The sequence below is a fragment of the Agrobacterium sp. FDAARGOS_525 genome (assembly GCF_003938925.1).
Taxonomy (GTDB): Bacteria; Pseudomonadota; Alphaproteobacteria; order Rhizobiales; family Rhizobiaceae; genus Agrobacterium; species Agrobacterium pusense.
Genome location: NZ_RKIU01000003.1, coordinates 1487596 through 1541251, shown reverse-complemented (window position 1 = coordinate 1541251; position 53656 = coordinate 1487596). Strand labels below are relative to the sequence as shown.

Annotated in this window: 68 protein-coding genes, 1 tRNA gene and 1 riboswitch (2 of these 70 running past the window's edge); of the genes, 24 read left to right on the top strand and 45 right to left on the bottom strand. The window is 58.9% G+C overall.

The annotated features are described in order from the left end of the window. From EGT36_RS08805 to EGT36_RS08660, 32 genes are all read right to left on the bottom strand, one after another. Window positions 1-348, bottom strand: partial view of a phage major tail tube protein gene (locus EGT36_RS08805; protein WP_125270287.1) — the 5' portion only. 165 nt of this gene lie to the left of the window's left edge; the window shows 348 of its 513 coding nt (coding positions 1-348); its start codon is at window positions 346-348; its stop codon lies off the left edge, out of view. Between the two features lie 12 nt (window positions 349-360). Next, complete coding sequence (locus tag EGT36_RS08800) at window positions 361-1824, bottom strand: phage tail sheath subtilisin-like domain-containing protein (RefSeq protein WP_125270285.1); 1464 nt, start codon at window positions 1822-1824, stop codon at window positions 361-363. Between the two features lie 101 nt (window positions 1825-1925). Next, complete coding sequence (locus EGT36_RS08795; protein ID WP_125270283.1) at window positions 1926-2726, bottom strand: hypothetical protein; 801 nt, start codon at window positions 2724-2726, stop codon at window positions 1926-1928. 2 nt (window positions 2727-2728) lie between these two features. Beyond that, on the bottom strand, window positions 2729-4537 hold the full coding sequence (locus EGT36_RS08790; RefSeq protein WP_125270281.1) for an SGNH/GDSL hydrolase family protein: 1809 nt from the start codon (window positions 4535-4537) through the stop codon (window positions 2729-2731). A 61-nt stretch (window positions 4538-4598) separates the two neighbouring features. Continuing rightward, window positions 4599-4772: a hypothetical protein gene (locus EGT36_RS30455; RefSeq protein ID WP_172965634.1), complete on the bottom strand. Its 174-nt coding sequence runs from the start codon at window positions 4770-4772 to the stop codon at window positions 4599-4601. 8 nt (window positions 4773-4780) lie between these two features. Next, window positions 4781-7045, bottom strand: a complete 2265-nt coding sequence (locus EGT36_RS08785; RefSeq protein WP_125270279.1) for a hypothetical protein — start codon at window positions 7043-7045, stop codon at window positions 4781-4783. A gap of 6 nt (window positions 7046-7051) precedes the next feature. Continuing rightward, entirely contained in the window at window positions 7052-7723 is a 672-nt protein-coding gene (locus EGT36_RS08780; protein WP_125270277.1) for a phage tail protein I, read from the bottom strand. Next, on the bottom strand, window positions 7720-8667 hold the full coding sequence (locus EGT36_RS08775) for a baseplate J/gp47 family protein (protein WP_286083790.1): 948 nt from the start codon (window positions 8665-8667) through the stop codon (window positions 7720-7722). The genes EGT36_RS08780 and EGT36_RS08775 overlap by 4 nt, the downstream gene beginning before the upstream one ends. 2 nt (window positions 8668-8669) lie before the next feature. Continuing rightward, entirely contained in the window at window positions 8670-9047 is a 378-nt protein-coding gene (locus tag EGT36_RS08770) for a GPW/gp25 family protein (RefSeq protein WP_112161072.1), read from the bottom strand. After that, window positions 8998-9195, bottom strand: a complete 198-nt coding sequence (locus EGT36_RS08765; RefSeq protein ID WP_112967441.1) for a hypothetical protein — start codon at window positions 9193-9195, stop codon at window positions 8998-9000. The genes EGT36_RS08770 and EGT36_RS08765 overlap by 50 nt, the downstream gene beginning before the upstream one ends. A gap of 9 nt (window positions 9196-9204) precedes the next feature. After that, window positions 9205-9756: a phage baseplate assembly protein V gene (locus EGT36_RS08760; RefSeq protein WP_112495636.1), complete on the bottom strand. Its 552-nt coding sequence runs from the start codon at window positions 9754-9756 to the stop codon at window positions 9205-9207. Beyond that, window positions 9756-10502: a hypothetical protein gene (locus EGT36_RS08755; protein WP_125270275.1), complete on the bottom strand. Its 747-nt coding sequence runs from the start codon at window positions 10500-10502 to the stop codon at window positions 9756-9758. The genes EGT36_RS08760 and EGT36_RS08755 overlap by 1 nt, the downstream gene beginning before the upstream one ends. 8 nt (window positions 10503-10510) lie before the next feature. After that, complete coding sequence (locus tag EGT36_RS08750) at window positions 10511-10888, bottom strand: hypothetical protein (RefSeq protein ID WP_125270273.1); 378 nt, start codon at window positions 10886-10888, stop codon at window positions 10511-10513. 1 nt (window position 10889) lies between these two features. Next, a complete protein-coding gene (locus EGT36_RS08745) occupies window positions 10890-11213 on the bottom strand; it encodes a DUF2190 family protein (protein WP_080841902.1) in 324 nt (107 codons plus the stop codon). 76 nt (window positions 11214-11289) lie between these two features. Continuing rightward, on the bottom strand, window positions 11290-12945 hold the full coding sequence (locus EGT36_RS08740) for a phage major capsid protein (RefSeq protein WP_125270272.1): 1656 nt from the start codon (window positions 12943-12945) through the stop codon (window positions 11290-11292). Between the two features lie 98 nt (window positions 12946-13043). After that, a complete protein-coding gene (locus tag EGT36_RS08735) occupies window positions 13044-13694 on the bottom strand; it encodes a hypothetical protein (RefSeq protein WP_112154917.1) in 651 nt (216 codons plus the stop codon). After that, on the bottom strand, window positions 13681-15222 hold the full coding sequence (locus EGT36_RS08730) for a phage portal protein (protein WP_125270271.1): 1542 nt from the start codon (window positions 15220-15222) through the stop codon (window positions 13681-13683). The genes EGT36_RS08735 and EGT36_RS08730 overlap by 14 nt, the downstream gene beginning before the upstream one ends. After that, complete coding sequence (locus EGT36_RS08725) at window positions 15222-15416, bottom strand: phage head-tail joining protein (protein ID WP_112200667.1); 195 nt, start codon at window positions 15414-15416, stop codon at window positions 15222-15224. Before EGT36_RS08725 ends, EGT36_RS08730 begins: the two co-directional genes overlap by 1 nt. Beyond that, window positions 15416-17197 carry a phage terminase large subunit family protein gene (locus EGT36_RS08720; RefSeq protein WP_125270270.1) on the bottom strand — a complete coding sequence of 594 codons (1782 nt, stop codon included), beginning with the start codon at window positions 17195-17197 and terminating at the stop codon, window positions 15416-15418. The genes EGT36_RS08725 and EGT36_RS08720 overlap by 1 nt, the downstream gene beginning before the upstream one ends. Beyond that, window positions 17112-17846 carry a MerR family transcriptional regulator gene (locus EGT36_RS08715; protein WP_172965633.1) on the bottom strand — a complete coding sequence of 245 codons (735 nt, stop codon included), beginning with the start codon at window positions 17844-17846 and terminating at the stop codon, window positions 17112-17114. Before EGT36_RS08715 ends, EGT36_RS08720 begins: the two co-directional genes overlap by 86 nt. A gap of 161 nt (window positions 17847-18007) precedes the next feature. Further along, window positions 18008-18577 (bottom strand): hypothetical protein, encoded by a 570-nt coding sequence (locus EGT36_RS08710; protein WP_125270268.1) that lies wholly within the window; start codon window positions 18575-18577, stop codon window positions 18008-18010. A 245-nt stretch (window positions 18578-18822) separates the two neighbouring features. Further along, a complete protein-coding gene (nusG, locus tag EGT36_RS08705) occupies window positions 18823-19557 on the bottom strand; it encodes a transcription termination/antitermination protein NusG (RefSeq protein ID WP_286084057.1) in 735 nt (244 codons plus the stop codon). Beyond that, window positions 19499-20767, bottom strand: coding sequence for a helix-turn-helix domain-containing protein (locus EGT36_RS08700; RefSeq protein ID WP_125270267.1), 1269 nt, complete (start codon window positions 20765-20767; stop codon window positions 19499-19501). The genes nusG and EGT36_RS08700 overlap by 59 nt, the downstream gene beginning before the upstream one ends. Beyond that, the gene (locus tag EGT36_RS08695) at window positions 20767-21060 is read right to left on the bottom strand and encodes a hypothetical protein (protein ID WP_125270266.1); all 294 of its coding nucleotides are present in this window, start codon (window positions 21058-21060) and stop codon (window positions 20767-20769) included. The genes EGT36_RS08700 and EGT36_RS08695 overlap by 1 nt, the downstream gene beginning before the upstream one ends. Next, entirely contained in the window at window positions 21057-21698 is a 642-nt protein-coding gene (locus tag EGT36_RS08690; RefSeq protein WP_286083786.1) for a hypothetical protein, read from the bottom strand. Before EGT36_RS08690 ends, EGT36_RS08695 begins: the two co-directional genes overlap by 4 nt. Then, window positions 21695-22063: a hypothetical protein gene (locus EGT36_RS08685; RefSeq protein ID WP_172965632.1), complete on the bottom strand. Its 369-nt coding sequence runs from the start codon at window positions 22061-22063 to the stop codon at window positions 21695-21697. Before EGT36_RS08685 ends, EGT36_RS08690 begins: the two co-directional genes overlap by 4 nt. 186 nt (window positions 22064-22249) lie before the next feature. Then, the gene (locus tag EGT36_RS30450; RefSeq protein WP_172965631.1) at window positions 22250-22408 is read right to left on the bottom strand and encodes a hypothetical protein; all 159 of its coding nucleotides are present in this window, start codon (window positions 22406-22408) and stop codon (window positions 22250-22252) included. Continuing rightward, the gene (locus tag EGT36_RS08680) at window positions 22405-23790 is read right to left on the bottom strand and encodes an SAM-dependent methyltransferase (protein ID WP_172965630.1); all 1386 of its coding nucleotides are present in this window, start codon (window positions 23788-23790) and stop codon (window positions 22405-22407) included. Before EGT36_RS08680 ends, EGT36_RS30450 begins: the two co-directional genes overlap by 4 nt. Next, window positions 23790-24551: a hypothetical protein gene (locus EGT36_RS08675; protein WP_125270264.1), complete on the bottom strand. Its 762-nt coding sequence runs from the start codon at window positions 24549-24551 to the stop codon at window positions 23790-23792. The genes EGT36_RS08680 and EGT36_RS08675 overlap by 1 nt, the downstream gene beginning before the upstream one ends. After that, entirely contained in the window at window positions 24551-24802 is a 252-nt protein-coding gene (locus tag EGT36_RS08670; protein WP_125270263.1) for a hypothetical protein, read from the bottom strand. The genes EGT36_RS08675 and EGT36_RS08670 overlap by 1 nt, the downstream gene beginning before the upstream one ends. Beyond that, window positions 24799-25296 carry a hypothetical protein gene (locus tag EGT36_RS08665; protein ID WP_078053412.1) on the bottom strand — a complete coding sequence of 166 codons (498 nt, stop codon included), beginning with the start codon at window positions 25294-25296 and terminating at the stop codon, window positions 24799-24801. Before EGT36_RS08665 ends, EGT36_RS08670 begins: the two co-directional genes overlap by 4 nt. Window positions 25297-25505: 209 nt before the next feature. After that, window positions 25506-25745, bottom strand: a complete 240-nt coding sequence (locus tag EGT36_RS08660) for a hypothetical protein (protein WP_125270262.1) — start codon at window positions 25743-25745, stop codon at window positions 25506-25508. A 47-nt stretch (window positions 25746-25792) separates the two neighbouring features. Here EGT36_RS08660 and EGT36_RS08655 point away from each other — a divergent pair, with 47 nt between their 5' ends. From EGT36_RS08655 to EGT36_RS08565, 20 genes are all read left to right on the top strand, one after another. Beyond that, window positions 25793-26509, top strand: a complete 717-nt coding sequence (locus tag EGT36_RS08655) for a LexA family protein (protein WP_125270261.1) — start codon at window positions 25793-25795, stop codon at window positions 26507-26509. Window positions 26510-26547: 38 nt separating this feature from the next. Continuing rightward, on the top strand, window positions 26548-27366 hold the full coding sequence (locus EGT36_RS08650) for a hypothetical protein (RefSeq protein WP_125270260.1): 819 nt from the start codon (window positions 26548-26550) through the stop codon (window positions 27364-27366). 244 nt (window positions 27367-27610) lie between these two features. Further along, complete coding sequence (locus EGT36_RS08645) at window positions 27611-28033, top strand: tellurite resistance TerB family protein (RefSeq protein ID WP_125270259.1); 423 nt, start codon at window positions 27611-27613, stop codon at window positions 28031-28033. Window positions 28034-28035: 2 nt separating this feature from the next. Beyond that, entirely contained in the window at window positions 28036-28182 is a 147-nt protein-coding gene (locus EGT36_RS30445) for a hypothetical protein (protein WP_155276033.1), read from the top strand. A gap of 59 nt (window positions 28183-28241) precedes the next feature. Next, window positions 28242-28433, top strand: coding sequence for a hypothetical protein (locus EGT36_RS08640; protein ID WP_125270258.1), 192 nt, complete (start codon window positions 28242-28244; stop codon window positions 28431-28433). A 55-nt stretch (window positions 28434-28488) separates the two neighbouring features. After that, a complete protein-coding gene (locus EGT36_RS08635) occupies window positions 28489-28800 on the top strand; it encodes a hypothetical protein (RefSeq protein WP_125270257.1) in 312 nt (103 codons plus the stop codon). Window positions 28801-28859: 59 nt separating this feature from the next. After that, window positions 28860-29060 (top strand): hypothetical protein, encoded by a 201-nt coding sequence (locus tag EGT36_RS08630; RefSeq protein ID WP_125270256.1) that lies wholly within the window; start codon window positions 28860-28862, stop codon window positions 29058-29060. A gap of 30 nt (window positions 29061-29090) precedes the next feature. Then, complete coding sequence (locus EGT36_RS08625) at window positions 29091-29423, top strand: YfdP family phage-associated protein (protein ID WP_037089328.1); 333 nt, start codon at window positions 29091-29093, stop codon at window positions 29421-29423. 59 nt (window positions 29424-29482) lie between these two features. Then, window positions 29483-30388 carry a YfdQ family protein gene (locus EGT36_RS08620; RefSeq protein WP_125270255.1) on the top strand — a complete coding sequence of 302 codons (906 nt, stop codon included), beginning with the start codon at window positions 29483-29485 and terminating at the stop codon, window positions 30386-30388. Between the two features lie 59 nt (window positions 30389-30447). Beyond that, window positions 30448-31440, top strand: coding sequence for a phage Gp37/Gp68 family protein (locus tag EGT36_RS08615; RefSeq protein WP_125270254.1), 993 nt, complete (start codon window positions 30448-30450; stop codon window positions 31438-31440). Further along, window positions 31437-31883, top strand: a complete 447-nt coding sequence (locus tag EGT36_RS08610) for an ASCH domain-containing protein (RefSeq protein WP_125270253.1) — start codon at window positions 31437-31439, stop codon at window positions 31881-31883. The genes EGT36_RS08615 and EGT36_RS08610 overlap by 4 nt, the downstream gene beginning before the upstream one ends. Continuing rightward, on the top strand, window positions 31880-32356 hold the full coding sequence (locus tag EGT36_RS08605; RefSeq protein ID WP_125270252.1) for a hypothetical protein: 477 nt from the start codon (window positions 31880-31882) through the stop codon (window positions 32354-32356). Before EGT36_RS08610 ends, EGT36_RS08605 begins: the two co-directional genes overlap by 4 nt. Next, window positions 32349-32564 (top strand): hypothetical protein, encoded by a 216-nt coding sequence (locus EGT36_RS08600; protein ID WP_125270251.1) that lies wholly within the window; start codon window positions 32349-32351, stop codon window positions 32562-32564. Before EGT36_RS08605 ends, EGT36_RS08600 begins: the two co-directional genes overlap by 8 nt. Continuing rightward, on the top strand, window positions 32561-32926 hold the full coding sequence (locus EGT36_RS08595; RefSeq protein ID WP_125270250.1) for a hypothetical protein: 366 nt from the start codon (window positions 32561-32563) through the stop codon (window positions 32924-32926). Before EGT36_RS08600 ends, EGT36_RS08595 begins: the two co-directional genes overlap by 4 nt. 23 nt (window positions 32927-32949) lie before the next feature. Then, the gene (locus EGT36_RS08590) at window positions 32950-33264 is read left to right on the top strand and encodes a hypothetical protein (RefSeq protein WP_125270249.1); all 315 of its coding nucleotides are present in this window, start codon (window positions 32950-32952) and stop codon (window positions 33262-33264) included. Then, window positions 33252-33530, top strand: coding sequence for a hypothetical protein (locus EGT36_RS08585; RefSeq protein WP_125270248.1), 279 nt, complete (start codon window positions 33252-33254; stop codon window positions 33528-33530). Before EGT36_RS08590 ends, EGT36_RS08585 begins: the two co-directional genes overlap by 13 nt. After that, on the top strand, window positions 33530-34066 hold the full coding sequence (locus EGT36_RS08580; protein WP_125270247.1) for a hypothetical protein: 537 nt from the start codon (window positions 33530-33532) through the stop codon (window positions 34064-34066). The genes EGT36_RS08585 and EGT36_RS08580 overlap by 1 nt, the downstream gene beginning before the upstream one ends. After that, window positions 34063-34320 (top strand): hypothetical protein, encoded by a 258-nt coding sequence (locus tag EGT36_RS08575; RefSeq protein ID WP_125270246.1) that lies wholly within the window; start codon window positions 34063-34065, stop codon window positions 34318-34320. Before EGT36_RS08580 ends, EGT36_RS08575 begins: the two co-directional genes overlap by 4 nt. Further along, entirely contained in the window at window positions 34313-34543 is a 231-nt protein-coding gene (locus tag EGT36_RS08570; RefSeq protein ID WP_125270245.1) for a hypothetical protein, read from the top strand. The genes EGT36_RS08575 and EGT36_RS08570 overlap by 8 nt, the downstream gene beginning before the upstream one ends. After that, window positions 34530-35552, top strand: a complete 1023-nt coding sequence (locus EGT36_RS08565; protein WP_125270244.1) for a tyrosine-type recombinase/integrase — start codon at window positions 34530-34532, stop codon at window positions 35550-35552. The genes EGT36_RS08570 and EGT36_RS08565 overlap by 14 nt, the downstream gene beginning before the upstream one ends. A 72-nt stretch (window positions 35553-35624) precedes the next feature. Here the strand turns inward: EGT36_RS08565 and EGT36_RS08560 are convergent. Beyond that, window positions 35625-35698: transfer RNA gene (locus EGT36_RS08560), tRNA-Gly, on the bottom strand. A gap of 58 nt (window positions 35699-35756) precedes the next feature. Further along, window positions 35757-36854 carry a 2'-deoxycytidine 5'-triphosphate deaminase gene (locus tag EGT36_RS08555; RefSeq protein ID WP_022555567.1) on the bottom strand — a complete coding sequence of 366 codons (1098 nt, stop codon included), beginning with the start codon at window positions 36852-36854 and terminating at the stop codon, window positions 35757-35759. A 73-nt stretch (window positions 36855-36927) separates the two neighbouring features. Further along, a riboswitch (SAM riboswitch) is annotated at window positions 36928-37006 on the top strand. A gap of 43 nt (window positions 37007-37049) precedes the next feature. Here EGT36_RS08555 and EGT36_RS08550 point away from each other — a divergent pair. Together EGT36_RS08550 and apaG are read left to right on the top strand one after the other, a co-directional pair. Further along, the gene (locus tag EGT36_RS08550) at window positions 37050-38234 is read left to right on the top strand and encodes an O-succinylhomoserine sulfhydrylase (RefSeq protein WP_037089338.1); all 1185 of its coding nucleotides are present in this window, start codon (window positions 37050-37052) and stop codon (window positions 38232-38234) included. Window positions 38235-38465: 231 nt separating this feature from the next. After that, window positions 38466-38858 (top strand): Co2+/Mg2+ efflux facilitator ApaG/CorD, encoded by a 393-nt coding sequence (gene apaG, locus EGT36_RS08545; protein WP_006698948.1) that lies wholly within the window; start codon window positions 38466-38468, stop codon window positions 38856-38858. Between the two features lie 45 nt (window positions 38859-38903). On the opposite strand, the gene EGT36_RS08540 is transcribed toward apaG, so the two are convergent. From EGT36_RS08540 to EGT36_RS08530, 3 genes are all read right to left on the bottom strand, one after another. Next, window positions 38904-39893 (bottom strand): Hsp33 family molecular chaperone, encoded by a 990-nt coding sequence (locus tag EGT36_RS08540; protein ID WP_037089341.1) that lies wholly within the window; start codon window positions 39891-39893, stop codon window positions 38904-38906. A gap of 237 nt (window positions 39894-40130) precedes the next feature. Then, complete coding sequence (argF, locus tag EGT36_RS08535) at window positions 40131-41048, bottom strand: ornithine carbamoyltransferase (protein WP_004439776.1); 918 nt, start codon at window positions 41046-41048, stop codon at window positions 40131-40133. Window positions 41049-41105: 57 nt separating this feature from the next. Then, a complete protein-coding gene (locus tag EGT36_RS08530; protein ID WP_004439775.1) occupies window positions 41106-42305 on the bottom strand; it encodes an aspartate aminotransferase family protein in 1200 nt (399 codons plus the stop codon). A 430-nt stretch (window positions 42306-42735) separates the two neighbouring features. On the opposite strand from EGT36_RS08530, the gene EGT36_RS08520 reads away from it, so the two are divergent. Beyond that, window positions 42736-43269 (top strand): GcrA family cell cycle regulator, encoded by a 534-nt coding sequence (locus EGT36_RS08520; protein WP_004439774.1) that lies wholly within the window; start codon window positions 42736-42738, stop codon window positions 43267-43269. A gap of 289 nt (window positions 43270-43558) precedes the next feature. Here the strand turns inward: EGT36_RS08520 and phoB are convergent, their stop codons facing one another. From phoB to phoR, 7 genes are all read right to left on the bottom strand, one after another. Continuing rightward, window positions 43559-44242 (bottom strand): phosphate regulon transcriptional regulator PhoB, encoded by a 684-nt coding sequence (phoB, locus tag EGT36_RS08515; RefSeq protein WP_003493692.1) that lies wholly within the window; start codon window positions 44240-44242, stop codon window positions 43559-43561. Between the two features lie 30 nt (window positions 44243-44272). Next, window positions 44273-44998, bottom strand: coding sequence for a phosphate signaling complex protein PhoU (phoU, locus tag EGT36_RS08510; RefSeq protein ID WP_004439770.1), 726 nt, complete (start codon window positions 44996-44998; stop codon window positions 44273-44275). Window positions 44999-45093: 95 nt separating this feature from the next. Further along, window positions 45094-45909: a phosphate ABC transporter ATP-binding protein PstB gene (gene pstB / locus EGT36_RS08505; RefSeq protein ID WP_003519986.1), complete on the bottom strand. Its 816-nt coding sequence runs from the start codon at window positions 45907-45909 to the stop codon at window positions 45094-45096. A 14-nt stretch (window positions 45910-45923) separates the two neighbouring features. Next, window positions 45924-47243, bottom strand: a complete 1320-nt coding sequence (gene pstA, locus EGT36_RS08500) for a phosphate ABC transporter permease PstA (RefSeq protein WP_006698947.1) — start codon at window positions 47241-47243, stop codon at window positions 45924-45926. Further along, entirely contained in the window at window positions 47240-48724 is a 1485-nt protein-coding gene (gene pstC, locus EGT36_RS08495; protein WP_004439765.1) for a phosphate ABC transporter permease subunit PstC, read from the bottom strand. The genes pstA and pstC overlap by 4 nt, the downstream gene beginning before the upstream one ends. A 272-nt stretch (window positions 48725-48996) precedes the next feature. Then, the gene (locus EGT36_RS08490) at window positions 48997-50031 is read right to left on the bottom strand and encodes a substrate-binding domain-containing protein (RefSeq protein WP_004439763.1); all 1035 of its coding nucleotides are present in this window, start codon (window positions 50029-50031) and stop codon (window positions 48997-48999) included. A 194-nt stretch (window positions 50032-50225) separates the two neighbouring features. Next, window positions 50226-51494 (bottom strand): phosphate regulon sensor histidine kinase PhoR, encoded by a 1269-nt coding sequence (gene phoR / locus EGT36_RS08485; protein WP_037089348.1) that lies wholly within the window; start codon window positions 51492-51494, stop codon window positions 50226-50228. Window positions 51495-51724: 230 nt separating this feature from the next. Here phoR and ppk2 point away from each other — a divergent pair, with 230 nt between their 5' ends. Further along, window positions 51725-52621 (top strand): polyphosphate kinase 2, encoded by an 897-nt coding sequence (ppk2, locus tag EGT36_RS08480; RefSeq protein ID WP_035206749.1) that lies wholly within the window; start codon window positions 51725-51727, stop codon window positions 52619-52621. Between the two features lie 33 nt (window positions 52622-52654). Here ppk2 and EGT36_RS08475 read toward each other — a convergent pair whose 3' ends face one another. Further along, window positions 52655-53656: the 3' portion of a hypothetical protein gene (locus EGT36_RS08475; RefSeq protein ID WP_037089354.1), read on the bottom strand. The gene runs 144 nt beyond the window's last position; 1002 of the gene's 1146 nt are visible here — the last part of the coding sequence; its start codon lies beyond the right edge, outside the window; its stop codon occupies window positions 52655-52657.

Genomic DNA, 53656 nt, shown 5'->3' with positions numbered 1-53656 from the left:
GGCATCCGGCTTGAAGACCCTGCCGCGAATGGTCATCACCGCGCTATGCGTGGTGCCATCCTCGTCCACCAGCGCGCCGGTAATCATGAACGGCGTTTCTTCGCCGATCTTGATGCCGTGCAGCTTCAAAACCTGCGGGTCCATGCCCGGCATCTTGAAGCTGAATTCCAGCGCGTTGTAACCGAGATGCACCTTGCGGGCCTTGATCATCCCGGCGTTGCGGACATCCTCGCGGACGGCTTCGGGAACCGGCGGCGTGATATCGCCGATCTGTCCGAGCTTGCTTTGACGGTCCGCCCACAACATGCAGTTCCGCAGGATGTAGGCGGGAAGCGTTTTTTGCGACATGTGGAAAGCTCCTTACGCGGCGACCGAGAGCGCGCCGATTTCGATTGCCCCGTTCACCTCGTCAATCAGCAACTGATAGCGGACGATGTTGCGGTGGGTGGTGATGTGGATTTGCTCCATGAGGCCAACCGGCTCGAATTCGACCCCAAGCAGGGTCTTGCCGTTGACCATCAAGGTCGGGTCGTTCTGGTCGGACAGCCAGACGCTACCGCCGAGAATGTCTTCGTTCTTCGCGAAGACACGCATGGCGGCGTTGCCGTCCTCGATAAGCATCTTGAAATTGCCCTTCGTGGTCTTGCGATCTACGTAGAGGAAATAGAGGTCTTCAAGAGACTCATTGATCATGTCGGCGGTCGCGCGCACGCTATCGAACTGCCACAGCGGATCATCAATCGCGAGACGGCTACCCCACGTCCTGAAACCGCCGCGCTCATTGATGATCGTGGCGACCTGATTTTCGTTCAGGTAATTGCTGTCATCGGGATAGGAGATCGTCCGCGCCACGCCGTCGATGGTGCTGATGATCTTGTTCGACACCGAACCGGAGAATCCTTCCGCAGATGCCACGACACGGGCGCGGACGCCAGCGAAGACAGCCGCAACAGGCTTCGTCACTGGCACGCCGTTGACGTTCTTGATCACCTTCGGATCGATGATGAGGATGCGCCCGCCATTGACCGTCTGGCGGAAGCGCACGGCTTCGGCGTCGGTCGTGTTCGGCCCTGAGATATAGGCGCGGGCGCGGATTTTCGGGGTGATGGCATTCAGCGCCGAAACGAAGGGGTTCGCCACGTCGCCGACATTGGCGGTGGCGGTCGGCAGCACCTTGCCAGCGTCCGCCCCGCCGCCCGTGAAGGTCAGGACAGGCGGTTCCGACATTTTCTTGCCGGGCGTGACGACCTTGACCGAAACAACCTTGTCGGCGTCGGCCCCGGTCCCCATCACGGCTTCCAGCGTCGGCAACGTCTTGCCGGGATCATTGCCGCCGCCCGTCGCGGTCACGACCGGCGCTTCGGTCAGGTTATCGCCCTGCGAAGTAAGCGCCACGGAAACAACACCGTCTTCGATCCACGCGCCAGTATCTCCGGCGGTGATAATCACACGCGGCTGATAGCCGGTCAGGGCCTTTGCGCGCAGCGCGGAATAGATGCCGGTCCGCGCCACCGGGTCGCCGATCAGGTTGTTTTGCAGCGTCGCCGGGTCAGCACTGTCGGGGACACGGTTGACGATGCACCAAGAGCCGCCTTCATCGAAAATGGTGGTAAGGTCTTGCAGCAGCGTTCCCGCCGCGCCGAGCGCAGTTGCCGCCGTCAACGAACGAACGATGGTCGGATAATCGAGAGGAAAGGCGGCAGGGTCCGCGTCAGGCGCGATGCCGTTGACGAAGGTAATGCCGCTGCGGGTCACGCGTGCGATTGCCGGGGTGTCGGTGCTTTCGACAAGCTTGACGCCATGATGATAGGACAGGTCAACCATTCGGCTGGTCTCCGTTGAAGTGTTCGCGTTTTTGAAAATTTGGTCCGGCTAAGCCGGAAGTAGGCCCCCGGGCCACAGAAACGGGTCAGGAGGTGGAGTAATTACCAGAGGCCATATCGGGCTTGAAGCATAGCTTCGATCTTGTCCCGCAGAACGATATTTGTATGGAGGGCGGCGTCTAACACGATGATTTCCGCGACCTCTCCACCATCTAGTTGACCAACGGCCGCGCCAGAGCCAACCGTAATGCCCCCAGCGTACAAAGTGGTCGCGATATTGGAGGGCGCGCTTACGACAGGAGTTCCAGCAACATCAACCACGCCTCGGTTGATCCGCAAGCCCACCTTGTTTACCGCCTCGCTATCGTAGCTACCAATCACAATGTTCGGGCCACCCTCGTAGAAGCGCCCGGAGTTCGCACTAAGATATCCGCCCGCATTGGTCGCTGGCGCGCTTGCGTTAACCGCAAATCCATGGACGCCATTGCCGGTAGACTGATGTACAAGAAATGTGCAGTGGCCGTCTGCGCTCGCCCCCCCTACCGGAAATGCGTTATCGCTTGGGCCGGAACGGCCAACCATCACAAGCGACAGCTTCGACGTGGCGGGAAGCAAGTTCGCGCCGCCGTCATAAAGCTGATCGTTCCCGTCGGCGAAGAAATATGCGGGCCGATTGTTGTAAGCGGGAAGTTCCACGAGATCAGGCATCCCCGATCTGCGCCGGATAAGTTCCGCTCCGGTTTTACAGCACAACCATCGGTCAACTTTCGCGCCGATATCGGCGCGCCACCAATGACGAACATTTGGATCAGCGAAGATTTCCCGCTCTCCCGGCGTTGGTAATCCAAACAACGGCAAGCCGTAGCTATCCGGATTAATGTAGGGTAATTGTCTTACAAGCATGATCACTCCAAATTAAAACGAAGACGCAAATGGCGTTCGAGGCAAATTGCCTGAAGCCGGTGACCGCGTGCGTTGAGATGGACCCCACCGAACCGGAAGGATGGGGGCGTACAGCCGACCGCTATGGCCGCAATGTCCCCAGGTGTCGGGACGAACGCAGGCTCAAGCCGTACCGCGTCATCAAGGGCGCGTTGACTTGCCAGATACGGACGGACAGGGCAGTAATCGACGCCGTATTCAACACGGAACCACGCCTCCATCGCGCGGATGTAGTCGCCAATGACTGAACCGGCGGCTTCGCTTTCACCCCTGTCAAGCAAGCCCCATACAGTAAAGCCGCCACGACATGCCGTGGTCGCCGCGCGGTAAATTGCCTGCACATCGGCAATGGATTTGGTGCCATCAACTATCTGCTGTTCGTCGTTGACGCCCATACCGATAAGTGTATGCGCCGCAAGGTCCCGCCAACCAACGTGATTGAATACATCCACATTAGCAGCCGTGACGGCTGCACCTTTTTCGTGCCTTAGGAAATTATACGCAGACGCGCCGGTACGTGTGATGCGGCCCCGAACGCGAATACCTGCATCGGTGACCAGCGTTACAGCGCGGGGGAAATAGGTCATGCCAGCAACGATGAACATGTCATCGGTCAATCCTGCCAGTGCAGTTACACCAGAGGCGGCGATTGCGCCACCGACCACCGTTGCACGAGGATAACGCGCTCCCATCCTTGCCGCTATCTCATTGGCGCGCTGGCCGTTCCCGCCCCTGTTGATGACATCGATACCGAACGCACTGGCCAAGCACCCAGTCCAACGGCGCGCGAGGAAACCGGCACCCTCCGCATCATCCAGATCGTCGCCCCACGTGGTGCTGTCGCCATACGCGACGATAACTCCGAGTTCCCCCGTGTTGCCAACCGGCAAAAGCTTGCCAGATCGAGCCTTGTGAACAAGACCATTACTGTCAATCGCGCGAACAATCCTGCCGGAACGGTCAACATCGACCTCCTCCCATGGAAGCAGGCCATCGGTAAAATCAATCGTCGGCCTCTGCTCATATACCAACGTGCCAGAAGCAGAACGGACGCTGTACCCATCGGCTCCGATGGCGCGAGAAACCCTGCCGGTCGCGTCAAGATCAACTTCCATGAAACTATTCGAAGGTGCCGCCAATGGATTTCCCGCTGCATAGAGAAGCTTATCGAGGGTTTTTAACTTGGCACCAACTTCAACGGGGTCGAGAGCATCCCCCGTTCTCCGCCAGCCGCCTTCCGCTGCATCCCAAGTATACTCGCCCCCGTTGCGGACAACGGCGCCTATTACCGGGTCGATATGGGTGCCGGTATCTTCCACCGAAACTCGGGCGGGCTGCATATTTCTCGTGCCAACTTCCTCCACGAGTTCCGCCCAAGTTGATGCAAGCTTGGTGCCGTCCGCCGCGGCCTGATACAGATTTTCAACATCCTCACGCGTTACGGCACCAATAACTTCACGAAACTCCGCCCCGTCTTCTGAGACGGACACGCCCTGAACAAAGTCTGATACTAGATATGTCTTGGCCGTGCCTTGGGCATCTATGTAAATAGGAACACGGTTCGCGCCGGATGGAGCGGAATTTATGCCTGCCAAGATTGGCGGCAACTGCGCGTTCGGAATGATACCGATTGCGGCATATGCCGCAGACCCGTTAAGTGCGGTGATCAGGGATTTACCGATATCCGTACTGCGAACGAGATACGCGGACCGCTCATCGACCTCATCCAGCTTCGCAACAAAGGCTAGAATACGCTCGTGGATGTCCCCCATAGTGCCATTCCACAAATCCCGGCTCATAAGGGTTTTGGGCCACGAGGGAATTTGGTAACCGTCAGACCTGTCTGGCATAGTCAAACACCTCGTCACCTTCTTGCTGGAGGATGGATTCCGCCACCGTCCCGCGCATTGTGATTTTGTTGAGCGGCTTGAAGGTGAAAGCCCCCAGCTTGACGCAGCGGGAGAGCTTCACCTCGTAGGATTTTTCCGGGTCAAATGAGAAGGCCATATCAATCCTTAAAGGGCAGCAATGAACGCGTCCTGCACGAATGGCACGGTCGCAACATTGTCGGTGGTGGAAGAGAGGTGCATTCGCGCGGCAGCAGCCGCAGCACCAAGCGAATATGTTGACAGGTAGGTTCTGCGGGTCGGTGTCACATCATCAATGGTGACCTCCGTTGTGTCAGGAGTAACGACAATGTCGCCAATCATGATTGCAGGGACGAAGGTGTGACGATCGGGGTCGAAGGAATCGAGAGTGTATTGCGTCTGCACACTTTCCGTCGAAAATCCGAACGGAAAACTCTTCGTGACAGCCCGCATAGTGCTGCGGTTGCGCGCAACCCGTGAAACCGCTTTCTGATCAAGCTGAATCATCGGCTGCAAGTCAGCCGTCCCCATCATGACCATGCGCAGTTCCACCGACGCCGGAAGCCCGACCAGCGGGTTCGTCGCCGGGTCCCCGTCATCCAGTTCGGTCCAGACGGTCGAACCGGAAGGCCGGATTTCCCAACCGAGCGTGCAGCCGCCCGGCACCCAACCGGCAAACAGCATGTCGATCTGCGTCATACCGTCTACAAGGTTCAAGGCCTGCATTGGAATGACAGTGCGCGGACTGCGATAGCGGGCGGCGTTCAGCCGGAAGCAGATATCCGTTTCCGTCGAACCCTGAGCAAATGCGCCGTCGGTTGTCAGGAACTGCGTGCCGCCCGTATACTTGTTCGACCCGGAGATATGCAGCGCATGCGCGCCGGTCGTCACGGTGACGAAGGCATAACGCTTCCCGCTTTCCAGCAACGTGATCGGTAATTCAACCTTGTTCCAGCCGACCACAAGATTGGCATGGTCAAGTTTGCCCTGCGCAAGCACGGCGTCGAAACGTGGCATGCCGCCGGTAGTGGTTTCCACGATAAATACATGGACATCACCATCAGCGCCGACACGGGCAAATGACAGGTCTAGACTCGTGACCTGCATGGGTTGCGCGACAAGGAAGGATTGGCCGTAGGTTGAGCCGTTAATACCCACTTCTTCGGTCACATACTGCCAATAGGGTTCGCTGTAGATTTCATAACGAACCTGCCGGACGCCGTATGTCTGGTGGCCGGGACCATAGTTTGCTCCGACATAGACCACTTCAAAAGTCTCGCCCCCGACATTGAGCATCTGCCCCACCCTGGAATCCCCGCCAAGGCCGGACCATCCTGCCGCGTTCTCGCAGGCGTGCATCGTCGGCCCGTAGGTCAGTCGGATACGGGACGCCTCCTTGCGGACAAGCGTGGTTTCCGTATGAACCAGCTGCGAGATGTTCAGGGTGCTGTCCAGCGAGGTGTTGGCTATACGCGTCACTTCGTCAAAAGCTGGCACCATTCGGCGACCGCGAAATGCAATCTTCGGATCGTCTTCCGCCTGTACTTCAAGCCGGGCCTGCGCTTCAGCTGCGAAACCAAAGCGGACGCCCTCTTCTATCCGCGCCAACCAGTCAACGTGCGTCGTATCCCAACGATCGGGGATAAGGCCGTCATCGAACACGTAGGCGCGCGCCTCGTCCGGCAAATCGACTTTTAGCCGGGCCGCGCCGATATCGCGTTGCATCTGGCGAATAATGACCGGACGAGGGATTTCGGTGAGCTTGCCTTGAATATTGACGATCTGCGTTTCAATCGTCTCGGTCCTCATGAACAAGCCGTCCAGATCGACTTCCAGCGCCGTAACGCGGCCCTCCACTTCGTAGAGGGTTTTAACGCGGTCGCCGTTGCCCGGCTCAATGGCATCGATGCCCGACGAGGTTAGCAGCACAAAGGCGATGCATGCATCAGTCGAGGCCACCACCGGCTTGACCGGAACCGGATTCGCATCGCCCGGCTGCACGATCAGTTCGACAACGCGGCGGATCGTTTTGGGCGTGGTGCGGTTGACGATGACGCTGGTTTCAGGATCGTCGGAGGTTTCGAACGGGCGTGTTGCTGTGTCCGTCACTTCCTTGCCACGCAGCAGGACGGCAATCCAACGCTGGTCGGAAGCTGCCGCAGGGATATGAAGCTGGAGGTTCACATCTGTCGGCGCTTCCTGCGCATAGACGATTTCCCCGGCGACATAGCGGCCAGCGGAAACAGTTATCTCCTGCACCGACTTTCGAGCGACGGTGAATGCTGCCCAATGCGCTGGATAACCGATGGCGTTCCACCAAATGTCATCCGTTGCGGCTTGCGCCTGCAAACCAATAGCTTCGAAATCAGAATGGTCGGCGATTTCAGCTTCTGCAAAGGAAGTGCGCTGCATGTTTCGTTACCCTTCGTCTAGCCGTTTGCGGTCGACGTAATTGCCGAAGGCGTGGCTACCGTCGATAAAAATGTTGTCATTAAAGGTGATGCCGCGCCGCCATGCGAAGGACACCGAACATAGCGTTTCCGGTGTCTTGGCGGTCGTCATGGCGCGCTTGGTGCGGCGGATGGGTTCAAGGTTGATTGCCGTCATTGCCGCTCGCCCGAAGGCGCTGCGGCCAATCTGAAAACGGTTCTTCGGCGCTGTCAGCGTGACGCGGATTAGGTAATGCGCAACAAACGGCTGGTGAGCTATCGGCGTTCGGCCAATCACCGCCCGCCCGAAGGTGAAGCGGTTCGGATGGGCGATGCGATCCACGATTTCCGCATCAACAAAAGCAAGGTAGCGTTTCAGCCCGGTAAGCGTGCCTTTCAGCGCGCCCAATGGAGACGCGGGATAGAGCGTTGAAACCCCGGCACATTGCGCAATCATTTCCCGCTTGCGCTCTTCTGTCCAATCGTCAAACCAGAGATCGACCGAATGATGCACGGCCAGCCACGGCAAAAACCGTGCGGGCGTCTGGTAGGGGTCCATCAGAACCGCGTAAGGTATCGGCAGATCATCCGACATACCGGCGGCAAGCGCCTTTTCGAATGGTTCCGCCGATGACGGCAGCAACACACCTACGTCGCTCATGACCGCACCTCGACAGCGATGTTAAGGCTGGTCATCACTGGCACCTTGTAGGCGTCGGGCTGGATAACAACCGGCGCGAGGTCGCGCACCCTGATGACGCCGTCACCGAAGGCCGCACCCAAAAACAGGGCTTCGGGGATTTCGCCGCCGATCAGGATGCGAGCGGTCGCCGCTGCGGTGACACGCTTTTCCGTTTCCTGCCGGACGATATCGGCGGACGGTCCGACCGCCGGAATTTCGAGGACAAGCGAGACGTTATATTCCGTCCGCCCGGCAGCCATGACCGAGATAGCCACAGCTTCCGGCGCACGGTTCGGGTTTGTAACCGAAGCGCGGACTGTATCCAGCTCCAAGGCAGTCGGAAGCCTGCCCATCGGGCCGACGACAACAACATCCGTGTCACCGCGACGGCCATGCACAGCCCGGCCATTCACCCGCGCATCCCAAAGCCCAAGGGCCTTGTCAGCAGACTGCGGCCACGCCGTCCACGCATCATAGAGGTAACGACCGGCAGAACCGGCGGACGGCAGATCGTAAGACAGGAGATAACGGCGCAACAGCGCGTCATCGCCTTCCATGATCGCCGCCGCGTTCGCGGTTGCAGGAACCACGGTCAGGCGGACTATGTTACGGTTTGCGGCAACGGCATCCAGATTGGACCCCTTCGCATATGCCGCCAGAAGAGACCGGAAAGTATCATTGACATTCTGGCGGTCCAGAAGACGCAAGTAAGACCAAGCTTCACCGACGACGCCCGCCGGGTCCGTTTCGAGATCCTGCACGTCATATTCCGGTAGCGACGGATTGACCGCCCGCAGCCTGTTCCAGAACGCGAGAAAGCGGACCTTGAATTCGCTGTAAAGCGTCTCGAAATCCAGCGGGCTAATCGCATCAGGCAACGGCAGGAGCGAAAGATCAATCGTCGTCGGTGCGTAAATCGCCATGGTCACTTGCCCGGATAAATGACGCGGACGCTGGCGCTCTCCGCAATGGAGTAATCGCCGCGATGGCCGCGAGGATAATAGGTGCCGAAGATATCGAGCGCGATGACACCACCGGCATCCGCTTGGGTCACGCGCCCGGCAGTCATTCGGAAGCGCGGTTCCCATTCGAGGATTGCCGTTGCTGCGGCGGAATAAAGCGCGAGCACGTTCCGCCGCGTCATCTTGCCGTCGATAAAATCGGGGACATTGCTGCCGAAGGTCCGGCGCATGACGCGCGAACCTTTCGGCGTTCTCAGAATTTTGCGGATTGATTGCTCCGTATGCGGCCAATCATTCAGCGGTGCGCCGGTCTGGCCGTTTACGCCGGTTGAGCTTGCCATGGGCGCTATCCTCTTTTTCAGGGAAAACGACATTGCCGAAGGGCGGCGCAAGCTCGCGGGCTTCGTCGTCGGTCAGGGGGATGATTTCGCCAGCCGACCGCCAGCGCCCGGCGATTTCGCAGCCGGTTCGAACCTTGTAGTTTTTCATGGGATTTCCTCAGTCCACCGCGAAGACGTGTTCCGACCCTTCGACAATCGGCCACTTGCCCGACGAAGAGCCGGACATGACATGTACAAGGTCGCCGATCCGGGCAACACGCTTGCCGCCGTCACCGCCAAGCTGCACGTTCGGCGATTCAACGATCACCTTCGGCGACGTGACTTTTGCCTGTCCCGCCGACGCTTCGATGACGGTATCGCCGATCTTGATATGAAACGGCGTGTCGCTGTTCTCGCGGGCGTTGTCGTCGCTATAGGTGGAAAAATCTATCTGCGCGTCGGTCATGTCGCCGTTTTCGGAAACAACATCCACCTGTTCGCCGACGCTGTAGAGGACATCGACCTTGACGCCACCGGCAGCGAGGGTCCGCGCCTTGATCCATGGCGTCAGGTAGGGCTTTCCCGCCTGTTCCGACAGCTTGACGCGGTACTTGGATTTGTCATCACTGACTTCGGCAATCGTACCCTTGCGCCGCCGGTTGCGGTTGCGGCGCTCAAGTTCGGCCATCCGCACATAAAGGTCTGTGATCTGGTCCACCAAACTGGCCATCAGGGCGATACCTCGTAGGGCGTGATCAACATGGCGTCGGCCTCGTCATGGATAAGACCGTATCGCCGCATTGCCGTCTGCAATTCGCTGGCGTTGCCGGAAAGCTGCGCACGAATAAGAGCGATCTTTTCCGCCATGGACGGGTCATTCGGAGCAAGATCACTTTCGCACTTGTCGAGGAATTTGGCGAAGGGAGAGCCGGGATTGAGCGGTTGCCCGCATAATGGTTCGGCCACCATATTGGCAGTGATTTTCAGTTGGTGCGCGGCAAGCCGCACGCCGTTCGTATCGCCGCTGATGCGCGAGCGCGATGCGGATTGAAACGATGAACAGAGAGAGCGGAAGATTTCCGCCCATTCATTCTCCGAGTCATTGAGAGCGTCGCCGGTCTGACGAAGTGCCATATCAAGGTGAAACTCAAACGTCGCGTCGGTCGCGGGCATCCCGAGAATAACACTTTCGTCCGTCTCGGCATCGGTGACGGCGTGCGCCGTGGTCACGCCAGCCTCAAAAACGATATCGAGTTGCCCCGGCGATGCCAGCGAGCGGAGCTCCAGACCTTCCATCAATTTTGAACCGTCCGTGTAGACGGAGATGAAAGGCTTATCCTTATCCGTACGCAAGGAGCCATCGGCAGCGATATCGAGCACGCCGATTTCGCTGTCCAGCACGTTGGAACCGACAACCGTGTTTCCCTTGATCGCCTCCACGGCGCAGATGCGGGCAGCAAAACGGATGAAGGACATGGAGGCTCCTAAAGTTCTTTCAGGGCAACAGCGATAAGGTTGCTGTGACGGTCACTGACAAAATCGACCAACCAAACCGGTTCGCCTGCCCGATCCATGGCCCGCACCTTGTCTCCGGCTCTCAGCGCCGGGCCTTCGTAGGTCGAACGGTCAATGAACAGGACGGCATCCGCCGCAGCGAAGCGGACACGATGGGGACCGCTAGCGGCATTGCCTGCCGGTCGCGTTGTGTCGTCTTCCGTGTGCAATGCCTCGCAGCGGATGACGATCTGCGGGCGGGCCGGGTCCGTCTTGCCGTTCACCAAGAACGACAGGCGGACCGTCTCGCCAAAAGCGCCGCCAACCTTCCGGTCAACGGCAGCTTCCAGTTTTCGCCAGTCCACCATCTTACTGATGCAAGATGAGGTCGCCGGTCGCTGACGGATTGGCAGCGACGGCGGCGGCGTAACCGACCTTGGTATTCGCGCCAGCATTATCGGCGGTGGTCAGCTTGGCACCATCCCAATAAAGAAGTGCGCCTTCGGTCCATGCCTGCGCATTCGTTTTCGGCAGGGTGAAGACGCCTTCTCGGGCGAGATTGACGCGCTGGCCAGCCTTGGCAGAAAACTGCGCTACACCGAACAGCTTGCCGACAAGAACGCCGTCGCCAGAATTGACATCGGCGGGCGCGGTGACTTCCACCGTATCGGCGGGGCCTCGATAGTTTTTCATGGTGATCTTCCTTGCGATCAACGTGACGAAGAAAGGGAGAGCCGGGCGGCTCCCCCAACGAAGTCAGGCAGGCGGCTTACGCTTGGCCGGGGTTGTGATAGCCGAAGCGGAAATCGGTCGCGCCGCAACCGAAGTCGTGCTCCACCGACATGCTGAAACCCTGCGAACCGAAGGGTTCGTCCATGCGAACGCGCGGAGCCTCGTAACCTTCGAGGTAACCCCAACGGTAATTGGAGCCGGTCGAAGGATCGGCGAAGAGGTCCCAGGAATTGTCCGTGATCTGCGACGTTTCCACCAGTTCGAACTTGCCGGAGAAAATATTGACCGTGGAAACCGTGGCGGGCGTGATAGATGCCAGCAGCTTTTCCGCATCGGTCAACTGGTTCGGGCCGACCAGCATGATACGCGCCGGGTTTGCGAGCAACGGCTTGCCATCCAGAGAGGTTTGCCGACCCATCGACTTGCGGCCTTCGCCGACGCTATCGACAGTAATCGCAGAACCAGCAGCAGCAAGGTTCTTATGGTCAGCATGGAAGACAGTTTTGCCGTCCGCGAGCTTGCCGTTGTACGCACCGCCGTAGAAGGTGACTTCTTCGAACAGGGCAACCGAAGCGCCGTAGCTCGTCAGCAGTTCGGCGATGGCGCCAAGATCGTCATTGATGAGCATCTGGCGGCTGATATTCAGGGCGATGGCGTAACTGAAAGCCTGCACGGCTTCCTTGCCTTCACCGAACGAACCGAACTTGATCTTGCCGTTTTCCAGAATCTTTTCCAGCATCGGGAAATCGCCGGTCTTGACGATCGTATCCGGGCGGAAGTCGCGGAAGTTCTTCTTGCGGGCGAAGCGCTTGAAGGTCGGCTGCGCCAGTGCGTAGCGCTGTTCCAGCGTGCGATTGACAGCGCCTTCAAAAATCACCGGGAAATCAGAAGTCGAATGCGCCGCCCGGCTGAAGATGTTGTCGATATCGCGGGCATTCAGCATGCGGCGACCGTGGAAGTTCACGCAATCGGCAGCGATATCGACCAGACCTTGACCCATATACTGGCGGGCGGCGGCAGACGGACCGGCCTGCGGTACCGGCGCGCCGAGACCGTATGCAAGTGCTTCCACACGGGCCGAACGGATGGTATCGGCTTCGTCATTGCCGACCTGCACGCGAACGCGGCTGTCGGTCGGCGTGGCGCGCTCATTGGTCACCATATGATCCAGAAGCAAGCCCCGGAAGGTGTCCAGAGAAGTGCCGGAGCGGATATGGTCACGACCAAAGCCCGTTTGCCCGGCACGCTCCGCCAGTTCTTCGATAGCAGTCACACGCTCGCGTTCGGCACGAACGGCATTCTGCGCGATGGCCTGCGGGTTGTTGTCGGCAGGCGTCGGCGCATTACGCTCCGCATTTTCAAGTGCGGTAATCTCGGCACGAACGCCATCCAGTTCGGTAAGGATCGCAGAATGATCCTTTTCGATGGCGCGGGCGGCTTCATCGGACAGCCCCTCCACCAGTTCCGCACGCTTGCTTTCCGCGCGCGTCGTCAGGTCGGTGGCCTTCGCCCGGAGTGCGAGCAGTGCCGGGGTGGCCTGATAGACATGATCCAGCATGCCGCGCGTCTGCACGAATGCATCGTGACCGAGCAGCGAGGCCGCGTGGGAAGGGTCGGCGGAAAGGATGGTGAAGGCGAGACCGAAGCAGGCGATTGCGGCGACGGTCGCGAAAACATATGCAGCCTTTTTCATGGCGTGCGGTTCCTTTTGTATTACCGGGCAGGACAAGCGCCGTCGCCCTGCATCCCCGGTGGAAGTCAGGCGGCGAACTGGAAAAATTGGAATGAGTGTCAGGCGAAGCGGCGTTCGGCTTCGGCCATGCGCATGCGTGCGGCCCGAAGATCGAGACATGACGCGGACTGGATAGAGAGCGGGAACGTGGCTTCGCTGGATCGGACCTGCGCGCCGGGATCGGCGGGAACGGTCACAAATGAAATCTCGTTTGGCGTCCAGCGCTCCACGAAAATCTTTTCGACCTCGCCTTTCTTCGCCGCTTCCTCCACCCGGATTTTGTCGATGGAGTAACCAACCGACACATTCTTGATGATCTTGTCAGAGACCAGCCCGAACATGCGGTCGGCGGCGAGATCAATTCCGGCCTTCGGGAAACGGATGGTCGCCCATCCTTCGCCCTTTTCGATCCACGCCCGTTCAACAACGGCGATCTGCGAGAACGTGGACCACCGGGAATGGCTGTCGAGAACGGGCGCACCCAAATTCATGCGCGTCAGGTCCAGCGCCCGTTCGCTGACGACAAGGATTTCATCGAACGGGACAGCCGTATCCCATCCGGTATAGCGCAGGCGGCGCACTGCCGCGCCGGTCGTGAACACCAGCGTCACCGTGCGGGCCTCCGCATCGATAGAACTGACATTCAGGTCTTGCCCGCGAACCTGCATCGGCAGGGAGGCGGGCGCTTTGCGCAGTTCAAGTTTCGTCATCGTCGGGGTCCTTGTCGTCTTCCGACTTGTCGTCGGGCGGGTCGTCTGTTTCGTCCCGCTGCTGTGCCTGTCCGGCCTGAGACATCCGCCGGGGGTCGCTATCAAGAACAAGCTTGCGCTTGTCGATTTTCCTGTTGTCGGACTGGATTTCATCCAGAACGTCATCCGGGTTTTCACCCATCTCGGCGATGACGCTGGACAGAGAGCGGAAGCCCGACCGCACTTCCTTGATGCGAGCGTTCACGTCTTTCAGCGGGTCGGCTGAATAGAAGCGCGGCGGCGACCATTCCACGGGAACCTTGGGCGAACTGATGATTCCCGCGAAGTACGCGGCTTCGCAGAACCAATCCCAGATAGGCTGTAGCAGCATCGGAATGATGATGAGCCATTGAACGGCGGAGATCGTCCGGCGAAATCCTTCCAGCCCGATCTTGCTGGAAGAATAGTTCACCTTGTCCAATCGGCCCGACATGATGGCATAGGGGACGCGCCAACCCGCCGCGATGGTGTGCAGCATAGACGCCTTGTAAGGATCATAGCTGTCCGTCACCGCCGGTTGCGAAAACTCCATGCCCCGGCCACCAACGGCATTGTAGAACATACCGGGTTCGAATTTTTCGACGCGCCTGCCGTTCACATCATAGATGCCGGGCTTGGCTGGACTGTTATCCGCCATGGGCATGCCAAGCTGGTCGCCTTCATCGCCGCCGGTCATCACGCCAACAAGGCAGGCTTCCAGCCGCTTGCGCGTCAATTCCGCTTGCTCGTAAGACGCCAGATCGTAGGTGTCGGCCATCGCTGGCGTACCCCACGGCGCGCCCATTACCTGCGTCCGCTGCTTTTCGAAAGCGTGGGCAATGTCGGACGCAGGAACCGGCTTCGAAACAATCGTGGACTTCGGGTCGAAGAAGCTATTGCCCGGATGCGAACCGAACATCCAGTAAGCACGCTTCCTGCCGATGGCATCAAATTCGATGCCTTGGATGATCTTGCCACCATCGGAAAGAACGCCTTCTTTGGTAGTGTCGATCAGGTCCGGTTCCAGCACCTGCAATTGCAACGGGACGGGCAGACCGTCTTCTAGCCTGCGACGGCGGCGGCGAACAAGGCCGTTCCCGCTTTCGAACATTTCGCGGGCCGTCAGGTTGACAATACCGTTGAAATCAAGATCGCCGTCCGCATCGCAAACTTTGCTCCACTCCGCAAAAAGCTTGTTGAGCTTTTTGTTTTTCGAGCGCGGAATAATGCCGTCGCCGATGGCGTGGGTAACAAGTTCGTGGATCGCCTTCGCAGCATAAGGGTTGTTGCGGGCGAGATCGCGCATGCGGTTGCGCAGGGTCCGACCGGCGCGCGCAATTTCAGCGTCCGCCGATGTTGATGGTGCGCGCCTGCCGGATTTCAGGCGGCTGGTTTCTGCGCCAGTGTAATCGCGAAGAGCATTCATCGCGAAGCGGCTTTTCGCACGCCGAAGGCCAGCTTCGGGCGAGAAATAACCAATAGTCCGGTCGAGAACGTTAGCGAGGCTCATCAGTCGAGCGCCGCGTAAATGGTCCGGGAGCCGCCCGACCGAGTGGATTTCAGGGCGGCAAGTGCCTCCCTCATGTCTTTGAGAGAGTGATATTCCACCTCGCGGCGCGTGCCGCCAGAGTGGAATATCACCTTTCGCGCGCCCATTGCGATTGCATCTTCAAGCGCAGCAATTTGATCGTCTGTAGTCGCCATTATGCAAGCCACTCCGGTTTCGCGATTTCTTGTGTGTAGGTTGCGACCGCCGGTTCCGGCGGTGTCGAAAGCTCGCCCTCCCGGTGCGCCCAATTGGCATTGACCATCTGGCGGGCGGCGAAGGCATAAACCGTGCAGTCAAGCGCCTCATGGCGTCGGCCCGGTATCGGAACGAACTGTCTGCTTGGCTGGCCGCGCAAATAGCGGACTTCCATCTTTTCGCCCGCAAGCTGTTCGTACCAGACATCCGGCAGGTCCTTCGAAAACCGGATGGACTTGGGCCGGGCCAGCCTGCCGAAAATGTGGCTCTTGATGCCGTCCACGCCGACGATGAAAAGGCGTCCGCCCTTCACGTTCGTTTTGGAGCGCTCAATCCATGGCCGGTTGCCCGCAGCACCCTTGATTGCCAGAACCCGGCGATTGAAGCGCGGGAACGCGAAGCGATAGACCGTTTCCATCGTCTCGCCGTCCGAGCTATCGACGCAAACGGCATCGACCTTGATCTTGCCGCCAAGCGGATGGTCCCATTGCGTCGTCAGGGCAACGTCCAGTTCCGCCCATGTGGTATGGTCATCATAGCGACCCCACACAACCGTATGGCCGAGAACATAGGGGATACCCTCTTTGTCCCAGCCGACGAAGGTTGCTTCCAGACGATCATCCTGCACGTCCACGCCGACCGTGATAATCAGCACTTGGACCGGGATGTTTTCCAGCCCGAAATCTTCGGCGCGGCCTGCAAGCTCGATATCGTCCAGTTCGTCGCCGTCCTCTTTCCACCCTTGGGCAAGGATGGTGTTGACGAAGGTTTGCAGCGTCGAAGGGTCGTTTTTGACGGCGACAAACTCTTTCGCCAACCGCCCCCAGGAGGCGTTTGGCAGAAGCGAAATCAGGGCGTTCATGCGGAAACCGGCATGGTCCTTGATTTCCGGGCGCAATGCGCGCCATGCACCATCGCCAACCATTCCCGGCTTGTGCCGTTCTTCAATCTCGTGGTCGCAAGAGGGGCAAACATATACCGCCTTTTCGGGCTGACCTTCGGGCCAGCGGATATGCTCCCATCCGATTTCGTGGAACGAACCGCACTTGAAGCACGGCACCTCAAAAATCCGCTTGTCCGATTGCTCGTAGGCTCGCAAGACATGACTGGTCGCCTCGTAGACCGGCGTTGAACCCATCACAATCTTGCGGTCGGCAAAGGACAGCGTGCGGCGTTCCGCAAGCAGGATCGGCGAACCTTCCTTCGTCGCGTCCATGCCGTCCGCCTCGTCAATGAAGAGGATACGAACATTGTGACGGCGCAGGTTGCGCGGTGCCTTGGCGGCAATGACTTTCAGGAAGCCGCCGGGAAAGCGGCGGGCAAGAAGGGTGTTGCGTCCGCCTTCGCTGGTATCGCCGGTCAAAAGGCCGCGAAGCGCTGGCGAGGCGTCGAAAATCGGTTCAACGTCCGAAACCATATAGTCGCGGCAGTCGGCTTCCGTCGGCAGAAGCGAAAGAATCGGCGATGGGTCGTTTGAACAGAAACTTGCCATGGCGCTGGTCAACAGCGTCGTGAACCCGACGCGGACCGGCTTGACCAGCGTGACACGCTCGATAGCGCCATCACCAATCGCATCGGCAATTTCGCGCTGCGGAGGCCAGAGACGAACCTTGCCCGTCAGCGACGAAACGCCTTCCGGCAGATGGACGGTTTGTTCAATCCATTCCGACAACCGGAGTTTCGGCGGCGGCAACAGGCTGTCCCATACCGCTTGCCGCAATGTCGCCAGCGCCGTTGTCATCGTCCTCGTCACCAAGTTCGGAAAGCGCCGACCGGATTTCTTGGCCGATCAGGTCAACATCGTAAGTCGTGAGGTGCGGCAGCATCTGCCGACAGCGCGAAGGCACCGACAGAACCGCGTTGCGGATGCGGCGGCCTATCGAAACCCATTCGTTCCGCACGTCCGTTTTCGAAACCAGTTCGCCGCGCATGGCCGCGTTTTTCATGGCGGTCTGGTCGGCCTGTTCGCGCGCCAGTCGGGCGCGTTCGGCGGTCAGAACATCTGCGCCATCACCGCCGCGACCGGCGGCAACACCACGCAAATGCTCACAGTAAAGCTGGATGGACTGGCGAAGATCGAAGCGATTCCGTTCTGTCTTCACCACGATTCCACGTTCCACGAAATCCGAGACCGCCCGCTTCGAAACCTTCAGCAGTTCCGCCAGTTCGGACGCGGTGATTTCGATATCGAGCGAAGGCTTTTCGGGTTCGGCAGGTGCCGTTTCGGTGAGCAACGGGAGGCTTTCGCCAGCTTCCGCATGTTTCTTGTGCGATTTGGCCGCGAAACTCGGGCTGACGTTGAACTTTGCCGCCGCCTCCCGAACCGTGTGGCCCTCATCCATGAAGGCCACGACCTGTTCACGCAACTCGTCAGGATAGCTCTTTGCCATCTGATTCCGATTCCATCGAAAGGGCGGTGGAACCCCCCTATAATTTTCTTCACAGAGCGAAATCCCGCAGTCGCCCACACCCGCTACTTGGCCTCTTTTGGGGGAGGACCCGACCGAGGGGGGGCATGGGGCGGGTCGCGACCGGGGGTCGGGGTGGCCGGTCAGGGGACCAGCTTGGCAAGGGCGGCTTCGACGCGCTCTTTCAGCAAGGGCGCTGCTATGCGCTGGAATGCTTCGGCTGTTGCGCCGCTGGTCATTTCCTTCGGGATGAAGACCCCCGAGCGGGCGAAGGTAATCTTCGTGCCGGAGCGGTTGAGCCGGTAATAGGCATGGCCATTGAACTGCGCCACCGGCTTACGGTCGGGGAACTGTCCACCCCGCAGGAACGCGCCGGGATAGAGCGTCGGCTTTCCGAATGGTCGCGCCACGACACCGGCTTCGGTTTCCTTCGGGCGCAGATATTTGAGGCGAATGTTGCCGCCCCGGGTGGTCATGTCATAGACGTACCGGCCCGGCTTTGCGGTTGCCGGATTGCCGATGGCCTTAACGACGGTGGCACGCGGCAAGCCCGTCTGTTTCGTCAATTCGCGGATGACAACGGTTTTCGTCCTGTTGCCGACCTGATTGACGATGCGGGGTAGAACGGTCGGGAAGCGCCGTTTCAATTCCGCTATCCGGTCGCCGTACTCCGCAAGATTGCGGTCGGCCCATTTCATGGACAGAACAGCCATCGTCAGATTTCCCCGGAAGTTGGCTACACCCTACGCAAACGAAAAAGGCGACCGGGTTAGGGTCGCCTTTGCTCAAGTCCGCCGATGATATAGCTGTCGCACTGGCCTTGAATCGGTCTCTCTGGCGAGAGGGTCAAGGCAGGGTCCGCCCCGGCTTACCAGCGTGGATGTTTTTGGAACCCCACTCGCCGGTCGAAACCGGCGCGCCTGCACAGGATCAGCAGATCATCCTGCGCTATGCATAGTCACAACTGTTCGAGCAATGCAAGAGGGGCTTCGATGGTCGAAACCTTGCCGAACACGTCCACCGCCACCACAGCGCCGGTAGCAACGCGCTCGCCGTCAACGGTCCGATCCTTGCGCAGTTTCAGGATGGTGCCGCCGAAACTGGCGAAGGGGCCAAGCACGAAACGAACCTTATCGCCGCGCTTGAACTGTTCGCAGTGCTTTACGTCCGGCGCAGTCTCGTCATCGCCGAAAGCCTTGAAACGATTCATTTCCTCGTCTGATACACGATGAGGGTGAACCATCCCGCCAACGAAGCCCGCGACACCCTCCAGCCGGGCAATACCGCAGACTGCGGCGGGAGAATAGACGATGTTGACCAGCACATAACCCGGCAGAAGAGGACGCGAAACAGCAGGGATAATTCGACCGCGAACGACCGTTTCACCGATGGTTTCAAGCGGGAGAAAAACTTTCACGCCAGCTTTCCGAAGGGCGTCTTCAACAGCTTTTTCCGCCTTATGCTTCGTCTCCACCACGAACCATTCGTGTTTCCCCGGCTGATTCTCCGCCGCCATGGAAAGCATGGTGACATTGAGTCGCTTCGTGTTCCGCATCTGGTCGAACAGAGACGCAAAGCGCGTCAGGTCATAAAGCTCCGGGTTGACCGGTTTGCTGGCGGCATAAATCTTCACGTTATGCATCATTGGTGCGTCCCTCGCTGATGGTGGAAATAAATTTGAAAAGCGCGGCATCAACTGCCGCTTCGAGATCGTCAGCCCCGTCATCGACCGGGGGGAAGTAAACCCATTCGGGCGGATGCTCGATAAAGGGCCAGCCGTTGCGTTCATGCAGGTGCTTCCAAGCCGCGAACAGATCGGTGTCGCGGTGCACCTGCCGGAAGTCCTGCACCAAGGGGAGAAGCGAGAGCGAAGTGTTGAAAGGCTCGCGGCGACGGGCAAGGTCGCGCATGGTGTTGACGAGTGGCCAGCCATTGTCACGGCGCTTTTCGAACATAAGCTGTTCGCGGGAAATCATGCCCTTGGCGATACGGGTTTCGTCAAAGCTGGTCACATACAGCAGGCCGGTCGGCTCTTTCGACAACGCCTCAAAGCGCGTTCCCATCCAGAGCTTGCCGCAGACCTTGGCAATGCCATGGGCGTTGATCGGCTCAGCAAGAACATGCTCCGGCAGGTCGCGCCAGTGACGGTTTTTGAGATAGACCGCTGCGGCCATCAGGTCGGCAGGCTTGGCCCAACGGAGATAGGCAGGCGTCCGCTCCACGCATTCGGTCCGATCTTCCGGGGAAAGAGCGAACCACGCGTTGCGGGCATATTCGATATCGCCCTTTTTCCACGTCGCGAACCACAGCGTGAAAGCATGCTCTATCTTTTTTCGATCAACCTTTTTCAAAACTCCCTCTTCCGCGCCAGCGGCTGGAGAGTTTTCTGGAATGTTAGTTGGAAGATTCTTATCTTGGTGGAACTCCTCCACCACCTTCCGGTCCTCATTTCCACCACCTTCGGGAACGATTTCCACCACCTTGGCGACGGAACGCGGTGGAACTGTTCCACCACCTTGGGAGGCGCGGGCATCATCTGAACGTGGTGGAGGATTTCCACCGCCTTCGTTGTCCTCGTTGTTGGCTGCATTGCCGGAAAGGTCGCGTCCCGGCCACCGCGCAACATATTCGTTCCGCTTCCATTTCTGCCCGCGAAAACCGTGTTGCGTGACGACAATCCAACCGCTCTCTTCGGCGATTTCGAGGTGTTTCAGGACGGTTTTCTTATCGAGGCCCGTCAGGTCCACCAGTTCCGAAATCGGCGGATAGCAGGAACCGCCGGTCGCATCCATTTTCAGGCCAAGCGTATGCAGCACAAGGCGCGTGATAGGCGGCAGGCCGGATTTACCGACCGCGTGACGCCAAGACCATGCGCGCGACATTGCGCCGTGATCCGGTTCCATCACTGTGCACCGCCTTTCCGCACCACGTCGCGCAGGAAAGAGCGTACGGCATGGACGCCGAGAACGACCGTGTGGGGCAGTCCGCCGTCCGGCAGGCGCGTGGTGTTGATGGCTGCAAATTCCACGTCCAGCGCATCCACGCCCAGCGTAAAATGCGCTTCCTGCAAAACACGGCGGATTGTGGTGTGGTCGCGATAGATGACGCCCTGAGGCGCGCGCAAAAGCCAGTCCGCGCGCGCCGCGTCCGTCTGGCAGTCCGCCAGAATTTCAACGATGGGCATAAGATCGGTCATCGGCTGATTTCCCGCTCTACCTTGCGCGCCAGAGCGCGGTAGCTGTCCATCGCCTTGCAAAGATCACCATGCGCCCGGCGCTGGTCAGCAGCGGCCTTTTCGGCGCGCGCGGTCGCTTCCTCGCAGGCGAGGAACGCGCCTTCCACCAACTTTGTCTCTTTCAGGAACTCGTCATAAAGCGGGTTTGAGCCTGCCGGGCCGAAGAACTGGTCGCGGACTTGCGCCACCCAATCACGCGGCACGCCCAAATCCTTCGCCACGGCAGAATCCGTCCAGGGGGATTTGTAGGCGTCCTTGGCGTAAACCTCATCCAGCTTGTCGTTGATAATGCGCCGGTCCTCGCGGCTCATTTCACGGGGCTTGTCTGCAATCGTCGCTACCGTGTCCACCATGGCTTTTTGTCCTTTACGCTTGGCCGGGGCGGCGTGGACCGGGCAGAAATCCTTGCGCGGATTGCTGCCGACCACCCATCCCTTGTTCTGGAAATGTTGTGTTGCCGCGATTGGCGGCTTGCGATTGACCCCGGTTTGATGCGGGAAATAGGCGACAGCACCGCAGCAGGCGCACGTGATCTGCATGGCCTTCGTGGACTTGTCGCCGTAGGGGATGGAAACTTCTGGAAAGATGCGGTCGCTCACCGGGAACCCCCTCTCTTCCACGCTTCGAAGTCCTTCCGAAAATGCAGGAAGGCGGCTTGCGCGCGCGGGTCGTTGTCGATTTCTTTTTTGCTGGAAATGGCGAGGATGCTTTTCAAACGCGTGTCGGCCTGCGCCTTGTCGCGCACCGGCCCGCCCGCGCCCTTGATTTCAAGGAAACGCTGGAAGGTGCGGTCGGAAAGCAGCATTGCGGCCTGCGCCGCGTACTTTTTCCGCACGGCGGCGGTTTGCTGCGCCTCTACCTGCTTTTTCAGGTTCCGAACGGCATCAGATGCCCGACTGATAAGGCCCAAAAGAAAGGCGAGGTTTTCCGCCGCCCCGCAAATCAGGTCGCGTTCGTCCGGCAAGGCGTCGGCATGAAGCGTGCAGATAAGCGCCTCGTCACCCGTTGAGCGGCGAGCGATGACGGCGATGTTGTTTCCGCGCGGCTCGAATGCCCAAACGTCGCCTTCAATGCGCGCCGAAAGGTAGCGTAAGCGGTCAACGGCTTTAAGCTCGCGAGCGCGGGCGGGATCGACAATCTTATTCATCGTTCAGCCCGCCATCATCGCCAGATACATCATACTGGCACCGAGAGCGCCAACGGCGAAGCAGATCGACCCACTGACCAAATCAAGGCGGCATTCGTTGAATCGGACGCCCGCGCAAAGGCAGGTCAGCAGACCGACGATGAAGAAAGTGACGGTCATCATGCCGCCTCGCTTTCCGCCATCTCGGCAACTTCCTGCGGCTGGAAATCCTTCCAGTCCACCCGGCGAACAACCGTGGCGCTGCCGTAGTTTCCAGCCTCGTCACGTTCCCAAACGAACCACGCCGTGTTCATGCGGCTGCTGGCCTTGTTTCCGTCCCATCCGTCGCGGTGCATCATCGGGAGACGGCGCTTGAAGACGTAGACGCGAGCGGGCGGGCAATCATCCATGACGAAATTGCGGTCATCGTCCGCGAACCCGCAAAGGAAATTCAGATTGAGCAAAAGCGCCATTTTGCGCGGCTTGTAGACGCGCAGGGCGTAGGCCACGAAGGCATTGAGTATATCGCCGTAAGGCGGATTGGTGACGATATCGTATGAGCCGGCTTCCGGCGGCTGCGAGGTCAAGAAGTCCTGCACCGCCTGCAATTCGCCGTTGCTGTCCGCCGTGCCGTAGTCGTTGATATCGGCCAGCACTACGCCGTAGTGAAACGCTTCCAGCATCCGCGAGATTGCACCGCGCCCGCAGGCGGGTTCAAGAACGCACGCGGTGAATTCCTCCAGCGCCAGCAGCGTAAACATCGCTTCCGGTGGCGTCTCGTAGAGGTTAGCCCCGCGCTCTTCCTTTGTGGCGCTGGCCGTGCCGACCGCCGCGCGAAGATTGGCCTTCGTCGGTTCCAGCCCGGCAGCAAGCCGCGCCTGAATAGCCCGTTCGACAATGCCGGGTTCGCGATGCTCCGCCGCCGCGAGCTTGCGGGCTTCGTGAATTTCTTTGTAAGACAGTCCGGCATCATCGACAGAAAAAACCTTTCCATCGGGAAGGTTTTTCGGCCTGCCTCGCGTGGCGGCTTCGCCCGCCGCCTGCGCTTCGTCCCATTTGTCGGCGATCAGGATTTTCGCGCGGGCTTCGATCAAGAGGGCGTCGGCCTGCATGCGCCGAGCCTTGGCGATCAGCTTTTCCGTTGCGCCGATCTGTTCCGCAAACTGTGCGGCAGTCTTGGCCTGATTATAGGCGACCGACGCGACGATGCGGGCATTGATGATGTCGCCATCGTCCAGAAGCGCCCGCGCCCGTTCCACCGTGGCAACCAGCCCCGACGCATCGGCAACCGGCACCACGGCACTTTCTGTTTCGCGTTCCGGCATGTCGCCCGGCTCCGCAATGCCTTCGAGCATTGCCAGCATTTCACGGGCGCGGTCGGTGGGATAATAGGTTTTTCCGTCCTTCTTATCCCGCGTCAGATAGCCGTTGCTGACAGACTTGTTTGCCGCAACGCCCTGCTGTTGCGATTCGACCGTCACCGCTCCGTCGCGGACGGCGGCGGTGATGACGACAAGGGCGCTCGGGCCGGGCTTCGGAAGCTTGACTTGCTTGTAAGGGGCCATCAGTTCGACCCCTCGCCTGCACGGTGGAACAAATCATCAAGCACGGTGTCCGACAGGACATCCTCAATCCGTGACAACGGATCGACATTCGCAACGTGGTTTTCGATGAGGGCGAGAAAGCGCGCTTCAACTTCGAGCCGCTGGCGGAGAGCGTGGAGTTCGTGAAACGCAACCCTGCCCAAGTTTTTCGCCGACAACACCTCAATGCGGGCCTTTTCCGGCTTCTCGGACGAGTGCGCGCGACGAATACCAGACCGAACCGACATCAATTCCCGGCGCAGGAACGAGCGTGTTGGCTCCTTTCCGCTAGCAAGAATTTCTTCAAGAATAGAACGAAGCGCAGCAGGTTGCTTAGTGATCGCGTCACGCAAGTTTCGCGCCTCGAACAACTGTTTCCTTGAGAGGCCAAAATCACGAACGGTAAGCTCTTCGTTCCGGCCCTTGCTAGGACGCCCGCCCTTGGAGAGATCACCGCGAGTTTGCGCCGCGTCTACTTCATCGGCTAACTTGCGGTCCGCAAGAACCTCGATTTCCAAAGCGTCCGTCTGCGCTTTGCGGGCGATGAAAACGATATGAGCGTGGGCCTTATTCGCCGCTGCAACACGCGCCACCCGCCGGGCGGCATCAAAAACAAGACCAGCCTCCTGTTTCGCTACGAGGATAACAGCGGGGTTTGCAGCAGAGGCAAGACGAAAGGCGGCAGCTTTGATCATGGATGGCAGCGCTTCGGCGCTGGCGTTTATGGTGATGAGATCGGCCATCAGTGCGCCCTCATCAAACGATCAAGGTACGCCTGCCCCAAGCCGGTAAGCTTCGCAGTCTCTCCATCGGCGGTAATGTGAAGATAGCCGCAGCTGCGGCATTCTTCGGCGACGATATGGTAAGCGAGGCCAAGGGCGGACAAATCCAACTTGCCGCCCTCGCATTTCACATGCCGCAAAAAGCCCCTTGCACGTTCGGACAAGGGGCGCTTCATCAGTTCGGTGATAGCCGGATCGGTCTGGCGCTTCATTCCGCACCCCCGACGACGCTAAGCCCGACCTTGTGACCGCCCTTGGCTTTTACACTGGCGAGCGCCTTGCGAAACGCTGCCAGACCGGCTTCCAGTTCCGCCGCGTCACGGTCCATTTTGGTCGCTTCCGCTGGCGTCACCACCATGTCGGCAATCGCAACCGCGCCGCCGGAAATCAGATCGCCAGCCTTGCGGACCATTTCGGAATAGGTGACGACGACGCACTGTTCGGCGGCGCGCTCATTTTCCGGGTCGGCCAGCCGCCGCCCGTTAAGTTCGGCCATCGCAGAGGTGACAACCGGCACGCCGCATTCGCTTTCAAGCGCGTAGACGGCATGCAGCGGCATCAATTCCGGGTCGGTCGCGTTGTTCATGCGCCCGATGTGGCTTTTCGAAATAGAGGAAATCTCCGCCGCACGCTCGATGCCGCCCACGAGGCGGATAAGGTCACGTTGCGCGGCTTTGATGCGGTGAAACCATGCGTTTGAAATCATGAGACAATACCTTTCCCGCGCCGGGAAAATCCCGGCGTTTTTCCCGTGGTGGGAATTGATTGGAGATGAGAGTTTCAGGGCGTCAGGAAGTTACGGAGGCCCACATGCAAAACGAGAGTTGCCCGCGCCGGGCGAGAAGAAGGAAAGCGCACCGGCGCGGGTCGCAGCAGGCCGGGAGGATTGGCCGCGCGAAAAGGAAACGAGGCCGTTCATTCTGCGGCCTCGCGAAAGGCCGAGCGCTCGGCAGCATCAAGCCAATCCATCACTTTTTGATAAGTGCGAATGTTGAAACTCAACCCGGATTGGACGCGCGAAAGGAACTTGCTATCGCCGACCGCAGCCACGCCTATTGCAGAAAAACTCGTCTTAGCGGCCTTGGCGTAAGCGCTGGCGCGTTCGATCAAGCAATTCCGAATGTCGTTTTCTGTGATGATGTAACGATTTTGCATGCCGTCATATTCGGGATTTGTCCCGAATTGTCAAGGGATGCTTCCCGATGGACGTAACAACGCACAGCATGCGAGAAGAGGCTATGGAAACGTCGCTGCAAAAACGCCTTAGAATCCGAATGGATATCCTTGGAATGAATGCATACGAGACCGCCAACAAGGCGGGCTTAGGTCCGAGTTTTGTTCGGGACATTTTACGCGGCAAATCCCGAAATCCGACCATTGAGAAGCTGGAGAAGCTTGCAGCAGCCCTTAATACTACCGTCGATTGGTTTCTAGCTGACGCCACACCACAACACAGCAACGGCGTGGAAGAGATAAAAATTGAAGGGCTTCTCGTCAGGTGCGACATTCAGGCGGGCACATGGTTGGATATGTCGATTATTGACGATGATCCTGAGCATAGAGAGATCATACCGGTTGCGCGCGACCCCCGGTTCCCTAGGGCGAAACAGTATGGCTTGCGCGTGAAAGGTGATTCGATGGATTTGGAGTACCCAGACGGCAGCTATGTATCCGTGGTCGATTTCGCAGATAGTGGCCTGTCAGTAAGAGCTGGACTGACGGTACATGTCGAGCGCCGGAGCGGTCATCTTGTCGAAGCCACACTTAAGGTCATTGAATTGACCAGCGAGGGCGAAATGATCCTGTCCCCAAGAAGTAGCAACCCGAAACACCAGCCTTTACGACTAGAAGGGGACGACTCAACAGAGATAGTCGTCTGCGGGGTAGTGACGGGCAGCTACCGAAGGACGGCGCTCTAATCATTCGAAGTACCGGGACGGCATCAAAGGGGAATTGAATGTTTTCAAAGTTTGCGGGGTCCGTTCTTTTATCGGCGCTGGCTTGGACGGCACCAGCGCATGCAGGCTTCAATTCATGGAGCGCGAAAACAGAAAATGACCCCTTTTCAGGTGGAACCAAGGTAACGGCAAATTATGCATCTTCCGTTCGATCGGGCGTTTTGATTGCGTGCGACACCGCGCAAAGCGGGATGATGGTTCGAACGATTCCCGGTTTCAGCTACTCTGATGTTCTTGCTGGAAGAAGACCGCTGATGGAATTTGCAGTGGACGGAAAAAGGCTGATTGAGCAATCCGGTGAAACCGGCTCCGTTGGCGACAATCTTGCTGTTGCGCAGGTGCAATTGACACATGCAAACGCAATGGCGTTAGCGGAAGCTTTTGTGAAGGCAAAAACACAGGTTGCTGTGAGAGATGGCATAAGTGACCGACCATTCCTACTCCGCGCCGCAGGGAGTTCCAAGGTCGGAGCCACGCTTGTAAAATGCCTTAAGCAGCAGGCAGCGGCAACGAGCAAGGCCGACAAGCCGTCCAGCGATGCGGAAGATGATCTACTGACGCCCGCAGGCCGGTTCGTGAAATTCAAAGGAATGGCCTTGGCCGCGCAGGATAAATGTAAGGATTACGAAATCAAACCTGAGGCGCTAAAGCCGCAAGGGATCGATGCCGCCGAACTAGCAACGGTGGAAGGAAATATGCTTGACGGTGAGAAAAACGACGCCATTCGTTTATTCTACGAAAAGAGTTGCTTTGCGGCGCTACGTGAGCCTCTAGCCTTCACAAGCTTAGGGTTCGACCAAGTGTGGCAGAAAAAATAAATTCTACGTGGAAGATTTCATAGAGCCGCACCAAGTGCGGCTTTTCTTTTCTCTCCAATTGGGGACAAATCCCTAACTGAGACATTTTATTAGGGATGCGTCCCTTGACTTAGGGATTTATCCCGAATAACTTTCCTCCATCCCAAGCCGATCCCCTCATGGCGGCACGGGAAATGCCGGGCGGCGCACCCTCGAAATGTGAACATGCCGCCCGGCTCCCTCAACGAAAGAAGGATGGAGCCTTATGCTTGCAATGTTCAAAAGCCTCGTCGGAGACAAGGCAAAGAAGTTTTCCGGCAAGACCGATTTTCTGGAAGCGGTTTGCGCCGCATCCGCCCTCGTCGCCACGGCTGACGGCGAGCTTGACGATAGCGAGCTTCTGGCCGCTGTCGCCGCAGTGAAGTCTAACGCCGCCCTTTCCGGCGCGTTCGATGCCCGCGCCATCGAAACCACGATGGACAAAACGTGCAGCCGCGCCGTGGGCCGCGTGGGCAAGGCCGGTCTCTTCAAGGAAATCGAAGACATCAAGGCCGATCACGACATGAGCGAAACCGTCCTTCTGGTCGCGCTGGACGTAGCGGACAGCGGCGGCATTTCCGACGACGAAAAAGCAGTGCTCGCGAAGATCGCGTCCACTGTCGGGCTTGATCTGGCCAAGTACCTCTAACCATGGCGACCGCGAAGAATATCGCCTTGGCGACGGCGGCGGGCCTTCTCGTCACGATGCAGGCCCTCTTCTTTTCCTTCGCCATGGACCTCGTTTCCAGCGTCCTGCTGGTCGCAATCGGCTTCGTCGCAGGCCGGTTGTCCCGCTGAAAAGCCCTCCCGAGCATGAGGCAAAAAGGCTCGCCCCACCCCAATCAGGAGATACCGGAATGCGCATCGATACCGCAAACGACACCGAACTGACGCAGGCGATGGCGGATGCCATCCAGCGCGTGGGCGAAGGCTGCACAAAAGCCGACCTTCGGGAATGGTTCACCGCCGATGAAATCCACCGCTGCGGCGATGCCGCTACTGCCCGGCTCCATGACATGCGCGTTCAGGACGCGCGTGCTGCGGCCTGATGCCGTTTGGCGATGGCCTTCGGGCCATCATCCAACAGCATCACCGGAGAGCAAAATGGATACCGATGTAAAGAGGCTTCGCAATCGCGCCTTGTATCTGCGTCATTGCGCAGAAGTTGCGGAGCGCAACCTTGTCCCGCCGACTATTGCAGAAGATGAAGACGAGGACGAAACCCCGAAGCCGTTGCATGTTCGCCTTCGCGAAGCTGCAACTGAGGCAATTGCGGCAGCAAGCGCCCTCGAAATGGCGAATGACCTTTGGCAGTACGCCGACGACTTGAGTCGCGCCGCATTGGACGAAGCCAAGAAGCTCGATTGGTACGACGACGCCTACACGGGCTTCTGTGACGGCATGGCCGCAGCCTGAAACATCCGCTCTGGTTTCCGCCTCACGCGAGGCGGTTTCCCGAACGGATGGAGGTAGCTTTGATCCAGATTTCCCCGATGTACCCGCTTAACCGCCAGCAGCTTGGCACATTCCGCAAGGAACGCGAGCAACCCTATTGCCGCTTCTTTCTGGCCTGCATCGCTGCGGTTCTCATCCTTTCGATTATCGGCGGCGCGGCGCTTTGCGCAACCCGGCTGGCTGAAATCGAACGCTACCACGCCGCCGCCGCGCGCGTGTGACCTTCCTCCAAACCGCAAGGAACCATTCGCATGAAGAAAATACGCGATGCCTCCACCATCATCGGCATGTTGGAAAACGGCCAGCTTAACCCCGCCTTCTCCGCCGAGATCGGCCAGACGCTGGAAAAGCTTTCGGACATGTCCGAAGCGAACCCCATGCAGTCTTTCAAGGGTTCCGTGACCCTGAAACTGTCCCTGTCCGTCAAGGACGGCATGGTGACGATTGCCGCCGACATGGAATCCAAAACCCCGAAGCTGCCACGCAAGAATTCGGTCTTTTGGGTTGTCGAAGACGGCGCGCTTTCGACCGAGCATCCCCGCCAGCACGACATGTTTTCGCCGCGCGAAGTCTCCGCAGGCTGATTTCCCAACCTTAGCAACCGCGTCCGGCCAGTGACCGGCGCACCAACAGAGGAACCGAAATGGACCAACTCACCCAAACCGCCGTCGCCGAGATCGCAAAGCTCGCGGCGCAGACCAACGCCGCGATTGTGCAGGTTCCGGCACCTGCCGACGCCAAGGGCATCCCCTCCAACGTCCCGGCGCTGCTGGACCCGACCAGCGGCAAGCTGTCTGACGTATCGGCAGTCTTTGCGCCATGGCGCACCCGCCCGGAGCGCAAGCAGGGCACCGCCAATGTTGAAACGCTGGATTCCTTCGTCAAGCTGGTCGAGCGCCACAAGACGGACAACAGCGTGATCTTTGCAGTGACGGACTGGCGCACCCCCGCCTTCACCGCCGTTATCGACTACCACGGCGATGACCCGGACAACGGCAAGCACCGGGTGCACTACGCGTTCCCGCTTTCCGAAGAATGGAAAGCTTGGCAGGGCATCCATGGCAAAGCATTGTCTCAAAACGAGTTCGCGGAATTCATCGAAGACCATATCGCCGAACTGGCCTCGCCGGACTCTGACGAGGTGAAAGACCTCGAATTGCTGTTCCGGGCGAAGATTGCCTATCCGAATGAACTGGTAGTGCTTTCGCAGGGCTTGCAGATCAACGCGGAAACCCGCGTCAAGACGGCCCTGAAACTGCAAACAGGCGAAAGCCAGATCGTTTTCGAGGAAGACCACAAGAACGCCAACGGCGACCCGATCACCGTGCCGGGCGTCTTCGTCCTCAACATCGCGCCGTTCTTCCAGGGTGAAAGCATCCGCCTGCCCGTGCGTCTGCGCTACCGCCTTCGTGAAGGCACGCTTTCGTGGACGTGCATGCTTTACCGGCCCGATATCCACATCACCAAGGCCGTCAACTTCGCCCTGCACGAAACCGCCGCAGAACTTGGCCTGCCGAAGTTCGCGGGCAAGCCCGAAATGTCGGCGTGATTTCACCCGGAGCGCGGGCGGTTGCCGCCCGCCTCCATCCAGCCAGAGAGAACCCAACCATGTCCGATAATACAAAAATCGAGTGGACCGACGCCACTTGGAACCCGATCACGGGTTGCGCTGTAGTCTCTCCGGGCTGCACCAACTGTTATGCGATGAAGCTCGCCGGAACCCGGCTGAAAAATCACAGGAGCCGGGAAGGACTTACGGTTGAAACGAAGTCCGGCCCCGTGTGGAACGGCAAGGTGCGTCTTAATGCGGAGTGGATGGAACAGCCGTTGCGCTGGAGCCGTCCGCGCATGATCTTCGTTTGCGCCCACGGAGACCTTTTTGCAGAAGGCGTGCCGGACGAGTGGATTGACATGGTTTTCGCCGTCATGGCGAGCGCCCCGCAGCACACGTTTCAGGTCTTGACCAAGAGGCCGGAGCGGATGCGCGACTACTTGTTTGCACGCCGACACCTGCCGTTTCCTAATATCTGGCTTGGCACATCCGCCGAGGACCAGACCCGTTATTCTGCGCGCTGGCCGTTCATGGAAGATATTGCCGAACGTGGCTGGATGGTTTGGGTTTCTGCCGAACCGCTGTTAGGCCCGCTTCACCTGCTCGCTACGCCGCTTCGGAAAGTCGGCCCCGATGGCAAAGTACACCTTGCACGCCCTCCTATGTGGGTCGTGGCAGGCGGAGAAAGCGGACCGGGCGCACGTCCGATGCATCCCGAATGGATACGCGCCTTGCGCAACCAGTGCCAAATCCATCGCATTCCGTTCCTGTTTAAACAGTGGGGCGCATGGAAGCCCGTACCTTGGAAGCTTGAGCGGATCGAAACCGAAAGTGATGCGGAATATATCGAGCGGTCCGAAAAAGAATGTTCCACACACGCGCTTTCTCGCACAGGATATTTGATCGAGCTTGATCACAAGCCATGGAGTTGGGCGCGCGTATTGCCGCAGCCTGACACCCACCATGCCGTTAAACTGGTAGGCAAGACGGCGGCAGGCCGCGTGCTGGACGGCGTTGAACACAACGCATTCCCGGAGGGCCGAGCATGACGCCCGAACAGCTTTCCGTTCTCGCCGCCCTGCCGCAACTGGCGCTGTCCGTCCGACAGCCGTGGGTTCATTGCATTTTCGAACTCGGCAAGCCAGTCGAAAACCGGACGTGGGCAACGAAGTATCGCGGGCCGGTCTGCATCCATGCCGCCAAGGGCATGACGGCGGAAGAGTGGCTTGACGGCCTTTATGTGGCCCGCGCCGCCCTGCCCGAAGGCCGCACCGGGCCTGCATTTCCGGGCCGAAAAGATGAACGCCGTTTGCCGCGCGGCGGCATCGTAGGAACCGTCGATATCGTGGATTGCGTCACGCGCCACGAAAGCCCGTGGTTCTTCGGCCCGTACGGCTTCGTGCTGGCAAATCCCAAACCCTGCGAATTTATCCCGGTCAAAGGCGCACTCGGCTTTTTCGACTGGCGGAAGAACCTTGAGGCGACCCCATGACAGATATCGTCAAAGCAGCGAAGAAGCTTATTGATTGCGTCGAATTCGACATGAATGGCGCAGGCGGTAAGGGTGGCAACGGCGGCTTGCTGTCCGATACCACCTTGCGCGCCGCCCACGATCTGCGGGTTATCATGAGCCGGGAGGCGGACCGCGAGCAAAGGAAGCCCGCATTTCGCCTACAGAACGGCATGCCGTTTGGTATCTCGGTTTTGATCGACATGCCGCCCGGCTGCGACATGGTTGCCGTGTTCGCCGACCACCCGCACCATGTGCCGGTATGGATGGGCCTACCGCACCAGCTTTACGTCACCACGTTTGCCAAGCTATTGTATGACAACGCAGCCGCAAGCTTGACCATCGTTCCCTATCGCAACGCGTCAAAGGTGACCGCGACCGAAAACGAGATCGCCCTTGCACTCGCTGAGTGGGCCAGCCAGCCCGCCAAGCTGGAGGGCGGCACCAATGGGTAATCGTCGCTATGTAGTCGCGTACGGCGAACTTATGGACCGAAGCGTCAGCCTCGCCCCCGAAAATGAGACCGGCGATTTCCTCACAAGAGCGGAAGCCGCCCGGCGCATCGTGGCCGAAATGGACGAGGTAATCATGCTCGCCAAACGCAGCCGCAACCGCGCCCAGCGCATTTTGCGCGCGGAGAAAAAGAAAGGCGCACACCTATGAAGCCCGCCCTTCTTCATATCCTCCAACACTCCCTTGGGCTTGACCAGTACGGACGAGGCACCTTCTATCGCAACCGGTTTGTGACAGACGCAGGCAGCGCGGATCATACTCATTGCATGGAGTTGACCGCCATGGGCTTTATGACCCGCAGGGCTAACGTTGAGCTTTTTGGCGGCAGCGATATTTTCACCGTGACCGATGAAGGCAAGCGCGCCGTCCGCGAAAATAGCCCTTCGCCGCCCAAGCTCTCACGCGACCAACAGCGATATAGGGATTGGCTTGACTACGATGGCAGCATGTCCTTCATCGACTACGTGAAATGGAAGTCTCGCCAGCGCCAGCAGATCGGCGGTGCGGTTTGAGCACGCCCCTTTTTGAGAGAATCGTGACATTCGCATACGAGGACACCGAGCGCGGCGAACTCATGCGCAAGGTCTGGTCAACAACTCCTTTTGTGATTGATTGCTACACCGGCACATTCAGTTGCCACCGAGAAAACCAGATGCGGCGTTGGCTGAATGAGAATTTCGGCAATGAAGCGCGGCCGATCCACGAGCGGGCGGGTCGCTGGCAGTTTGGAAGCGCCACCGTCTTCGGCTGGACGTGGCTTGGCTTTAGCACCGGAGCGGAATTGAACGCGTTTCTGTCCGCCTTTCCTAACGCGATTGAGGATGAAGGAGGCAATCCATGCCCAAAGTGAAAAACAACATCGCAGTGCAATTCACTTCAACCTTGACCCTCACAGAAACGGAAATGCGGGCGCTGGACGCTATCGTTGGTTATGGCTTCGATAGCTTCATAAAAGTATTCAAGCGCGACTTAGGTGAAAACTACATCCAGAGCCACGAGGACGGCGCGCGCGCCTTGTTCGCTACCATTAAACGTGAGGTGCACCCTGCACTAAACGAAGTGGCTGAAATCCGTAAGCGCCTGCTGGACATCGCCGATAAACCGGAGGGTGCATAATGGCCGAAGTAACCGGTCCCATTTCCAGCTTGCCGGGCAGGTCGCATGCAGTTCCCGAAGGTATGACTTGCGATCAACACCCGGATCGGCCCGCCGTCGCTCGCATTCAGGGTGAGACAGATTCCTTCGGCTGCGAAATGATAGACATGTGCCAAGAATGCTCTGACGAATACCGGGCATACATTAAATCCGACGAGGCAAAGGAGGATCGCAAAGGAACTTGCGATTGGTGCAGGCATTTTGCGGACGATCTGCGCGAGGCCAGAGACTATGAAGAAGGCATGTGCGGACCCGTCTACCGGGTCTGTGGCGCTTGCATTCGTCGGGTAAACGAAGAAGCTGCCGCAGAACTCGACTACCTTGACGACCTCGATTTTACCAGCCCCGACGACGACTATTGCACCGTCTGCGGAGACGAAGGAGATATGCACGGACGCGACGGTGCGTGGCAGGGCTATTGTGGTTGCGCTACGGGCCTTCGACTAAAAGGCGAAGCCGAAGCGCGCTACCGCGCTAAGTCGGAGGGCGGCAAATGAAAAAGCCAACCGCTGCCGACAAGGCGAACGTCCTTTCTTTCTGTTTCGTTGCCCTCACAGCATTCAGCGAAAACGCGTTGTCACCAACCCAACAAAGATGGGCGCGAGAGCGTGCCGAGAATTGCCTTTGGGCGCTTGGCATTCCCGAATTTAAAACGGACCGGGCAACGTATACCGCTCGCGAACTTGAAGAAGCCATGGCGACCCTTGATCTTCAAGCCACCAAGCTTTTGACGGAGGCCGGAAATGGCTGACCTTGCCCCAAACCCAAAGAAGAAAAGCCGCCGTCCGACGCTTCGAATTCGCGACGTGAACGCCACCCTTGAAGCGCTAAAAAAGAACGGCATGACCCCGACCGCGCTGGACACATTGCCAGACGGTACATTTCGATGGCATTTTACGCCACCGGCACAGAACGACGAAGACGATCTGGACCGCGAGCTTGCGGAGTTTGACAAGAAGCATGGTTACAGTTGAGCTAAAGGGCATCCACACCGTAAAGGCCAAGGGCAATGTTTATTATTACGCTTGGCGCGGTGGCCCAAGGCTCGACGGCCAGCCGGGAACGGCGGCTTTTATGGCATCCTATAACGAAGCCATCGCCAGCCGTATGGAACCGGAAAGCGGTCGCTTCCGCTCCATCATCACCCACTACAAGGCAACAGAATTCAAGAAGCTCGCCGATTCCACGAAGCGCGTTTGGTCGCCGTGGATTGATCGCATTTCCGAATACTTCGGCAATCTGAGCATTGCGCAGTTCAACCGCACCGACAAAATACGCCCCCGCATCCGGCAATGGCGCGGCCAGTACAGCGAAACGCCGCGCGCCGCAGACACTGGCATGCAGGTTCTTTCCCGCATTCTGTCCCATGGCGTGGACCCGATGGGCAAGCTTAGCGCCAATCCAGCCGAAGGCATTAAGCATCTCTACAGTTCCGACCGATCCGAAATCATCTGGACGGACGCCGACATTGCGCAGGTGAAAGCTGGATGCTCTGACGAGGTGAAATGGGTTATCGACCTCGCCGCCCATACCGGCTTGCGCGTCAGCGATCTGCTTAAACTGTCATGGTCGCATGTCGGCCCCGATGCCATCATCATTTCGACCGGCAAGAGCAAGCACAAGCGCGAGGCGATCATACCGCGCTACGACGCCTTGAATGAAATTCTTGAGCGCATCCCAAAGCGCTCGCCGGTCATCCTCACCAGCTCCAAAAAGAAGCCGTGGAAGCCAAGCGGATTGAATACGATGTTTTGGCGGGCGAAAGAAAAAACGAACATGCTGGAACGCGATCTGCACTTCCACGACCTGCGAGGCACCGCAGCGACAAAGTTCTACATCGCGGGGCTGTCAGTTCGCGTGATCGCCGAGATTATGGCATGGGAGGAAGAGACGGTTGAGAAAATTATTCGCCGTTACGTGGGCCGAAACTCCGCCACGAAAGAGATGATCCGGCAGCTAAACGAGGCCAGAACGCGAACATAAGCTGTAAAACAGCTTGTAAAACTCTTCTGTTTTTCTAGGGCAAAAGACGGCGGAAAGCCCTGAGAAATAAGGTGGAGCGGGTGAAGGGAATCGAACCCTCGTATTCAGCTTGGGAAGCTGCTGCTCTACCATTGAGCTACACCCGCACCCACAAACAAGACATCGGATAGTTCGCGGCGGGTGTCAAGCGCCCGCCGGGGCTCATTATGCGGCGCGAAAGTGCTTGGAGAGCTTCAGCCCCTGCGCCTGATAGTTGGAGCCGAGACCGGTGCCATAAAGGCCTTCCGGTTTCTGCAGCATATGCTCATAAACCAACCGGCCGACGATCTGGCCATGCTCGAGGATAAAGGGCACCTCGTGGCTGCGCACTTCCAGCACGGCGCGGCTGCCGGTGCCCCCCGCCTGCGCGTGGCCGAAGCCGGGGTCAAAGAAACCGGCATAGTGCACACGGAATTCGCCCACCAGCGGATCGAAGGGCGTCATTTCGGCCGCATAAAGCGGCGGCACGTGGACGGCTTCGCGCGAAACGAGAATATAGAACTCGTCCGGGTCGAGGATCAGTTCGGCGCGGCCGCGCGCATAGAGCGGTTCCCAGAAATCGAGAACATCGTGCTGGGCCTTCTTGTCGACATCCACCACCGCCGTATGGTGTTTGCCGCGATAACCGATCAGCCCGTTTTCGCCAAATCCCTTGAGGTCGATCGAGAGTGCGATACCACCGCCCGTCACGTTCGGGCTTTCGCTGGCGACCAGCGTTTCCGTCTCGTGCAGTTTCAGAAGCTCGCTTTCACTCAGCAGCGAATGGCCAATGCGGAAACGGATCTGCGACAGGCGCGAGCCACGGCGAACCACAACGGGGAAGGTGCGCGGGCTGATTTCCAGATAGAGCGGACCTGTGTATCCCGCCGGTATCTTGTCGAATTCCTGCGCATTGTCGGTCATGACGCGGGTGAAGATATCGAGGCGACCGGTCGAACTCTTAGGATTGGCCGAGGCGGACATGTCCGCCGGCAGCGCAAGGCTTTCCATCAGCGGAACGATATAGACACAGCCGGTTTCCAGCACCGCGCCCTGGCTGAGATCCACCTCGTGCAGGCTGAGACGATTGAGCTTGTCGATGACCTTGGTTCCGGGGCCGGGCATGAAACTTGCACGAACACGATAGGCCCTGGAGCCAAGCCTGAGGTCGAGGCTGGCGGGCTGCACCTGATCGACATCGAGATCGGCCTCGCTTTTCAGCTTGCCGCCTGCAAACAGCGCGCGGATTGCGCCATCCGCCAAAATGCCCGTGGTTCTCATCATGGTCGTCATTCCTTTTTACGGCGACAAAACCAAAAGGAAAGCATTGACGCAAGCCGGTAACGGCAGTATGGCAAGCTTATCCCGTGGTGATTTGGCCGGTCGGCTTGCAGCCACGTTAAACAAGTGGCTAAAAAGACCGGGTGCTAGGAACCGGTCTGCTTTTGCGGCCGGTTTTTTTGTTTTGAAGGTGATCACATGAGCAATAAATGGCGCCCGGCAACCCAGCTCGTTCACGGCGGTACGCTACGCTCCCCTTACGGTGAGACGTCGGAAGCGATTTATCTGACCCAAGGCTTCGTCTACGAAAACTCTGAAGCAGCCGAAGCGCGCTTCAAGGGTGAAACCGACGGCTTTATCTACGCCCGATACGCCAGCCCGACCAATGACATGTTCGAAAAGCGAATGTGCCTGCTGGAAGGCGCTGAAGACGCCCGCGCACTTGCTTCGGGCATGGCCGCCGTCACCGCCGCCATCATGTGTCAGCTGCGCGCCGGCGACCATATCGTTGCCGCCCGTGCGCTCTTCGGCTCCTGCCGCTGGGTGGTTGAAACGCTCGCGCCGAAATATGGCATCGAATGCACGCTGATCGACGGACGTGATCTCGGCAACTGGGAAAAGGCAATCCAGCCAAACACCAAGCTGTTTTTCCTCGAAAGCCCGACCAATCCGACACTCGAAGTGGTGGATATCGCCGGCGTAGCGAAGCTTGCCAACCAGATCGGTGCGAAAGTGGTCGTTGACAATGTCTTCGCCACACCGCTTTTCCAGAAACCGCTCGAACTCGGCGCCCATATCGTCGTTTATTCGGCCACCAAACATATTGACGGCCAGGGTCGCTGCCTCGGCGGCGTGATCCTTTCCGACAAGAAATGGATTGAGGAAGAGCTGCAGGATTATTTCCGCCACACCGGCCCGGCCATGTCGCCGTTCAATGCCTGGACGCTTCTGAAGGGCATCGAGACGCTGCCGCTGCGCGTGAAGCAGCAGACGGCCAATGCCTCGAAGATCGCGGACTTCCTTGCCGATAGCGGCAAGGTCGCCAAGGTCATCTATCCCGGGCGCGCCGATCACCCGCAGGCCGACATCATTGCACGGCAGATGTCCGGTGGTTCGACGCTGGTGGCTTTCGAATTGAAGGGCGGCAAGGAAGCGGCCTTCAAGCTGCAGAACGCGCTTGAGATCGTGAAGATTTCCAACAATCTGGGCGACGCCAAGAGCCTCATCACCCATCCCGGCACCACGACGCACAAGAACCTCACAGACGAGGCACGGGCGGAACTCGGTATCTCCGGCGGCACTTTGCGCCTTTCCTGCGGCATCGAGGATACGGACGATCTGCTGGAAGATCTGGTAAAGGGTCTGGCAGCCGTTTCGGCCTGACATTCATTCAATAAGCGACGTGGCCCCGCGGGAACGCCGGGCCATGTCGCGTTTGATGGCCTCGAAAGCCAGTATCAGGCAACCATTATTTACCTTTTCCGTTATCCCTAACGGTAAAAAACAGCGCAACGGGAGACAGCTCCTGCCCCTCAAGTCATTCATTTTCTTGACGATAGCCAGAGCCTATAGTGTAGGATAAGCGGGCAGGGAAAATATCGAGGTGTGGCGCGTATGTATCGTGCTCTGACAAGGGATATCGAGGTGACGGTTGATCCGTATTATCTCGAAGAACAATCCGACCCGGATGACGATCGCTACGTCTGGGGCTACAAGGTCGTGATCGCGAATAACTCGGATGTTCCCGTTACTCTCGTCAATCGCTATTGGCATATCACTGACCAGAATGGACAGGTGGACGAAGTCTACGGACCGGGTGTCGTGGGAGAACAACCGCATCTCAAGCCCGGCGACACCTACGAATATTCCTCCGGCTGCCCGTTGGATACGCCGTCCGGCCTTATGTTCGGACATTACGAGATGGAAACGGAAAGCGGAGAAGTGTTCAACGTCACCATACCCGCATTTTCGCTGGATTCTCCGGGGCTGATGCGGGTCTTGAACTGACCCGCAGGCCATGAAAAACCGCGCCTTTGCAGGCGCGGCCCTTATTCAGGCGTTTTCAAATTCGCTGACATCGTAGCGATAAGTGGTCGAGCAGAACTCACAGGTCACGGCAATCGCGCCGTCTTCCTCGCTTGCCTTGATCTCTTCGGCGGTAAAGCCCGAGAGCACGCCCTTGATCTTATCCCGCGAGCAGCTGCAGCGATCGAAAATGGACTGCGGATCATAGATGCGCACGCCGCTTTCATGGAACAGCCTGAAGAGGAGTCGTTCCACCGGCACCTGCGGATCCGTCAGTTCGTCCGTATCCACGGTGTTCAAAAGCGTCACGGCTTCCGTCCAGGCATCATCCTCCTGCACATCGTGACCGCCTTCATCGCCATCGCCGCCGTGCAGGTCACGCATACGCAGCCGCTCGGGCGCCTGCGGCAGGAACTGGGCGATAACGCCGCCCGCACGCCAGCCATGACGCGGTTTGCCTTCCCCGTCGCGATCGAAGAATTCGGCCACACCGAGGCGCACACGGGTTGGAAGCTGCTCCGACTGACGGAAATAAACCCCGGCAATGTCTTCCAGCGACGAGCCATCGAGTGGCACGATGCCCTGATAGGGTTGCATGCCCACGCCCTGATCGATCGTGAAGGCCAGAATACCGTTGCCCAACAATTGTTCCGGCGAAGTCGCCCCTGCCGCAAGCGCCTCCGCCAGCCGCTCCTCATCAAAACGGGCATAAGCGCGCATGCTTTCCGGCGCGGTGAAATCCGCCACCAGCAGGTCCACCGGACCGTCGCCCTTGGTCTGTACCGTCAGCTTGCCGGAAAACTTGAGCGATGTGCCGATCAACGCCGTCAGAACGGTCGCTTCCGCCAGCAGGCGGGCGACGGCAGCCGGGTAATCGTGGCGCTGGAGAATGGCATTCAGCAGCGGACCCACCTGCACGGCGCGGCCGCGCACATCCAGACCTTCGACCTGAAAGGGCACGACCTTGTCGTCGCCAGCAAAATCGAGATCGTCCAGTTCAACCGTTACATCTGCCATGTCATACTCCCTGGCGCAGCCGTGGCGCCGCTACCGTCCAAAAGTCCGGCTTTCGAAATGTGCTTTTTCCGCTTGTCGCACAGAGACCCGGGAAGAGAAACCGCTTCCGGGGAAAAACGTGCAAATCGTGACGATGGCCCGCCAGAAAACCGACGAGCCTCTTCGAAGTCCAACAGATGGTAATCGCTGCCGAGAAGTTCAAGCACCCGCCCGACGTTGATCAAACGGGTGATATTTTCAGATGACGCCCATGCACCAGGCGATGATGGATTTCTGCGCGTGGAGGCGGTTTTCCGCCTCGTCGAAGACCACCGATTGCGGGCCGTCGATCACCGCATCCGTCACCTCTTCGCCGCGGTGAGCCGGCAGGCAATGCATGAACAGCGCGTCTTTTTCCGCCTTGGCCATCAGGGCTTCATTGACCTGATAGGGCTGGAAGATGTTGTGGCCGCGCGCCTTGTGTTCCTGATTCATGGAGACCCAGGTATCGGTGACGACGCAATCGGCGCCCGCCACCGCCTTGTCGGCATCGTGGCACAACATTATCTCGCCGCCATTGTTGCGGGCCCAGTTCAGGAACTTGTCATGCGGTTCGGAGCCCATCGGCACTGCCATCGTCATGCGGTAGCCGAAACGGGCCGAGCCCTCCACGAAAGAATGCAGGACATTATTGCCGTCCCCTGTCCACGCAATCGTCTTGCCTTTGACCGGACCGCGATGTTCTTCGAAAGTCATGATGTCAGCCATGATCTGGCATGGATGCGTGTCATCCGTCAGGGCGTTGATGACAGGCACTGTCGCATGTTCGGCAAGCTCGAGCAGGCGCGAATGATCTGTCGTGCGGATCATGATGGCGTCAACGTAACGCGACAGCACCTTTGCCGTATCACCGATCGTTTCCGCGCGGCCGAGCTGCATTTCCGTGCCAGAGAGGAAAAGCGTCTCGCCGCCAAGCTGACGCATCCCCACATCGAAAGAGACGCGGGTTCGCGTGGATGGCTTTTCGAAGATCATGGCCAGCATCTTGCCGGCAAGCGGCTTTTCCGCCGTTCCGGCCTTGGTGGCCGCCTTGCGTTCGCGGGCATCGTCGAGAATTACCCGCAGGTCCTGCGAGCTGACGGCCGACAGGTCGAGAAAATGTTTAGGTGAAGCCATTTCAAACTGTCCCATGCTTGGGAGCCCCAGGAAAGAGGCCCGCCCTTGAGTGTTTCCTCAGGCGATTTTTGCCTGTTTCGCTGTGAGAGAAGCGGCGGCCGCTTCCACGCGTGCCAGCCCCTCACGGGCTTCCTCCGCCGTGGTGACGAGCGGCGGCAGGAGACGAATGACATTATCGCCCGCTGGTACGCCCAGCAGATGCTCGGCGCGCATGGCCTGCAAGAGCTCGCCCGACGGCACCTTGGCCTTGATGCCGAGAAGCAGGCCTTCGCCACGGATTTCCTCGATAACGTCAGGATAACGGTCCTTCAGCGAAGCAAGGCCCTGGCGGAAAACCAGCGCGACATCACGAACCTTTTCCAGAAAGCCGTCAGAGAGGACGACATCAAGCACGGCATTACCGACTGCCATGGCCAGCGGATTGCCGCCATAGGTGGTGCCATGCACGCCTGCCGTCATGCCGGAAGCGGCGTCAGCCGTTGCAAGGCATGCGCCCAGCGGAAAACCACCGCCGATGCCCTTGGCAACCGCCATGATATCAGGGGCGACACCAGTGTGTTCATAGGCAAAGAGCTTACCCGTGCGGCCAACGCCCGTCTGCACCTCATCGAAAATCAGCAGCAGACCGTGTTCGTCGCAAAGCGACCGCAGTAACTGCAGGAATTCCTTGCTGGGTGCGCGAATACCGCCCTCACCCTGAATGGGCTCGATCAGAAGCGCTGCCGTCTCGGCCGTGATGGCGGCTTTCAGCGCATCGACATCACCGAAAGGTACCTGGTCAAAGCCTTCGACCTTGGGACCGAAACCTTCGAGATATTTCTGCTGGCCGCCGGCTGCGATCGTTGCAAGCGTACGACCATGGAAGGCGCCTTCGAAGGTGATAATCCGGAACTTTTCCGGGTGGCCCTTGGAATAATGATAACGACGCGCGGTCTTGATTGCACATTCCAGTGCTTCCGCGCCGGAGTTGGTGAAGAAGACCTTGTCTGCGAACGTTTCCTCCGTCAGGCGCTTGGCAAGCTTTTCCTGGCCCGGAACTTCATAAAGGTTCGAGACATGCCAGACCTTTTCGGCCTGCGTCTTGATCGCGTCGACAAGATGCGGGTGGGCATGGCCCAGCGAATTGACGGCAACGCCGGCCGCAAAATCGAGATATCGCTCGCCGCTTTCCGTGTACAGCCAGACGCCCTCGCCTCGCTCGAAGCGGAGGGGGGCTCTTGCAAATGTATCGAACAATGGCGCGGCGGCTTCGGCCATGGCTGTATCACTCCTTGCGCGGATGCGCTGTCAGACGGTTGTCAATAGGCTTCGAGGGTTATCCCTCGCCTGAAAATCAAAAATGCCGCCTCGCGGCGGCAGGGGCACTATTGTCACTTCGCTTGCCGATGTCAACAAAAGTCCGTATTTCCTAGGCTTCTCAAGCCCTAGTAGGTGGCAGGTCGCAAGGCCCAAGGTGTTGCCTTTCTGACTCAACTCGCCAGCAAGTTGGGGAAAACCGGAAAATCGATTCGAGATGATTCCCGCGACTCTTGCCACGGAGTCTGCGTGGCACTAGGTTAATCGCTAATTACTAGACTGCATTGCGGCGGAACTAGTCACCAAAAATCAGGCAGAAACCACGCTCGCGGCATGCCCGCGAGACGGAGAAGGATTCTGTCGAAATACACGCGAAAAGCGGAGAAGCGGCATGAACTGGACAGACGAGCGGGTCGAGAAACTCAAGAAATTGTGGGCCGAAGGTCTGAGCGCCAGCCAGATAGCAGCTCAGCTGGGCGGCGTCAGCCGCAATGCCGTGATCGGCAAGGTCCATCGTCTTAATCTGCCCGGACGCGTCAAGGCTGGCGGCCCGGTGACGTCGGCGCGTTCTGCGCCCAAGCGGACTGCTGCACCTGCCCCGCGCACGGCGAATTTCGCTGGCCGCGTCAACGCTGCACCTGCTCGGATCCTGACCCGCTCCAACGCGGCGACCGCTCTTCAGGAAGAGGTCGGCATCGAAACTGCGGAAATTCTCGATTACGTTCCTTCCAGAAACGTCGTTACTCCGATCTCCCGCCGGCTGACGCTGACGGAACTGACGGAGCGCACCTGCAAGTGGCCGGTCGGCGACCCCCTGAAAGATGATTTCCATTTCTGCGGCTGTGAAGCGCTGGAATCTTCGCCTTATTGCAAATTCCATGCGAAACTCGCCTACCAACCGGTCAGCGAGCGCCGCAAGGCTTGAGTGTTGCGGCACACATTTGACACTCAAAAACTACGGGCCTTCGGGCCCGTTTTTTTGTGACAAAATACCGCGCTTCCCGGACAGCGACAGCAGAACATCAAGGCTTATTCATCGTCGTCGGGTTTCGCCCCTCAATCGAATTTCGGTGGACTCTCAACCGCTCGTCAAAGAGATGAAATTATCGTGCTTGCGGAAGGTTCAAAATAAAAAGGCCCGACACCAGACCGGTTTCGGGCCTTTTTATTTTGGCGGAACGTCATGCTGAGGGGAACCCTCAGTTCGGTTCCGATCAGGCTTCCATCGAATATCCGGCACCGCGCACGGTGCGGATGACATCCTGCATATGGGAAAAATTGAGCGCCTTGCGCAGACGTCCGACATGCACGTCAACCGTCCGCTCATCCACATAGATATCGTGACCCCAGACGCCGTCCAGCAATTGCGAACGGGAGAACACGCGGCCCGGAGAGGTCATCAGGAATTCCAGCAGGCGGAACTCCGTCGGACCGAGACGCACCTCGCGGCTTTTGCGGTGAACGCGATGCGTCTCGCGATCCAGCTCGATATCGCCGCACTTCAGCACCGAAGACAGAACCTCCGGACGGGCCCGGCGCAGCATGGCCTTGACGCGGGCCATCAGTTCCGGCGTGGAAAACGGCTTGACCACATAATCGTCCGCGCCGGTGGCGAGGCCGCGAACCCGTTCGCTTTCCTCGCCGCGCGCCGTCAGCATGATGATGGGAAGGCGCTCGGTTTCCGGCCGCATCCTGAGCCTACGGCACAGCTCGATACCGGAAACGCCGGGAAGCATCCAATCCAGGATGAGCAGATCCGGAATACGTTCCTGCAGCCTGATCTCTGCCTCGTCTCCACGGGGTATGGTGTCGACGTCATATCCCTCAGCCTCGAGATTGTAACGAAGCAGGACGCTCAGCGCTTCCTCATCTTCCACAACTGCAATCTTGGGCACCATATGCTAACTCCGCAAGCCGCTGCTTGTCTGTTACTCGGTCACCGAACCGAGCGTGTTGGAACTGTCGTCCTTCGGACGCTCGCCTTCCGGCTGGCTGCCGGTGGTCATGTAATAGATCGTCTCGGCGATGTTGGTGGCATGGTCACCGATGCGCTCGATATTCTTGGCGCAGAACAGAAGATGCGTGCAGGTGGTGATGTTACGCGGATCTTCCATCATGTAGGTCAGAAGCTCGCGGAAGAGCGAGGTATACATGGCGTCGATTTCCTCGTCGCGCTCGCGAATGGCATTGGCCTTTTCGGCGGAACGTGTCGAATAGACGTCAAGGACTTCTTTGAGCTGTACCAGCGCCAGCTCCGACAGGTGCTCTATGCCGCGGGCGAGTTTGCGCGGCACGCCCGTTCCGGCCACTGCGATAACACGCTTGGCAGTATTCTTGCCGAGGTCGCCAACGCGTTCGAGGTCCGCTGCAATACGCAGCGTGCCGATGATCTCGCGAAGGTCTGCCGCCATCGGCTGGCGCTTGGCGATGGTGACGATGGCCTTGTCGCCGATCTCCCGCTCGGAATGATCGAGGATAGCGTCATCGGAAATGACCTTCTGGGCAAGCGCGGCGTCGGAATTGACGAGCGCACGCACGGCGTCAGCACACATCTGCTCGGCGAGACCGCCCATCTCGGCAATGCGTCGCGTCAGGAACTTCAATTCGTCATCATAAGCAGACAGAATATGCGAATGGGTCGTTGTCTGGTTCACGGTCTATTCCTCCGGCTTGGCCTTGCATGCGACCGCCCGAAGCGGGGCCGCAGCGGCACCAGTCTTGTTGGGTTGCGATAAAGCGCCGGCCGCGATCAGCCGAAGCGGCCCATGATGTAATCCTGCGTGCGCTGGTCATCCGGATTGGTGAACATCTTGTCGGTTTCATTTTCCTCGACAAGGTGACCGAGATGGAACATGGCCGTACGCTGGGAAACACGTGCCGCCTGCTGCATGGAGTGCGTGACGATAACAATCGTGTAATTGGTGCGCAGTTCGTGGATCAGTTCCTCGACCTTGGCAGTGGCGATCGGATCCAGCGCCGAGCAGGGTTCGTCCATCAGGATCACTTCCGGGCTGACGGCAACGGCGCGTGCAATGCACAGGCGCTGCTGCTGACCGCCGGAAAGACCGGTGCCGGATTCGTGCAGGCGATCCTTGACCTCGTTCCAGAGACCCGCCTTCTGAAGGCTCTGCTCAACGATCTGGTCCATATCCGCCTTGTTGCGGGCGAGACCGTGAATGCGTGGACCGTAGGAAATGTTTTCGTAGATCGACTTCGGAAAAGGGTTGGGCTTCTGGAACACCATGCCGACGCGGGCGCGCAACTCCACGACGTCAATCGCCTGATCATAGATATCGTCGGTGTCGAGCGTGATCTTGCCCGTGACCCGGCAACCGTCGATCGTGTCGTTCATACGGTTCAGGGTACGCAGGAAGGTGGATTTACCGCAGCCGGACGGGCCGATAAGCGCGGTCACCGTATTTTCGCGAACGTTGAGGTTCACGTCGTAAAGCGCGCGCTTTTCGCCGTAATAAACCGAAACGTCCTTGCCGATCATCTTGTATGAGACTTCATTCATTTTCTTGTCCAGCGCCTTTTCAACTGCTGCTTCCGACAACATGTTCATTGCTCAATCTCCCTTTACCAGCGCCGTTCGAAGCGGCGACGCAACAGGATTGCGCCAACATTCATGACGATGAGGAACAAAAGCAGGATGATGATAGCGCCTGAAGTCCTTTCGACAAAGGCGCGCTCCGCTTCATTCGCCCACATGTAAATCTGCACCGGCAGGGCCGTGGACGGGTCCATCGGCGTTGTCGGGTAATTTGCTACGAATGCCACCATGCCGATCAGCAGCAGCGGCGCAGTTTCGCCCAGCGCGTGGGCGAGGCCGATGATGGTGCCGGTGAGGATGCCGGGCATGGCGAGCGGCAGCACGTGGTGGAAGATCGTCTGCATCTTGGAAGCGCCGAGGCCCAGGGCGGCGGCGCGGATTGACGGCGGCACGGCTTTCAGGGCAGCGCGGGTCGCAATGATGATCGTCGGCAGCGTCATCAGCGTCAGGACGAGGCCGCCGACCAGCGAGGCCGAGCGCGGAAAGCCCATGAAGTTGATGAAGACGGAGAGGCCGAGCAGACCATAAACGATCGAGGGAACAGCCGCGAGATTGTTGATGTTCACCTCGATGAGATCAGTCAGACGGTTCTTCGGAGCAAACTCCTCAAGGTAGATCGAAGCTGCAACACCGATCGGCAGCGAAAGCACCAGCACGATCAGCATCATGTAGAAGGAGCCAATCAGCGCCACGCCGACACCCGCCGCTTCCGGACGGCTCGAGGCGCCGTTGATGAAGATGCCGGTATTGAAATGCTTGCCAAGCTGCCCGCTTTCGGCCAGCTGGTTCATCCAGCCGAGCTGCTGGTTCGAGATACGGCGATTGGCTTCATCCGCCGTCAGATCGACCTGGCCCTTGAAGGCGCTGTCGACGTCGCCCGAGGCCAGCAGCGTCACCGTGCGGGTGGTGCCGATAACGGCGGGGTCGGCAACGACGATATCGCGAAGCTGCGTACGTACGCTATCGGAGATCAGAAGGTTGACGGCGCGAAGACCGGTGCGGTCCGTTGGCGCGACGCCCAGAACCTTGGCAACCGCATCACGGGCAAGAACGGGATAATTGGCCGTCATAAGCTTGGCCGGATTGGTGGCACGCTCGTTCTTGGGATCGATGATCTGTTCGGAGAACTCGACCGGAACGGTGATCATCGTCTGCTGGAACGCGGTGTAACCCTTGGAGACAACCGAGAAAAGCAGAAGGAAGAGAAAGATGAGGCCGAAGGAAATCGCTGCCATGCCATAAGCACGGAAACGGCGTTCGGCGGCATAACGGCGCTTGATGCCGATATCACGACGCGTCGCCTTGACGGCGTTCGCACCAGCTGCGGGAGAGGCGATGTCGGTCATTCATATTGCTCCCGGTATTTGCGCACGATGTAAAGCGCGTAGATATTCAGGCAAAGCGTGATGGCGAAAAGCGTGATGCCCAGCGCAAAGGCAACCAGCGTCTGCGGTGAGGTGAATTCAAGGTCGCCCGTCAACTGGCTGACGATCTTGACCGTCACCGTGGTCATGGGCTCGAAGGGATTAAGCTGCAGTCGAGCAGCAACACCTGCCGCCAGAACCACGATCATGGTTTCGCCGATGGCGCGCGACGCCGTCATCAGCACGGCGCCGACGATGCCGGGAAGAGCAGCCGGAAGAATGACCCTCTTGATGGTTTCGGAGCGCGTGGCGCCAAGTCCGAGCGAACCATCGCGCAGCGAACGCGGCACGGCGGTGATGATGTCATCCGACAGCGACGACACATAGGGGATCAACATGATACCCATGACGAAGCCGGCGGTGATGACACTCTGCGCCTGGATGAAGTTGGCGTAGTTACCCGTCGCCAGCCCGTTGATCTGCGCAGAAATGTCTCTGAGGAAAGGACCGACCGTCGTCAGCGCGAAAAAGCCGTAGACGATGGTGGGAATGCCGGCTAGCACCTCGAGCAGCGGTTTTGCCACCGAGCGCAGGCGGGGTGACGCATATTCCGACATATAGATCGCCGAAAACAGTCCGACGGGCACGGCAACCAGCATGGCGACGAAGCCGATATAAAGTGTGCCGGCAAGCAGCGGGATCAGGCCGAACTGTCCCGATGAATCGGTCGCACCGGCAGCCGCAAAACGCGGATCCCACACTGTGCCGAAGAAGAACTGGTGAGCCGGAACCATGTTGAAGAACTGGATCGCTTCCGTCAGCATCGACAGAACGATGCCGATCGTTGTCAGGATAGCGATGGAAGATGCGACAAGAAGAGCGCCGAGAATGACCTTTTCGACCTTGTTGCGTGCCCGGAAGCGCGGTGCAATCGCCCGCAGCGCATAGGTGGCGCCGCCAAGCGCGGCCAGCAGCACGACAGCGATCATCGCAAGACGGCTCGTGGCGGTCATGGTGTTCAGCGTTTGGGCGGCGTCAACCATGAACCGTTCCGGATCACCGGCAATCGCCACGCCCTTGGATGCAAGCAGAGGCCTCACCGCGCTTGTGTCCGCATCGACCTGCGCCGTTTCTTCCGGTGTCAGCCGCTGAAGGCCGCGGGCGATGGAGGTTACCATGCCGTAGGTCAGGCTCTGCTGCGCTTCGGATTGCGCCCGGATGTCTTCCGGGAAATCGCCGCGGACCGCTGATGTCACGATGAGCGGGCTGATAATCAGCCAGACGCTGAGAATGAACGCCGCGGGCAGTACCGCCCAGACGACCGCGTATGAACCGTGATAACCGGCTCGGGAATGCATGCTGGAAGGACGCCCACCAGACAGGGCAACGGCACGGCGGCTGCCGAGCAGATAACTGCCGATGCCGATCAGCGCCAGTATCAGCAAAAGGATCGATGTGTTCATTAGAGTTCCCTCGGCGTGCCGCAGGAGCACGGTGCGATATAGGGCAAATCAAAAAGTCATCAAAACGAGACCGCTGGACCATCCCGGAATGCCTGCCAAGTGACTGTATCAAAGTCCGGCAAGCGTCAAGGTTGATACATCCTATCCATCTGTAATCCATAGACAATCATGTGGACGACGATGAATAGGAACTGTCAACCGGAGACATTCGCCCAAGCGGAGAGGCACCGGATGGTATGAGGGGCGCGGCAGGCCGCACCCCTCCTTCTTCATTACATCGTGGAACCGGCCGAGAACTTGGCACGGATTTCTTCGCGCTCTGCGTCCGGAGCGGCAACCAGGCCGTAATTTGCGAGCGGGGAATCCGGGCCGATCATTTCGTCGGAAACGAAGAACTCGACATATTCCTTAAGGCCCGGGATAACGCCCAGGTGAGCCTTCTTCACGTAGAAGAACAGCGGGCGGGAAACCGGGTACTTGCCGCTGGCAACGGTTTCAGTGGACGGAACAACGCCCGAAACGGTTGCGACCTTCAGGCGGTCGGCGTTGTTTTCATAGAAAGCGAGGCCGAAGACGCCGAGGCCGGTCTTGTTGGCGTCGATGCGAGCGAGCGTCTCGGTGTAGTCGCCGTCGATGTCGACTGCAGCGCCGTCCTTACGGACTGCTACGCACTTGGCAGCAGCCTGCTTGGCGTCGGTGATCAGCGTCTTGATGACGTCGGTCGCCTTGGCTTCCTTGCAGCCGTCAGCCATGATCTTCTCTTCGAAGACTTCGCGGGTGCCGTGCTTGGAACCCGGGATGTAAGCGGCGATCGCTACATCCGGCAGTTCCTTGTTGATTTCCGACCACTTCTTATAGGGGTTGGCAACGAGCTTGCCGTCCTTGACGATTTCAGCGGCGAGAGCGAGGTAAAGGTCCTTCGGCTCAAGCTTGATGTCCTTGTTGGAAGAATCCATTGCGAAGACGATACCGTCGTAACCGATCTTCACTTCCTGAACGTCGGTAACGCCAGCAGCCTTACAGGCGGCCAGTTCGTCGCTCTTGATCTTGCGCGATGCGTTGGCGACGTCGATGGTGCCTTCGCCCACGCCCGAGCAGAACGCCTTCAGACCACCACCCGTGCCGCCCGACTCGACGACCGGAGCCTTGAAGTTCGGGAAGGTTTCGGCAAAAGTCTCGGCAACGATCTTGGCATAAGGCAGAACCGTGGAGGAACCGGCAACCTGGATCTGGTCGCGAGCAGCGGCGGCGCCAGCGAAGGCGACAGAAGCCACCAGAGCTGCTGCGGAAAATTTAACGAAGTTCATTTGTCTCTCCCGTCGTGGGCTTGTTTGTGGACGCAGCCGATAGCGGCACTCGCTCTTAGCATGCGCTCGGCGACCTCTTCTTAACCACCGTAGCCCCATCCTTTTATGTCACTTCGATGAAAGATTTGTGACAAGCTAAATAATTGATTTAAAATGCAAATTTACGTGATATTTTGTATGTACGGGTATTTATGTCAGAATCTGACGGTAAAATCCGTGCCGCTGCCCAGTTCAGATTTAATGATGAGCCGAGCGCGGTGGCGGGTGAGAATGTGCTTGACGATGGCAAGACCAAGCCCCGTTCCCTTTTTGGAGCGGCTGTCGGCGACGCTGACGCGATAAAACCGTTCCGTCAGCCGCGGCACATGTTCGGCCGGTATGCCCGGCCCCCGGTCGACGACGCTCACCTCTACCGGTTTGCCGGGCTCAGCCCGCAGCCAGACATCAACAATCTTGCCTTCCTGGCCGTATTTGCATGCATTTTCCACGAGGTTCTGGAATACCTGCACCAGCTCGTCGCGATCTCCCTGCACCTCCGCAGGACCATGCGGCAGATGCAGGGTGATATCGACATCGAGTTCGTTGGCAAGCGGCAGAAGCGTATCGCGCACATGACCTATGACGGGAACGAGATCGACCTTCTGATCCGGCGCGATATTGGCGCGCAGCTCCAGCCTCGAAAGGGACATGAGGTCATCCACGAGCCTGCTCATGCGGGTTGCCTGATCGAGCATGATGGCGAGGAAACGCTCCTGCGCCTTGGGATCGTTGCGTGCCGGCCCCTGCATGGTTTCGATGAAACCGCGCAGGGAAGCCAGCGGAGTGCGCAGTTCATGGCTGGCATTGGCGACGAAATCGCTGCGCATGCGGTCGATGCGGCGAAGTTCCGAGACATCGCGGAATGACAGGATGTAGAAAAGCGGGCCCGCCCCCTCGCCCATATCCGCACGGGCGATACGGACGATGAAGACCCGTTCCGAGGGGAAACGCTCGGAATGTTCGACCTGATTGGGCTCCCCGGTGGTGATGGTTTCGCGAATGACATCCAGCAGGCCCGGCGAGCGCAGCCTTGCGGAAATATGCGCCCCGGCGGGAAGCTGACCAAACGCCCGTTCGGCCGCGCCGTTCTGAAACAGCACGCTGGCATTCTTGTCGAGAATGAAAACGGGCGTATCCAGCACGGCAAGGCCCGCCCTGACGCCGGAAATGACACTTTCAGCCGGAACATCAGGCTCATCCACCTGTCCGGCCGCATTTTTGGCCTTTTCGGAAAAGGCCGGTTTTTCGCGAACGGCCAGAATGGCGATGACCGCGCAGAGCCAGAGGACGGCCGGCATATAGGGCGTGTGCAACTCGGAAACTGCCACGATGGCGAGCATGCTGACGACGAGCACAGGCAGCCAGTTCCGGCCAAGCTTCTTTGCCAAAAGCCTTAATCCACCATCGCCTTCCATGACTGCCATTTCAGCCTGCTTTCCACTCTCGCTCGACAGCGCATCGAAATCTCATAGGCCAGCTTCATGACAGAGATTCATCACCGCATATTTTCCACAGCGTATATGTGCAAATTCCACGCTGCAATCGTCACACCGCCACAGCTTTCTCAAGCAATCCTCTTTCGCTTGAATTCTGCCGGGCGATGTGAACTCATTGGCGGCGAGTTGCCTTTACACAACAACAGCCGGAGGAAACCATGGCCGATGAAACGAAGAAGCGGACAGTTGAGATTACCGTTGGCGGAAAGCTGCGCAGCTTTGACATCGACGATCCGGTTCTTCCCGACTGGGTGGAGGAGAACAAGCTCTCGGCCGGCAATTTTCCCTATGACAAAAAAATGAAGCGCGAGGAATACGATGCCGCGCTGGAGGCGCTGCAGATCGAGCTTGTGAAGGTCCAGTTTTGGCTCCAGGCCACAGGCAAGCGGGTCATGGCAGTTTTCGAGGGCCGCGATGCGGCCGGCAAGGGCGGCGCCATCTTCGCGATCCGCTCCTATCTCAACCCACGCTATGCCCGCGTCGTGGCGCTGACCAAGCCGACGGAAACCGAGCGTGGGCAATGGTATTTCCAGCGCTATATCTCGCATTTTCCCACGGCAGGCGAACTGGTTCTGTTCGATCGCTCCTGGTACAATCGGGCCGGAGTGGAACCGGTGATGGGTTTCTGCACCCCCGAGGAACATAAGCGCTTCCTCAAGGAAACGCCGCGCCTGGAAAAGATGCTCGCCCATGAGGACATCCACTTTTTCAAGTTCTGGCTCGATATAGGACGGGAAACGCAGATCGACCGTTTCCACGATCGCCGCCATAGCCCGCTGAAGTGCTGGAAACTTTCGGACATGGACATAGCCGCGCTGACGAAGTGGGACGACTACACGCAAAAGCGCGACGAGATGCTGGAAAAGACCCATACCGATGTCGCGCCCTGGACGGTGGTACGCGCCAATGACAAGCGCCGGGCCCGGGTCAATCTCATCCGCCACATTCTCAATTCGCTGGACTATGAAGGCAAGGACAGGAAGGCGATCGGCGAGATCGACAATAAGATATTGGGGGCGGGCCCGAATTTTCTCGGAAAAGCCGAAGAGAAATAAGGAGAGCCGCCTTTGGCGGCTGCTCGTACCCTTTTACTGACCCGGCAGGATGCGCACGGAATAAAGGTTGACCGGGCGGCCACTGCCATCGATATCGCTGTTGATGAAAATCCTGCCCGGCGCGTTGGGGGCCAGCGAACGCTCGAATGTCGCGTTCAGCAGCATGTCGGCGCGCTCGGCCGTGGCCGTAAAGCGGTGGCGCGAACAATCGCCCAAGGTAGCGAAATCGCATGCGACGGACACCTGTGTCTGCCGGTCACTGGAAGATTGCAGGGTAATGGATATGGTCGAGGATTTACCGGCCATGTCCCGCATCACTTCGACTGGAACCTCGATGCTGACGGCGCCATCCTGCGCCACGCTTCTCGACGTCACCCGAATTGCCTTGCCGGCGGGCGTTGCGATATTTTCGACATTGGCGCGTGGGCCTGCCGAAACTCCGGAATTACCGCGCTCGGCATTAAAAACCTCGACCCAGTCGTCGGAAAAGCCACGCCCGGCCGATAGGCTCGGGGCGGGTTCGGCGCCATTAAAGTCCTCTGCCTGCACCTGCGCCGGCGGATTGGGCACGCTGGTATCCCGCTGTTCCGGAGAGAGCAGGACACCCGAGGAATAGGCCCACCAGGCGCCGAAACCGACAAAGGCCAGAAGCGTGACATAGATGAAAAGCCGGGCAAAAAGCCCGCGGCGCTTGCGGCGACCAACAGCACCTTCGGGGCGGAAGGCAAGCGATGCGTCAGCCGCGCTGGAACCTCTCCTCGATGGTTTTCCGCCGCGCCGGCCTGGCCGGGGGGATGCCGGAGCCGTGGCGGCGCCGGGTCGCGCATCGCGCGTTTCACCGCGCAGTTCCGGCTCGACAGCCACTTCATCCCGATGGGGCGGCTGCGAAACGGGATCGACGGAACCATCATCCTGCGCCGCGCTTTCCTGCACGGGCGGCCGCAATTGCTGCTCCACCCTGTCCAGAAGCCGGTTGCGTTCCTCGTTCTCGATGAGGTGGATCAGGCTTTCAAGCCGCTGGCGCTGCTGGGCAAC

Coding starts and splice junctions, on each gene's coding strand:
- EGT36_RS08800 (WP_125270285.1), bottom strand. CDS start 1,824: ATGGTTGACCTGTCCTATCATCATGGCGTCAAGCTTGTCGAAAGCACC.
- EGT36_RS08795 (WP_125270283.1), bottom strand. CDS start 2,726: ATGCTTGTAAGACAATTACCCTACATTAATCCGGATAGCTACGGCTTG.
- EGT36_RS08790 (WP_125270281.1), bottom strand. CDS start 4,537: ATGGGGGACATCCACGAGCGTATTCTAGCCTTTGTTGCGAAGCTGGAT.
- EGT36_RS30455 (WP_172965634.1), bottom strand. CDS start 4,772: ATGGCCTTCTCATTTGACCCGGAAAAATCCTACGAGGTGAAGCTCTCC.
- EGT36_RS08785 (WP_125270279.1), bottom strand. CDS start 7,045: ATGCAGCGCACTTCCTTTGCAGAAGCTGAAATCGCCGACCATTCTGAT.
- EGT36_RS08780 (WP_125270277.1), bottom strand. CDS start 7,723: ATGAGCGACGTAGGTGTGTTGCTGCCGTCATCGGCGGAACCATTCGAA.
- EGT36_RS08775 (WP_286083790.1), bottom strand. CDS start 8,667: ATGGCGATTTACGCACCGACGACGATTGATCTTTCGCTCCTGCCGTTG.
- EGT36_RS08770 (WP_112161072.1), bottom strand. CDS start 9,047: ATGGCAAGCTCAACCGGCGTAAACGGCCAGACCGGCGCACCGCTGAAT.
- EGT36_RS08765 (WP_112967441.1), bottom strand. CDS start 9,195: ATGAAAAACTACAAGGTTCGAACCGGCTGCGAAATCGCCGGGCGCTGG.
- EGT36_RS08760 (WP_112495636.1), bottom strand. CDS start 9,756: ATGGCCAGTTTGGTGGACCAGATCACAGACCTTTATGTGCGGATGGCC.
- EGT36_RS08755 (WP_125270275.1), bottom strand. CDS start 10,502: ATGTCCTTCATCCGTTTTGCTGCCCGCATCTGCGCCGTGGAGGCGATC.
- EGT36_RS08750 (WP_125270273.1), bottom strand. CDS start 10,888: ATGGTGGACTGGCGAAAACTGGAAGCTGCCGTTGACCGGAAGGTTGGC.
- EGT36_RS08745 (WP_080841902.1), bottom strand. CDS start 11,213: ATGAAAAACTATCGAGGCCCCGCCGATACGGTGGAAGTCACCGCGCCC.
- EGT36_RS08740 (WP_125270272.1), bottom strand. CDS start 12,945: ATGAAAAAGGCTGCATATGTTTTCGCGACCGTCGCCGCAATCGCCTGC.
- EGT36_RS08735 (WP_112154917.1), bottom strand. CDS start 13,694: ATGACGAAACTTGAACTGCGCAAAGCGCCCGCCTCCCTGCCGATGCAG.
- EGT36_RS08730 (WP_125270271.1), bottom strand. CDS start 15,222: ATGAGCCTCGCTAACGTTCTCGACCGGACTATTGGTTATTTCTCGCCC.
- EGT36_RS08725 (WP_112200667.1), bottom strand. CDS start 15,416: ATGGCGACTACAGACGATCAAATTGCTGCGCTTGAAGATGCAATCGCA.
- EGT36_RS08720 (WP_125270270.1), bottom strand. CDS start 17,197: ATGACAACGGCGCTGGCGACATTGCGGCAAGCGGTATGGGACAGCCTG.
- EGT36_RS08715 (WP_172965633.1), bottom strand. CDS start 17,846: ATGGCAAAGAGCTATCCTGACGAGTTGCGTGAACAGGTCGTGGCCTTC.
- EGT36_RS08710 (WP_125270268.1), bottom strand. CDS start 18,577: ATGGCTGTTCTGTCCATGAAATGGGCCGACCGCAATCTTGCGGAGTAC.
- nusG (WP_286084057.1), bottom strand. CDS start 19,557: ATGCCGCGCTTTTCAAATTTATTTCCACCATCAGCGAGGGACGCACCA.
- EGT36_RS08700 (WP_125270267.1), bottom strand. CDS start 20,767: ATGGAACCGGATCACGGCGCAATGTCGCGCGCATGGTCTTGGCGTCAC.
- EGT36_RS08695 (WP_125270266.1), bottom strand. CDS start 21,060: ATGACCGATCTTATGCCCATCGTTGAAATTCTGGCGGACTGCCAGACG.
- EGT36_RS30450 (WP_172965631.1), bottom strand. CDS start 22,408: ATGATGACCGTCACTTTCTTCATCGTCGGTCTGCTGACCTGCCTTTGC.
- EGT36_RS08680 (WP_172965630.1), bottom strand. CDS start 23,790: ATGGCCCCTTACAAGCAAGTCAAGCTTCCGAAGCCCGGCCCGAGCGCC.
- EGT36_RS08675 (WP_125270264.1), bottom strand. CDS start 24,551: ATGGCCGATCTCATCACCATAAACGCCAGCGCCGAAGCGCTGCCATCC.
- EGT36_RS08670 (WP_125270263.1), bottom strand. CDS start 24,802: ATGAAGCGCCAGACCGATCCGGCTATCACCGAACTGATGAAGCGCCCC.
- EGT36_RS08665 (WP_078053412.1), bottom strand. CDS start 25,296: ATGATTTCAAACGCATGGTTTCACCGCATCAAAGCCGCGCAACGTGAC.
- EGT36_RS08660 (WP_125270262.1), bottom strand. CDS start 25,745: ATGCAAAATCGTTACATCATCACAGAAAACGACATTCGGAATTGCTTG.
- EGT36_RS08655 (WP_125270261.1), top strand. CDS start 25,793: ATGGACGTAACAACGCACAGCATGCGAGAAGAGGCTATGGAAACGTCG.
- EGT36_RS08650 (WP_125270260.1), top strand. CDS start 26,548: ATGTTTTCAAAGTTTGCGGGGTCCGTTCTTTTATCGGCGCTGGCTTGG.
- EGT36_RS08645 (WP_125270259.1), top strand. CDS start 27,611: ATGCTTGCAATGTTCAAAAGCCTCGTCGGAGACAAGGCAAAGAAGTTT.
- EGT36_RS30445 (WP_155276033.1), top strand. CDS start 28,036: ATGGCGACCGCGAAGAATATCGCCTTGGCGACGGCGGCGGGCCTTCTC.
- EGT36_RS08640 (WP_125270258.1), top strand. CDS start 28,242: ATGCGCATCGATACCGCAAACGACACCGAACTGACGCAGGCGATGGCG.
- EGT36_RS08635 (WP_125270257.1), top strand. CDS start 28,489: ATGGATACCGATGTAAAGAGGCTTCGCAATCGCGCCTTGTATCTGCGT.
- EGT36_RS08625 (WP_037089328.1), top strand. CDS start 29,091: ATGAAGAAAATACGCGATGCCTCCACCATCATCGGCATGTTGGAAAAC.
- EGT36_RS08620 (WP_125270255.1), top strand. CDS start 29,483: ATGGACCAACTCACCCAAACCGCCGTCGCCGAGATCGCAAAGCTCGCG.
- EGT36_RS08615 (WP_125270254.1), top strand. CDS start 30,448: ATGTCCGATAATACAAAAATCGAGTGGACCGACGCCACTTGGAACCCG.
- EGT36_RS08610 (WP_125270253.1), top strand. CDS start 31,437: ATGACGCCCGAACAGCTTTCCGTTCTCGCCGCCCTGCCGCAACTGGCG.
- EGT36_RS08605 (WP_125270252.1), top strand. CDS start 31,880: ATGACAGATATCGTCAAAGCAGCGAAGAAGCTTATTGATTGCGTCGAA.
- EGT36_RS08600 (WP_125270251.1), top strand. CDS start 32,349: ATGGGTAATCGTCGCTATGTAGTCGCGTACGGCGAACTTATGGACCGA.
- EGT36_RS08595 (WP_125270250.1), top strand. CDS start 32,561: ATGAAGCCCGCCCTTCTTCATATCCTCCAACACTCCCTTGGGCTTGAC.
- EGT36_RS08585 (WP_125270248.1), top strand. CDS start 33,252: ATGCCCAAAGTGAAAAACAACATCGCAGTGCAATTCACTTCAACCTTG.
- EGT36_RS08580 (WP_125270247.1), top strand. CDS start 33,530: ATGGCCGAAGTAACCGGTCCCATTTCCAGCTTGCCGGGCAGGTCGCAT.
- EGT36_RS08575 (WP_125270246.1), top strand. CDS start 34,063: ATGAAAAAGCCAACCGCTGCCGACAAGGCGAACGTCCTTTCTTTCTGT.
- EGT36_RS08570 (WP_125270245.1), top strand. CDS start 34,313: ATGGCTGACCTTGCCCCAAACCCAAAGAAGAAAAGCCGCCGTCCGACG.
- EGT36_RS08565 (WP_125270244.1), top strand. CDS start 34,530: ATGGTTACAGTTGAGCTAAAGGGCATCCACACCGTAAAGGCCAAGGGC.
- EGT36_RS08555 (WP_022555567.1), bottom strand. CDS start 36,854: ATGATGAGAACCACGGGCATTTTGGCGGATGGCGCAATCCGCGCGCTG.
- EGT36_RS08550 (WP_037089338.1), top strand. CDS start 37,050: ATGAGCAATAAATGGCGCCCGGCAACCCAGCTCGTTCACGGCGGTACG.
- apaG (WP_006698948.1), top strand. CDS start 38,466: ATGTATCGTGCTCTGACAAGGGATATCGAGGTGACGGTTGATCCGTAT.
- EGT36_RS08540 (WP_037089341.1), bottom strand. CDS start 39,893: ATGGCAGATGTAACGGTTGAACTGGACGATCTCGATTTTGCTGGCGAC.
- argF (WP_004439776.1), bottom strand. CDS start 41,048: ATGGCTTCACCTAAACATTTTCTCGACCTGTCGGCCGTCAGCTCGCAG.
- EGT36_RS08530 (WP_004439775.1), bottom strand. CDS start 42,305: ATGGCCGAAGCCGCCGCGCCATTGTTCGATACATTTGCAAGAGCCCCC.
- EGT36_RS08520 (WP_004439774.1), top strand. CDS start 42,736: ATGAACTGGACAGACGAGCGGGTCGAGAAACTCAAGAAATTGTGGGCC.
- phoB (WP_003493692.1), bottom strand. CDS start 44,242: ATGGTGCCCAAGATTGCAGTTGTGGAAGATGAGGAAGCGCTGAGCGTC.
- pstB (WP_003519986.1), bottom strand. CDS start 45,909: ATGAACATGTTGTCGGAAGCAGCAGTTGAAAAGGCGCTGGACAAGAAA.
- pstA (WP_006698947.1), bottom strand. CDS start 47,243: ATGACCGACATCGCCTCTCCCGCAGCTGGTGCGAACGCCGTCAAGGCG.
- pstC (WP_004439765.1), bottom strand. CDS start 48,724: ATGAACACATCGATCCTTTTGCTGATACTGGCGCTGATCGGCATCGGC.
- EGT36_RS08490 (WP_004439763.1), bottom strand. CDS start 50,031: ATGAACTTCGTTAAATTTTCCGCAGCAGCTCTGGTGGCTTCTGTCGCC.
- phoR (WP_037089348.1), bottom strand. CDS start 51,494: ATGGCAGTCATGGAAGGCGATGGTGGATTAAGGCTTTTGGCAAAGAAG.
- ppk2 (WP_035206749.1), top strand. CDS start 51,725: ATGGCCGATGAAACGAAGAAGCGGACAGTTGAGATTACCGTTGGCGGA.